At 53.6% G+C, this 57,671-nt stretch carries 48 protein-coding genes and 1 tRNA gene (2 of these 49 only partly in view); 32 read left to right on the top strand and 17 right to left on the bottom strand.

The window, feature by feature from the left end; genetic code table 11:
• From mukE to ACH1XZ_RS09110, 5 genes are all read left to right on the top strand, one after another.
• Positions 1–433: the 3' portion of a chromosome partition protein MukE gene (mukE, locus tag ACH1XZ_RS09130; RefSeq protein WP_395595280.1), read on the top strand. Its footprint begins 272 nt before the window's first position; the window shows 433 of its 705 coding nt (coding positions 273–705); its start codon lies off the left edge, out of view; the stop codon is at positions 431–433.
• Complete coding sequence (mukB, locus tag ACH1XZ_RS09125) at positions 433–4,881, top strand: chromosome partition protein MukB (RefSeq protein ID WP_395595279.1); 4,449 nt, start codon at positions 433–435, stop codon at positions 4,879–4,881. Before mukE ends, mukB begins: the two co-directional genes overlap by 1 nt.
• 223 nt (positions 4,882–5,104) lie before the next feature.
• Positions 5,105–6,889, top strand: a complete 1,785-nt coding sequence (ldtD, locus tag ACH1XZ_RS09120; RefSeq protein WP_395595278.1) for a L,D-transpeptidase — start codon at positions 5,105–5,107, stop codon at positions 6,887–6,889.
• A 184-nt stretch (positions 6,890–7,073) separates the two neighbouring features.
• The gene (locus ACH1XZ_RS09115; protein WP_395595277.1) at positions 7,074–7,625 is read left to right on the top strand and encodes a DUF882 domain-containing protein; all 552 of its coding nucleotides are present in this window, start codon (positions 7,074–7,076) and stop codon (positions 7,623–7,625) included.
• A 65-nt stretch (positions 7,626–7,690) separates the two neighbouring features.
• A complete protein-coding gene (locus ACH1XZ_RS09110) occupies positions 7,691–8,338 on the top strand; it encodes an MBL fold metallo-hydrolase (RefSeq protein ID WP_395595276.1) in 648 nt (215 codons plus the stop codon).
• 61 nt (positions 8,339–8,399) lie between these two features.
• On the opposite strand, the gene ACH1XZ_RS09105 is transcribed toward ACH1XZ_RS09110, so the two are convergent.
• From ACH1XZ_RS09105 to pncB, 4 genes are all read right to left on the bottom strand, one after another.
• Positions 8,400–9,590, bottom strand: coding sequence for an amino acid aminotransferase (locus tag ACH1XZ_RS09105; protein WP_395595275.1), 1,191 nt, complete (start codon positions 9,588–9,590; stop codon positions 8,400–8,402).
• A gap of 183 nt (positions 9,591–9,773) precedes the next feature.
• Positions 9,774–10,970, bottom strand: coding sequence for a porin (locus ACH1XZ_RS09100; protein ID WP_395595274.1), 1,197 nt, complete (start codon positions 10,968–10,970; stop codon positions 9,774–9,776).
• Positions 10,971–11,579: 609 nt separating this feature from the next.
• A complete protein-coding gene (asnS, locus tag ACH1XZ_RS09095) occupies positions 11,580–12,980 on the bottom strand; it encodes an asparagine--tRNA ligase (protein ID WP_395595273.1) in 1,401 nt (466 codons plus the stop codon).
• Between the two features lie 166 nt (positions 12,981–13,146).
• Positions 13,147–14,349, bottom strand: coding sequence for a nicotinate phosphoribosyltransferase (gene pncB / locus ACH1XZ_RS09090; protein ID WP_395595272.1), 1,203 nt, complete (start codon positions 14,347–14,349; stop codon positions 13,147–13,149).
• A gap of 264 nt (positions 14,350–14,613) precedes the next feature.
• On the opposite strand from pncB, the gene pepN reads away from it, so the two are divergent.
• A complete protein-coding gene (pepN, locus tag ACH1XZ_RS09085; RefSeq protein ID WP_395595271.1) occupies positions 14,614–17,226 on the top strand; it encodes an aminopeptidase N in 2,613 nt (870 codons plus the stop codon).
• Positions 17,227–17,357: 131 nt separating this feature from the next.
• On the opposite strand, the gene ssuE is transcribed toward pepN, so the two are convergent.
• Positions 17,358–17,933 carry an NADPH-dependent FMN reductase gene (gene ssuE, locus ACH1XZ_RS09080; RefSeq protein ID WP_395595270.1) on the bottom strand — a complete coding sequence of 192 codons (576 nt, stop codon included), beginning with the start codon at positions 17,931–17,933 and terminating at the stop codon, positions 17,358–17,360.
• Between the two features lie 251 nt (positions 17,934–18,184).
• Here ssuE and pyrD point away from each other — a divergent pair, with 251 nt between their 5' ends.
• Positions 18,185–19,195 carry a quinone-dependent dihydroorotate dehydrogenase gene (gene pyrD / locus ACH1XZ_RS09075; RefSeq protein ID WP_035892411.1) on the top strand — a complete coding sequence of 337 codons (1,011 nt, stop codon included), beginning with the start codon at positions 18,185–18,187 and terminating at the stop codon, positions 19,193–19,195.
• A 164-nt stretch (positions 19,196–19,359) separates the two neighbouring features.
• Positions 19,360–19,902 (top strand): cell division protein ZapC, encoded by a 543-nt coding sequence (zapC, locus tag ACH1XZ_RS09070; protein WP_395595269.1) that lies wholly within the window; start codon positions 19,360–19,362, stop codon positions 19,900–19,902.
• On the opposite strand, the gene ACH1XZ_RS09065 is transcribed toward zapC, so the two are convergent.
• Positions 19,899–21,008: a YcbX family protein gene (locus tag ACH1XZ_RS09065; RefSeq protein ID WP_395595268.1), complete on the bottom strand. Its 1,110-nt coding sequence runs from the start codon at positions 21,006–21,008 to the stop codon at positions 19,899–19,901. The two genes, zapC and ACH1XZ_RS09065, sit on opposite strands and share 4 nt — an antisense overlap.
• A 98-nt stretch (positions 21,009–21,106) precedes the next feature.
• Between ACH1XZ_RS09065 and rlmKL the strand changes: the two genes are divergently transcribed.
• The 6 genes from rlmKL (at position 21,107) to rmf (ending at position 29,030) form a co-directional block, all read left to right on the top strand.
• Positions 21,107–23,212 (top strand): bifunctional 23S rRNA (guanine(2069)-N(7))-methyltransferase RlmK/23S rRNA (guanine(2445)-N(2))-methyltransferase RlmL, encoded by a 2,106-nt coding sequence (rlmKL, locus tag ACH1XZ_RS09060; RefSeq protein ID WP_395595267.1) that lies wholly within the window; start codon positions 21,107–21,109, stop codon positions 23,210–23,212.
• Positions 23,213–23,224: 12 nt separating this feature from the next.
• Complete coding sequence (locus ACH1XZ_RS09055) at positions 23,225–25,132, top strand: ABC transporter ATP-binding protein (RefSeq protein WP_395595266.1); 1,908 nt, start codon at positions 23,225–23,227, stop codon at positions 25,130–25,132.
• A 13-nt stretch (positions 25,133–25,145) separates the two neighbouring features.
• Positions 25,146–26,405 (top strand): membrane integrity-associated transporter subunit PqiA, encoded by a 1,260-nt coding sequence (gene pqiA / locus ACH1XZ_RS09050; RefSeq protein ID WP_395595265.1) that lies wholly within the window; start codon positions 25,146–25,148, stop codon positions 26,403–26,405.
• Between the two features lie 4 nt (positions 26,406–26,409).
• Complete coding sequence (gene pqiB, locus ACH1XZ_RS09045; RefSeq protein WP_395595264.1) at positions 26,410–28,047, top strand: intermembrane transport protein PqiB; 1,638 nt, start codon at positions 26,410–26,412, stop codon at positions 28,045–28,047.
• Complete coding sequence (pqiC, locus tag ACH1XZ_RS09040; protein WP_395595263.1) at positions 28,047–28,601, top strand: membrane integrity-associated transporter subunit PqiC; 555 nt, start codon at positions 28,047–28,049, stop codon at positions 28,599–28,601. Before pqiB ends, pqiC begins: the two co-directional genes overlap by 1 nt.
• Positions 28,602–28,862: 261 nt before the next feature.
• Complete coding sequence (gene rmf, locus ACH1XZ_RS09035) at positions 28,863–29,030, top strand: ribosome modulation factor (protein WP_035892402.1); 168 nt, start codon at positions 28,863–28,865, stop codon at positions 29,028–29,030.
• 96 nt (positions 29,031–29,126) lie between these two features.
• Here the strand turns inward: rmf and fabA are convergent, their stop codons facing one another.
• Positions 29,127–29,645 (bottom strand): bifunctional 3-hydroxydecanoyl-ACP dehydratase/trans-2-decenoyl-ACP isomerase, encoded by a 519-nt coding sequence (gene fabA, locus ACH1XZ_RS09030; protein ID WP_035892401.1) that lies wholly within the window; start codon positions 29,643–29,645, stop codon positions 29,127–29,129.
• A 69-nt stretch (positions 29,646–29,714) separates the two neighbouring features.
• Positions 29,715–31,475: an AAA family ATPase gene (locus ACH1XZ_RS09025; RefSeq protein ID WP_395595262.1), complete on the bottom strand. Its 1,761-nt coding sequence runs from the start codon at positions 31,473–31,475 to the stop codon at positions 29,715–29,717.
• 184 nt (positions 31,476–31,659) lie between these two features.
• Here ACH1XZ_RS09025 and matP point away from each other — a divergent pair, with 184 nt between their 5' ends.
• Positions 31,660–32,115: a macrodomain Ter protein MatP gene (matP, locus tag ACH1XZ_RS09020; protein WP_395595261.1), complete on the top strand. Its 456-nt coding sequence runs from the start codon at positions 31,660–31,662 to the stop codon at positions 32,113–32,115.
• A gap of 85 nt (positions 32,116–32,200) precedes the next feature.
• Here the strand turns inward: matP and ompA are convergent, their stop codons facing one another.
• Positions 32,201–33,262, bottom strand: a complete 1,062-nt coding sequence (gene ompA / locus ACH1XZ_RS09015) for a porin OmpA (RefSeq protein ID WP_395595260.1) — start codon at positions 33,260–33,262, stop codon at positions 32,201–32,203.
• Between the two features lie 354 nt (positions 33,263–33,616).
• The gene (sulA, locus tag ACH1XZ_RS09010) at positions 33,617–34,126 is read right to left on the bottom strand and encodes an SOS-induced cell division inhibitor SulA (protein WP_395595259.1); all 510 of its coding nucleotides are present in this window, start codon (positions 34,124–34,126) and stop codon (positions 33,617–33,619) included.
• 218 nt (positions 34,127–34,344) lie between these two features.
• On the opposite strand from sulA, the gene ACH1XZ_RS09005 reads away from it, so the two are divergent.
• Positions 34,345–34,962 (top strand): TfoX/Sxy family DNA transformation protein, encoded by a 618-nt coding sequence (locus ACH1XZ_RS09005; RefSeq protein ID WP_395595258.1) that lies wholly within the window; start codon positions 34,345–34,347, stop codon positions 34,960–34,962.
• Here the strand turns inward: ACH1XZ_RS09005 and yccS are convergent.
• The gene (yccS, locus tag ACH1XZ_RS09000; RefSeq protein WP_395595257.1) at positions 34,952–37,078 is read right to left on the bottom strand and encodes a YccS family putative transporter; all 2,127 of its coding nucleotides are present in this window, start codon (positions 37,076–37,078) and stop codon (positions 34,952–34,954) included. The two genes, ACH1XZ_RS09005 and yccS, sit on opposite strands and share 11 nt — an antisense overlap.
• 18 nt (positions 37,079–37,096) lie before the next feature.
• Positions 37,097–37,543: a YccF domain-containing protein gene (locus tag ACH1XZ_RS08995; RefSeq protein WP_035892393.1), complete on the bottom strand. Its 447-nt coding sequence runs from the start codon at positions 37,541–37,543 to the stop codon at positions 37,097–37,099.
• 122 nt (positions 37,544–37,665) lie between these two features.
• Between ACH1XZ_RS08995 and helD the strand changes: the two genes are divergently transcribed.
• Positions 37,666–39,720 carry a DNA helicase IV gene (gene helD / locus ACH1XZ_RS08990; RefSeq protein WP_395595256.1) on the top strand — a complete coding sequence of 685 codons (2,055 nt, stop codon included), beginning with the start codon at positions 37,666–37,668 and terminating at the stop codon, positions 39,718–39,720.
• A 39-nt stretch (positions 39,721–39,759) separates the two neighbouring features.
• Here helD and mgsA read toward each other — a convergent pair whose 3' ends face one another.
• Positions 39,760–40,218 (bottom strand): methylglyoxal synthase, encoded by a 459-nt coding sequence (mgsA, locus tag ACH1XZ_RS08985; RefSeq protein ID WP_185666531.1) that lies wholly within the window; start codon positions 40,216–40,218, stop codon positions 39,760–39,762.
• Between the two features lie 133 nt (positions 40,219–40,351).
• Here mgsA and ACH1XZ_RS08980 point away from each other — a divergent pair, with 133 nt between their 5' ends.
• Positions 40,352–40,765: a CoA-binding protein gene (locus ACH1XZ_RS08980; RefSeq protein WP_395595582.1), complete on the top strand. Its 414-nt coding sequence runs from the start codon at positions 40,352–40,354 to the stop codon at positions 40,763–40,765.
• A gap of 134 nt (positions 40,766–40,899) precedes the next feature.
• Here the strand turns inward: ACH1XZ_RS08980 and hspQ are convergent, their stop codons facing one another.
• Together hspQ and rlmI are read right to left on the bottom strand one after the other, a co-directional pair.
• Entirely contained in the window at positions 40,900–41,217 is a 318-nt protein-coding gene (gene hspQ / locus ACH1XZ_RS08975) for a heat shock protein HspQ (RefSeq protein WP_035892449.1), read from the bottom strand.
• A gap of 71 nt (positions 41,218–41,288) precedes the next feature.
• Positions 41,289–42,479 carry a 23S rRNA (cytosine(1962)-C(5))-methyltransferase RlmI gene (gene rlmI, locus ACH1XZ_RS08970; protein ID WP_395595255.1) on the bottom strand — a complete coding sequence of 397 codons (1,191 nt, stop codon included), beginning with the start codon at positions 42,477–42,479 and terminating at the stop codon, positions 41,289–41,291.
• A gap of 143 nt (positions 42,480–42,622) precedes the next feature.
• Between rlmI and yccX the strand changes: the two genes are divergently transcribed.
• The gene (gene yccX, locus ACH1XZ_RS08965; protein WP_395595254.1) at positions 42,623–42,901 is read left to right on the top strand and encodes an acylphosphatase; all 279 of its coding nucleotides are present in this window, start codon (positions 42,623–42,625) and stop codon (positions 42,899–42,901) included.
• On the opposite strand, the gene tusE is transcribed toward yccX, so the two are convergent.
• Both tusE and yccA read right to left on the bottom strand, forming a co-directional pair.
• Positions 42,898–43,227: a sulfurtransferase TusE gene (gene tusE / locus ACH1XZ_RS08960; protein WP_202216118.1), complete on the bottom strand. Its 330-nt coding sequence runs from the start codon at positions 43,225–43,227 to the stop codon at positions 42,898–42,900. The genes yccX and tusE overlap by 4 nt on opposite strands.
• Positions 43,228–43,314: 87 nt before the next feature.
• Entirely contained in the window at positions 43,315–43,974 is a 660-nt protein-coding gene (gene yccA / locus ACH1XZ_RS08955) for an FtsH protease modulator YccA (RefSeq protein WP_052284078.1), read from the bottom strand.
• Between the two features lie 237 nt (positions 43,975–44,211).
• Here yccA and ACH1XZ_RS08950 point away from each other — a divergent pair, with 237 nt between their 5' ends.
• The 13 genes from ACH1XZ_RS08950 to ACH1XZ_RS08890 all read left to right on the top strand — a co-directional run.
• On the top strand, positions 44,212–45,831 hold the full coding sequence (locus ACH1XZ_RS08950; protein ID WP_395595253.1) for an ABC transporter substrate-binding protein: 1,620 nt from the start codon (positions 44,212–44,214) through the stop codon (positions 45,829–45,831).
• 144 nt (positions 45,832–45,975) lie between these two features.
• Positions 45,976–46,063, top strand: a tRNA-Ser gene (locus tag ACH1XZ_RS08945).
• 838 nt (positions 46,064–46,901) lie between these two features.
• A complete protein-coding gene (gene tssB, locus ACH1XZ_RS08940; protein ID WP_395595252.1) occupies positions 46,902–47,399 on the top strand; it encodes a type VI secretion system contractile sheath small subunit in 498 nt (165 codons plus the stop codon).
• Between the two features lie 25 nt (positions 47,400–47,424).
• The gene (tssC, locus tag ACH1XZ_RS08935) at positions 47,425–48,975 is read left to right on the top strand and encodes a type VI secretion system contractile sheath large subunit (RefSeq protein WP_395595251.1); all 1,551 of its coding nucleotides are present in this window, start codon (positions 47,425–47,427) and stop codon (positions 48,973–48,975) included.
• Between the two features lie 11 nt (positions 48,976–48,986).
• Positions 48,987–50,333, top strand: a complete 1,347-nt coding sequence (gene tssK / locus ACH1XZ_RS08930) for a type VI secretion system baseplate subunit TssK (protein WP_395595250.1) — start codon at positions 48,987–48,989, stop codon at positions 50,331–50,333.
• Positions 50,330–50,983, top strand: coding sequence for a type VI secretion system protein TssL, short form (tssL, locus tag ACH1XZ_RS08925; RefSeq protein WP_395595249.1), 654 nt, complete (start codon positions 50,330–50,332; stop codon positions 50,981–50,983). The genes tssK and tssL overlap by 4 nt, the downstream gene beginning before the upstream one ends.
• Positions 50,984–50,986: 3 nt before the next feature.
• Positions 50,987–52,705 (top strand): OmpA family protein, encoded by a 1,719-nt coding sequence (locus ACH1XZ_RS08920; protein WP_395595248.1) that lies wholly within the window; start codon positions 50,987–50,989, stop codon positions 52,703–52,705.
• A gap of 10 nt (positions 52,706–52,715) precedes the next feature.
• Positions 52,716–53,207, top strand: a complete 492-nt coding sequence (hcp, locus tag ACH1XZ_RS08915; RefSeq protein ID WP_395595247.1) for a type VI secretion system effector Hcp — start codon at positions 52,716–52,718, stop codon at positions 53,205–53,207.
• A 165-nt stretch (positions 53,208–53,372) separates the two neighbouring features.
• Entirely contained in the window at positions 53,373–56,012 is a 2,640-nt protein-coding gene (tssH, locus tag ACH1XZ_RS08910) for a type VI secretion system ATPase TssH (protein ID WP_395595246.1), read from the top strand.
• The gene (locus tag ACH1XZ_RS08905) at positions 56,005–56,550 is read left to right on the top strand and encodes a type IV secretion protein Rhs (protein WP_395595245.1); all 546 of its coding nucleotides are present in this window, start codon (positions 56,005–56,007) and stop codon (positions 56,548–56,550) included. Before tssH ends, ACH1XZ_RS08905 begins: the two co-directional genes overlap by 8 nt.
• Complete coding sequence (locus ACH1XZ_RS08900) at positions 56,547–56,999, top strand: putative T6SS immunity periplasmic lipoprotein (RefSeq protein ID WP_395595244.1); 453 nt, start codon at positions 56,547–56,549, stop codon at positions 56,997–56,999. Before ACH1XZ_RS08905 ends, ACH1XZ_RS08900 begins: the two co-directional genes overlap by 4 nt.
• A 68-nt stretch (positions 57,000–57,067) precedes the next feature.
• Positions 57,068–57,556: a putative T6SS immunity periplasmic lipoprotein gene (locus ACH1XZ_RS08895; protein WP_395595243.1), complete on the top strand. Its 489-nt coding sequence runs from the start codon at positions 57,068–57,070 to the stop codon at positions 57,554–57,556.
• A 45-nt stretch (positions 57,557–57,601) separates the two neighbouring features.
• Positions 57,602–57,671, top strand: partial view of a type VI secretion system Vgr family protein gene (locus ACH1XZ_RS08890; protein ID WP_395595581.1) — the 5' portion only. 2,438 nt of this gene lie beyond the right edge of the window; only the first 70 of its 2,508 coding nucleotides appear in the window; the start codon lies at positions 57,602–57,604; its stop codon lies off the right edge, out of view.

Genomic DNA, 57,671 nt, shown 5'->3' with positions numbered 1-57,671 from the left:
AGACATGATGGTCGGCAAAATTCTTTGCTACCTGTACCTGAGTCCGGAACGTCTGGCTAACGAAGGCATCTTCACCCAGCAGGAGCTGTATGACGAACTGCTGGCATTGGCCGACGAAGCCAAACTGCTGAAGCTGGTCAATAACCGCTCCACCGGTTCCGATCTTGACCGTCAGAAGCTGCAAGAGAAAGTCCGCTCCTCACTGAACCGTCTGCGCCGTCTCGGGATGGTGTGGTTTATGGGTCATGACAGCAGTAAATTCCGCATCACCGAATCGGTGTTCCGCTTCGGTGCTGACGTTCGCTCCGGCGACGACGCGCGGGAAGCGCAGCTACGCATGATTCGTGATGGCGAAGCGATGGCTATCGAAAACCATCTGCAGCTCAATGACGAGAACGACGACAATCAGCAGGATAGCGGGGAGGAAGAGTAATGATCGATCGCGGTAAATTTCGTTCGCTAACGCTGGTTAACTGGAACGGGTTCTTTGCCCGTACCTTCGATTTAGACGAACTGGTGACTACGCTCTCGGGCGGTAACGGTGCCGGTAAATCCACCACCATGGCGGCATTCGTCACGGCGCTGATCCCTGACTTAACTCTGCTGCACTTTCGTAACACCACGGAAGCCGGGGCCACCAGCGGCTCTCGCGATAAAGGCCTGCACGGTAAGTTGAAAGCCGGTGTCTGTTATTCTGTGCTGGACGTGATGAACTCACGTCATCAGCGTGTGGTAGTGGGCGTGCGTCTACAGCAGGTTGCCGGGCGCGACCGTAAAGTCGACATCAAACCGTTTGCGATTCAGGGGCTGCCGACCTCCATCCAGCCTACACAACTGTTGACCGAAACGCTGAACGAGCGCCAGGCGCGCGTACTGAGCCTGCAAGAGCTGAAAGACAAGCTCGATACCATCGAAGGCGTGCAGTTCAAGCAGTTCAACTCGATTACCGATTACCATGCGCTGATGTTCGATCTGGGCATTGTGGCCCGTCGCCTGCGCTCAGCGGCTGACCGTAGCAAGTTCTACCGCCTGATTGAAGCCTCGCTGTACGGCGGTATTTCTAGCGCGATTACCCGTTCCCTGCGCGACTACCTGTTGCCGGAAAACAGCGGTGTGCGTAAAGCCTTCCAGGATATGGAAGCGGCGCTGCGTGAAAACCGCATGACGCTGGAAGCGATTCGCGTCACCCAGTCCGACCGAGACCTGTTTAAGCATCTGATTTCTGAAGCCACCGACTACGTGGCCGCGGACTACATGCGCCACGCTAATGAGCGTCGTGTGCATCTTGATAAAGCGCTGGAATACCGACGCGAACTGTATACCTCTCGCTCTCAGCTGGCGGCAGAGCAGTATAAGCACGTTGATATGGCGCGTGAGCTGCAGGAACACAACGGAGCGGAAGGGGATCTGGAAGCCGATCATCAGGCCGCCAGCGACCACCTGAACCTGGTGCAGACCGCACTGCGTCAACAGGAAAAGATTGAACGCTACGAAGCGGACTTAGACGAGCTGCAAATTCGTCTGGAAGAGCAGAATGAAGTCGTAGCCGAAGCTGCCGAACAGCAAGAAGAGAGTGAAGCGCGCGCGGAAGCCGCTGAACTGGAAGTGGATGAGCTGAAAAGCCAGCTTGCTGACTACCAGCAGGCGCTGGACGTCCAGCAGACCCGCGCCATTCAGTACACGCAGGCGCTACAAGCGCTGGAACGTGCGAAAGCGCTTTGTCATCTGCCGGACTTAACGCCGGAAAGCGCAGGGGAGTGGCTGGAAACCTTCCAGGCTAAAGAGCAGGAAGCAACGGAAAAACTGCTCACCCTTGAACAAAAAATGAGCGTGTCGCAGACGGCGCACAGCCAGTTTGAACAGGCGTTCCAGATTGTTGAGGCCATTAACGGCCCGCTGGCGCGTAACGAAGCCTGGGAAGTGGCGCGTGAACTGCTGCGCGACGGCGTCAACCAGCGTCACCTGGCGGAGCAAGCGCAGCCACTGCGCAGCCGTCTGAACGAGCTGGAACAGCGCCTGCGTGAGCAGCAGGAAGCCGAACGTCTGCTGGCTGATTTCTGCAAGCGTCAGGGCAAACAGTACGGTATCGACGAACTCGAAAAGCTGCATCACGAGCTGGAAGCGCGTATCGCCGCGCTGAGCGACTGTGTAACCGATGCCCGCGAACAGCGCATGGCACTGCGCCAGGAGCAGGAACAGCTGCAATCGCGCATCTCCGCGCTGATGCATCGCGCACCGGTATGGCTGGCGGCACAAAACAGCTTAAGCCAGCTATGCGAGCAGAGCGGCGAGCAGTTTGAGTCCAGCCAGGATGTCACCGAATACCTGCAACAGCTGCTGGAACGTGAACGCGAAGCCATCGTTGAACGCGATGAAGTAGGCGCGCGTAAACGTGCCGTCGATGATGAAATTGAGCGTCTTAGCCAGCCGGGGGGTTCTGAAGATCAACGCCTTAATGCGCTGGCTGAACGTTTTGGCGGCGTGTTGCTGTCCGAAATTTATGATGACGTTAGCCTCGACGATGCGCCGTATTTCTCCGCGTTATACGGGCCGTCTCGCCACGCTATCGTGGTACCGGATCTGTCGCAGATCGCCGAGTATCTGGAAGGGCTGGAAGATTGCCCGGAAGATCTCTACCTGATTGAAGGGGATCCGCAGTCCTTCGATGACAGCGTGTTCAACGTCGATGAACTGGAAAAAGCGGTGGTGGTGAAAACCTCCGACCGCCAATGGCGTTATTCCCGCTTCCCATCGGTACCGCTGTTTGGCCGTGCCGCGCGCGAAAGCCGCATTGAGAGCCTGCACGCCGAGCGTGAAGGGCTGTCCGAGCGTTTTGCGACCCTGTCGTTCGACGTCCAGAAAACCCAGCGTCTGCACCAGGCGTTCAGCCGCTTTATCGGCAGCCATTTGTCGGTAGCGTTTGAGGACGATCCGGAAGCGGAAATCCGCAGGCTAAACACCCGTCGCAACGAGCTGGAACGTGCGCTCAGCAGCCATGAAAGCGACAATCAACAGCAGCAGGCACAGTACGAGCAGGCGAAAGAGGGCGTGGCCCTGCTTAACCGCCTGCTGCCGCGTCTGAGCCTGTTGGCCGACGACACGCTGGCTGACCGCGTTGAAGAAATTCAGGAACGCCTGGACGAAGCTCAGGAAGCCGCGCGCTTCATTCAGCAGCACGGTAATCAGTTGGCGAAACTGGAGCCAATCGCTTCTGTTCTGCAGAACGATCCGGAGCAGTTTGAACAGCTGAAAGAAGATTATGCCTGGTCACAGCAGGTGCAGCGCGAAGCGCGTCAGCAGGCGTTTGCCCTGACGGAAGTGGTACAGCGTCGCGCGCACTTTGGCTATTCCGATTCGGCGGAGATGCTCTCCGGCAACAGCGATCTCAACGAAAAACTGCGTGAACGTCTGGCGCAGGCGGAAAGCGAACGTAGCCGCGCCCGTGAAGCAATGCGTACTCACGCCGCCCAGGTGAGTCAGTACAGCCAGGTGCTGGCATCGTTGAAAAGTTCTTATGACACCAAAAAAGAGCTGCTTAACGACCTCTATAAAGAGCTGAAAGATATTGGCGTTCGCGCTGATGCCGGTGCCGAAGAACGTGCGCGTATTCGCCGCGACGAGCTGCATGCCCAGTTAAGTAACAACCGTACGCGCCGTAATCAGCTGGAAAAAGCGCTGACCTTCTGCGAAGCGGAGATGGATAACCTGACCCGTAAGCTGCGTAAACTGGAACGTGATTATCTCGAAATGCGCGAGCAGGTAGTTAGCGCGAAAGCGGGCTGGTGCGCGGTGATGCGTCTGGTGAAAGACAACAACGTTGAACGTCGTCTGCACCGTCGCGAGCTGGCTTATCTCTCCGCCGACGATCTGCGCTCCATGTCGGATAAGGCGCTGGGTGCGCTGCGCCTGGCCGTGGCGGACAACGAACACCTGCGCGATGTGCTGCGTATGTCGGAAGACCCGAAACGTCCGGAACGTAAGATCCAGTTCTTCGTCGCCGTTTATCAGCACCTGCGCGAACGTATTCGCCAGGATATCATCCGCACCGACGACCCGGTTGAAGCCATCGAACAGATGGAAATCGAGCTGAGCCGCCTGACGGAAGAGCTGACCAACCGCGAACAGAAGCTGGCGATCAGCTCCCGAAGCGTGGCAAATATCATCCGCAAAACCATTCAGCGCGAGCAGAACCGTATCCGCCAACTGAACCAGGGTCTGCAGAGCGTGTCGTTTGGCCAGGTTAACAGCGTGCGTCTAAACGTGAACGTCCGCGAAACCCACTCGACGCTGCTGGATGTGCTGTCTGAGCAACACGAGCAGCATCAGGATCTGTTCAACAGCAATCGCCTGACCTTCTCTGAAGCGCTGGCGAAGCTGTATCAACGCCTGAATCCGCAAATCGACATGGGCCAGCGCACGCCGCAAACCATTGGTGAGGAGCTGCTCGACTACCGTAGCTATCTGGAGATGGAAGTTGAGGTTAACCGTGGTTCCGACGGCTGGTTGCGTGCGGAATCCGGTGCGCTGTCTACCGGTGAAGCTATCGGTACCGGGATGTCGATTCTGGTGATGGTGGTACAGAGCTGGGAGGATGAAGCGCGTCGTCTGCGTGGTAAAGACTTGTCTCCGTGCCGTCTGCTGTTCCTTGATGAAGCTGCGCGTCTGGATGCCCGTTCCATCGCCACGCTGTTCGAACTGTGTGAACGTCTGGAGATGCAGTTGATTATCGCTGCGCCGGAAAACATCAGTCCGGAGAAAGGCACAACCTACAAACTGGTGCGTAAAGTGGTCAATAACCACGAACACGTTCACGTTGTTGGTCTGCGAGGCTTCGCCGCACAGCTGCCGGAAACGCTGCCAGGCACCGCCGATGCATCGTAGCATGTCGACCAGGGGAGCGTAGCGACCTCGGGAAATAACGCATAATCCGAAAACGGAACGTAAGGCGACATTTATGTCGCCTTTTTTGTTATCCGTATTTAGCCTATAGCGCGTTATTATCTTTAGACTTCTTTACATTTGACCGGGCAAAAAATGTTTTGTCTTTATATACTGAAGGTAAGCCCACATTACGGGTATTCGTATATTTAACAGGGGGCAAGGGATGTTGCTGAAAAAAGAAAATGGTCGTCGGTTGTCAGCGGTAAGTTTGTGTCTGGCAATGACGTTTGCTCCACTGTTTACCGCTGCTGCAGCCGAGCCAGAACTGGTGCCGTCTGACAGTAGCGCACTGCCTGCAGAACCTTCTCCGGTACTGCTCCAGCCTGGCGCGCAATCGCCTGTGATGGCAAACCTTGTCGGCACTCAGCCACTGGCGGATGGTGCAGCGGCAAAAAGCCGTGCTGAGATCCAGTCGATACTGCCTGCCGGCTACCAACCCGTCTATATGAACCCGCTGGTGACGCTGTACGCTGCCCGCGAAATGAAACCGATGTGGGAGAACCGCGAGGCGGTTCGCGCTTTCCAGCAGCAGCTTGCTGAAGTGGCTATTGCCGGTTTCCAGCCACAGTTTACCCAATGGGTTGAACTGCTCACTAATCCTAACGTCAGCGGCATGGCGCGCGATATCGTGCTCTCCGATGCGCTGATGGGCTACCTGCATTTTATCAGTGGCATTCCCGTTCAGGGGAATCGCTGGCTGTACAGCGATAAACCTTACACACTGGCGACACCGCCGCTGTCGGTGATAAACAAGTGGCAGACGGCGCTGGATAATGGTTCGCTGGTGCCGTTTATTGCCTCACTTGCACCGAAGCATCCGCAGTATGCGGCGATGCATCAGGCGTTGCTGGCGCTGGTGGGAGATACCCGCCCGTGGCCTAAGTTGACGTCGACGGCGTCATTACGACCAGGGCAATGGAGCAGTGATGTCCCTGCATTACGTGAGATCCTGCAGCGGAATGGCGTGCTGGATACCAGTCCGGCGATCCCGCTACCGGGTGATAACGTTGGCAAAACGAAAAAAGTAGCGAAAAGCGGGCCTGCGGCCTACGACCGTCAGCTGGTGGATGCGGTTAAACGCTTCCAGGCAGCGCAAGGTCTCGGTGCTGATGGGGTTATTGGTGCTTCTACTCGCGACTGGCTGAACGTCTCTTCCGCGGAACGTGCTGGCGTACTGGCGCTAAACATTCAACGTCTGCGTCTACTTCCTGGGAAAGTCTCTACCGGGATTATGGTGAATATTCCGGCATATTCGCTGGTCTATTACCTGAACGGTAACGAAGCATTGGCCTCGCGGGTGATTGTCGGTCGTCCCGATCGCAAAACGCCGATGATGAGCAGCGCGCTGAACAATGTGGTCGTTAACCCGCCGTGGAATGTCCCGCCGACGTTGGCGCGCAATGATATTCTGCCAAAACTGCGCAATGACCCGGGTTATCTGGAACGTCATAACTATACCGTGTTGCGCGGCTGGAACAGTAAAGAAACCATCGATCCGTGGCGCGTGGACTGGTCAACGATCACGCCGTCAAATTTACCGTTCCGTTTCCAGCAAGCGCCTGGCGACCATAACTCCTTGGGCCGCTATAAGTTTAATATGCCAAGCTCAGATGCGATTTATCTGCACGATACCCCTAACCATAATCTATTCCAGAAAGATGCCCGAGCATTAAGTTCTGGATGCGTGCGGGTTAATAAAGCCTCTGATTTAGCAAATATGCTGTTACAGGATGCGGGCTGGAATGACACGCGTATATCTGATGCATTGAAGGAAGGTAATACCCGTTACGTTAATATCCGGCAGAATATTCCGGTTAATCTCTATTATCTGACCGCCTTTGTTGGTGCTGATGGTCAGACACAATATCGAACAGATATTTACAATTACGACGTTACGGCGCGATCCGGCGCACAAATTTTGCCAAAAGCGGAACAATTAATCAGATAAATGAAGTAGTTCAGGTAATGTAGTGGTCGAATAAAAAGCGTAGGAACCAGCCCCGAACCTCTGAGGCTGGCCTTTCTACGCTACAGGCTGCCTTGACGCTGGCTTTGATGCCCGGTAAGGTGCAATACGTGCGCCAGAAGTGCATATATTTCGATCACATTTACTGACTGTAGACCTGATTATCATGGACAAATTTGACGCTAATCGCCGCAAACTGCTGGCGTTAGGTGGGGTTGCGCTGGGCGCTGCCGCCATCTTACCCACGCCTGCGCTTGCGACCCTCTCGACCCCTCGTCCGCGTATTTTAACGTTGAGTAATCTACATACGGGTGAGTTGCTAAAAGCCGAGTTTTTTGACGGCCGAGGCTATATTCAGGATGAATTAGCAAAACTAAACCATTTTTTCCGTGACTATCGCGCGAATAAAATAAAGAGCATCGATCCTTCTTTGTTTGATCAGCTCTATCGCCTTCAGGGATTATTAGGAACAAATAAGCCTGTGCAATTAATCTCCGGGTATCGTTCTATTGATACCAATAATGAGCTGCGAGCGCACAGCAGTGGGGTAGCGAAAAAGAGCTATCACACGAAAGGTCAGGCAATGGATTTCCATATTGAAGGTATTTCGTTAAGTAATATACGCAAAGCAGCGTTATCTATGCGCGCAGGTGGTGTAGGATATTACCCTCGTAGCAACTTTGTGCATATTGATACCGGTCCGGTTCGGCACTGGTAACTCTACGCCCGACAGTTCAGGTTCACTGATGTATCTGAGCGGTGATGAGTATAAACAGGAGCAGCATGAATTATCGTATTATTCCGGTCACGGCGTTCGCGCAAAACTGTTCATTGATTTGGTGTGAGCAAACCAAACTGGCGGCCCTGGTCGATCCCGGTGGTGATGCTGAAACCATCAAACAGAAGGTTGCTGAAGCTGGCGTGACGTTGCAGCAAATTTTGCTGACCCATGGTCACCTCGATCATGTGGGTGCGGCGGCTGAACTGGCTCAGCATTACGGTGTGCCGGTTATCGGGCCGGAAAAAGAAGATGAATTCTGGTTGCAGGGTTTGCCGGCGCAAAGCAGGATGTTTGGCCTTGAAGATTGCCAGCCGCTGACGCCAGATCGCTGGCTTAATGAGGGTGACACCGTCAGCGTAGGTAACGTGAAGTTACAGGTGCTGCACTGCCCTGGCCATACGCCGGGACACGTCGTGTTTTTTGGTAACGATGCACGACTGCTCATTTCCGGTGACGTGCTGTTTAAAGGCGGCGTAGGGCGCAGCGACTTCCCGCGAGGTGACCACGCGCAGCTGATTGATGCGATTAAGCGTAAATTGCTGCCGCTAGGCGATGACGTGAAGTTTATTGCCGGGCATGGGCCGATGTCGACGATTGGATACGAACGTCAACATAACCCGTTCCTGCAGGATGAGCTTCCCGTCTGGTAAGAAAACAAAAAAGGCCGCTGATGCGGCCTTTTTTATGTCTACCCGATAGCCCGGCCGAATATTACAGCACGGCGACGATAGCTTCGCACAGCGGTGCCATGTTGTCTGGGGTCATCCCAGCAACGTTAATGCGGCCAGAGGCCACGGCGTAAACACCAAACTCTTCACGCAGACGCAGAACCTGTTCTTTGGTCAGGCCGCTGAAGGAGAACATACCGTTCTGTTTGGTGATAAAGCTGAAGTCGCGGTTGGCACCTTTTTCCTGCAGCGTATTCACAAACAGCAGACGCATACGCTGAATGCGTTGACGCATATCGGTCAGCTCTTGTTCCCAGATAGCGCGCAGGGCATCGTTACTGAGGATGGTGGCGACAACGGATGCACCGTGGGCCGGTGGGTTGGAGTAGTTAGCGCGAATAACCGCTTTCATCTGGCTGAATGCGCGATCGGCAGTGTCTGCGTCAGCGGTTACCAGCGTACAGGCACCCACGCGTTCGTTATAGAGGCCAAAGTTTTTGGAATACGAGCTCGCCACAATCAGCTCTTTGTGCAGCGCGGCAAACGCACGCAGGCCTTCTGCATCTTCTTCCAGACCGCGGGCAAATCCCTGGTAAGCGAAGTCAAACAGCGGCAGCCAGCCTTTTTCAATAGAAAGTTGAGCCAGCTGTTGCCATTGCTCAAGCGTTGGATCAATCCCGGTTGGGTTATGGCAGCAGCCGTGGAACAGCACCACATCGCCTGCCTGAGCGTCGTTCAGGCTTGCCAGCAGCGCGTCGAAATCTAACGCATGTTTTTCGGCGCTGTAATAGTTGTATTCACGTACTTCCAGGCCCGCCGCGCCAAAGACGCTTTTGTGGTTCGGCCAGCTAGGGTTGCTAACCCAAATGCGCTTCACATCGGTATTTTTCGCAAGGAAATCTGCCGCGACGCGCAGTGCGCCGGTACCACCTGGGGTCTGTGCGGTGCGAGCACGCTTATCGCTAACGATAGGGCTACCTTTGCCAAACAGCAGTTCCTGCGTGCAGCGACCAAACTCAGGAATACCATCAATGCCGAGATAGTTCTTGGTGGTTTCATTTTCCAGCAGATACTGTTCAGCTTTTTTTACGCTGGTCAGAACCGGCGTCTTCCCGGTTTCATCTTTATATACACCAATCCCGAGATTGATTTTGCTCGGGCGGTCATCGGCACGAAACAGATCGGCCAGGCCCAGAATTGGGTCGGCAGGGGCGGCTGTAATGTTCTCAAACATGACGAGGTTCCATTTATAAGTTCGGGGGAAATCCGGTATCAGGTTAACGGTAGATTTACAAAATGCCAACCGTTAGAGATTAAAAGCGCGAAGGTTTTCAAAAGATACGATCTTCATCTCAGGAACGTAAAAAAGCAGGACCGAAGTCCTGCTTTCTAGGCATATACAAAGAGGGTGTGCTGATTAGAACTGGTAAACGATACCGACAGCAGCCTGATCGTCGGTCGCTTGTTTGCTTGCTACAGAATAAGTGTTGTCATCAAGCAGGTTGAACTTGTACGCCGCATAGACGTTCATGTTCTTGTTGAAGTAGTACCAGGAGCCCACTTCGATGTATTTAACCAGGTCAGCATCGCCGCCTTTGAAATCGCCACGAGCGATCAGGTCTTTACCTTTAGACTGTACGTAGCCGATGGATGGACGCAGACCGAAATCGAACTGGTACTGAACCACAGCTTCGATGTTCTGAGTTTTGTTCGCGAAGTTACTGTCTGGCTCGCGAGTCATGTTCAGAGTTTCTGCGTACATTACAGCAGCGTAGACGTTGTTAGCGTCATATTTGAATGCAGTTGACCATGCTTCAGCACGGTCGCCGCCAGCGCTGGCTGAAGTGTGAACATCACCTGCGTTCGGGCCTGTTGGAATGGTGAAGGATGCTGGTTTTACCTGAGCATTAGTACGATCAGCAGTCTCGTAACCAGCTGCAAAGCTGAAGCCTTCCAGGAATTCGTACTGAACAGAAGTGCTGAAACCATCGCCGTTCGCTTTCGCACCGTTACCGCTCAGGTTGTAGCTCTGGGCATTGCCACTCGCATCATCATAATCAACAACGATTGGGCTGTTACGGTCGTTTTTACCCTGGTACTGCAGCGCGAAGCTCAGACCATCAACCAGACCGAAGAAGTTGCTGTTACGATAGGTCAGCAGGCCAGAAGAACGACCGTTCATGAAGTTGTCGGTAGCAGCCCAGGAGTCACCGCCCCATTCAACCAGCATATCGGTGTAAGCAGCGACGTCGTAGATAGCGCCGTAGTTACGACCGTAGTCCAGAGAACCCGCATCGCCAAATTTCAGACCAGCGAACGCCAGACGAGTTTTGTTGCCCTGGGAGCCTTCCGCGTTGGAGGCGTCCATGTTGTATTCCCACTGACCGTAACCCACCAGCTGATCGTTGATCTGAGTTTCGCCTTTGAAACCGATACGTGCATAGGTGGTGTCGTCGCTGGCGGTGTCGCCGTTGGTGGTCCAAATGTGCTCACCAACTGCTTTACCGTAGAAGTCCAGTTTGTTGGCATTCTTGTTATAGATTTCAGCAGCATTTGCTGCGCCAGCTACCAGCAGGGCAGGGATTACCACTGCCAGGATATTACGCTTCATCATTATTTATTACCCTCATTAGGTTTTTTTTTATAGACACTCGCCACTGCCGCCAATTACTTCCGTCAATAAAAATTTACGGAACTATTGATGATAGTTTGGTGTCTTTATGTGTCTGAGAGGCATCTTTCCATTCAAAACGTTCTTCCGCTAGCCTGAAAATGCTACAAACATCGAGAATGCGTAAGCAAAAGAAATTATGTGTAACAATTTGTGAATTTTAAGGAACTTTGTGAACTATCTCAAAGTTCTGATACAGGTGCGGAATTATTGAACCGTTACTTATCTATCAATATGAATTCCTTATCTTTTATTTGTATAACACCTTTTCTTATTACCAATGCGTACGATGCAAACTTTTTGCTATGGCTATTTTTAGCCATCTGGATAGCTGTGTGCTTGTTTAATAAATATGCTAAGGGATGAGTGAAATCTGAACCGCAAGAGATTTTAGGCTAAAATTCGTACAGAATTATTGCGATGACATGGCTTGTAACAAACGCCACCAGGGATGGGGTTGATGTTTAATTTTGTTAAATTTAAAAAAGATTTCTTTACAGTCGCGGGCAAAAAAAGGCCAGCGCGATGGCTGGCCTTTAGCAGATAATAAACTTAGAACGTGGCGCTGCGCGGCGTTCTTGGGAATGGAATAACGTCACGGACGTTCTGTACACCGGTAACGTAAGCGATCAGACGCTCGAAGCCCAGACCAAATCCGGAGTGCGGAACGGTGCCGTAGCGACGTAGGTCACGGTACCACCAGTAGTCTTCTTTATTCAGACCCATTTCAGCCATACGTGCATCCAGAACGTCCAGACGTTCTTCACGCTGAGAACCGCCGATGATTTCGCCGATGCCCGGAGCCAGTACGTCCATTGCGGCAACGGTTTTACCGTCGTCGTTCAGGCGCATATAGAACGCTTTAATCTCTTTCGGATAGTTTTTCACAACGACCGGCGCTTTGAAGTGCTCTTCTGCCAGATAGCGTTCGTGTTCAGAAGAGAGATCAACGCCCCAGTAGACTGGATTTTCAAACTGCTTACCGCAGTTTTCCAGAATGGTTACGGCATCGGTGTAATCCACCTGTGCGAAATCGGCGGTCACGAAACGTTCCAGACGGTCGATAGCATCTTTATCTACGCGCTCAGCGAAGAACTTCATGTCGTCTGCACGTTCGGTCAGTACAGCTTTGAAGACGTACTTCAGCATCGCTTCTGCCAGACGGGCGTTATCTTCCAGATCGGCGAATGCCACTTCCGGCTCCAGCATCCAGAACTCCGCCAGGTGGCGGCTGGTGTTGGAGTTTTCAGCGCGGAAGGTCGGGCCGAAGGTGTAGATTTTCGACAGCGCACAGGCATAGGTTTCGCCGTTCAGCTGGCCGGAAACGGTCAGGAAGGCTTCTTTGCCGAAGAAATCTTTGTCGTAATCGACTTTGCCCTGATCGTTACGCGGCAGGTTTTCCATATCCAGCGTAGAAACGCGGAACATTTCACCTGCGCCTTCGGTATCAGAAGCGGTAATCAGCGGGGTAGAAACCCAGAAGAAACCCTGCTCGTCGAAGAAGCGATGCAGCGCCTGCGCCAGCGTGTGGCGAACGCGAGCAACCGCGCCAATCAGGTTAGTACGTGGACGCATATGCGCGACTTCACGCAGATACTCGATGCTGTGGCGTTTTGCCGCCATCGGGTAGGTGTCCGGATCTTCAACCCAGCCGGTCACTTCAACGCTGGAAGCCTGAATTTCAAAGCTCTGGCCCTGGCCCTGAGAGGCGACTATCTTGCCGGTGACAATCACGGAGCAGCCGGTAGTCAGACGCAGTACTTCCTGATTGTAATTGGGCAGAGAATTATTAATAACGGCCTGTACAGGATCAAAGCAGGAACCGTCATAGACGGCGAGGAAGGAAAAGCCAGCTTTTGAATCTCGGCGGGTACGTACCCAGCCGCGCACGGTGACTTCGCTGTCAACGGCTACGCGGCCCTGGAGTACGTCGGCTACAGGCACAACGCTCATAATAGTCTCTCTATTCGTAGTCCAATAAAAAAATCGTTTTCCCCGGAACGGCGGGGGATATCTATGTTACCTGTCATCTTCTATCAGACAAGCAGAATTAGCATGGAGAAGGGGTGTTTTCAGAAATAATTAAATAAGAAGGGAGCCATAGGGCTCCCTTTGGTGATTAACTCGCCTTTTTGATCTGCGGAAGATCAAATGCTTTACGTAAAGCGCGAACAAAGGCTTTATCGTGACAGATAGTTTTACCTGGGCTGTCAGAGAGTTTTGCCACCGGTTTGCCGTTGCACTCAACCAGCTTAATAACAATGTTCAGCGGTTTTACCTGAGGAATATCGCAGGTCAGGCGTGTACCGATGCCGAAGCTTAAATTGATGCGTGACGAGAAGTGGCGATATAGCTCGACGGCTTTGGTTAAGTCCAGGTTATCAGAGAATACCAGCACTTTACTGAGTGGGTCGATGCCCAGCGTTTTATAGTGCTTAATGGCTTTCTCGCCCCACTCAAACGGGTCACCAGAATCATGACGTAGCCCCTGATAGCGAGTGGCGAATTCCGGGCCAAAATCACGCAGGAAGGCATCCATCGTAATACAGTCGGTTAACGCGATGCCGAGCTGATCTGGATACTCTTTAAGCCAGGCAGCCAAAGCGGCGCGCTGGCTGGTGGCGAGATCGGGGCTGATTTGCTGATGCGCCTGGAACCATTCGTGCGCCTGCGTCCCCATCGGAGTGAGCGACAGACGACGCGCCAGGTCGTAGTTGCTGGTGCCGGTAAACCAGGACTCCTGCTGCAGGCGGCTGACAATGGCCTCCTGAACCTCACGAGAGAAGCGGCGACGGGTACCAAAATCCATCAGCTTGAAGGCCGACATATCAATGTCAGCGGTCAACTGATTAAAGTCGACTAACTTACGCTCCAGCATCTCCAGCGCCTGCGGCACGCCGGTTTCTGGCGAGCGGTAGCGATGAGCCAGCTCGCTAATCACCGCCAGTAGCGGGACTTCCCACATAATAACTTCGCGCCAAGGGCCTTCGAGGCGAATATTCAGCTTGCCGTTATCATTGGTGACGGTGACCTGCTGCGGGTCGTAGCGAAAATCACGCAGCCAGTTCAGGTAATCCTGTTTAAAGAAAGGAAGACGAGAGAGCCAGTGGTATTCGACATCCTGCAGGGTGAGTGAACGCATGGCTTCGACTTGTTCGCGAATAGCGTCAGCATAAATGCCCAGCAGATCGTCACCACGGCAGCGGAATTCAGCCGCTACGTTTACGTCGTAGTAGTGGTGAAACACAGCCTGCTGCATATGCAGTTTGTAGGCATCTGTGTCTAGCAGCGAGTGCAGCACAGGAGAAGCGAATTGTGTCATGGTGCGCAGTAGCATCCTCTCACAGGAGCGTTTAGTACAATAAACAACAGGGGAGAATCGCTGGAGTATACCTTGTTTAACGATTTATTGAACCCCGATCACACCATAAGGCACGAAGAGTCACCATGGCGTTTTGTGCGGTGTGTTACGCAAATGTATCATTTTTCCCTATTTGACTGGAAAAGATGAAGATTCTGCGTAGCGCGTTTAACACAACAGGAATAGACTGGAGGTGACATTTACAAAAGATGCTAAAGGTTTTTTATGACACAACAGCCCCAAGCCAAGTACCGCCACGACTACCGTGCGCCGGACTACCTGATTAGTGATATTGACCTGGCCTTTGACCTGGATGCCGCAAAAACCATCGTGACCGCGGAAAGCCAGGTTTCCCGCCACGCAGCGTCTGATGTACCGCTACGTCTGAATGGTGAAGATTTAACCCTGATCTCCCTTCACGTTAATGACGAGCCGTGGGACAACTATAAAGAAGAAGATAACAACCTGGTTATTGCTGGCCTGCCAGAACGTTTCACCCTGAAGATTGTGAATGAAATCAGCCCAGCGGCGAATACGGCGTTAGAAGGGCTGTATCAGTCTGGCGAAGCGCTCTGCACTCAGTGTGAAGCCGAAGGCTTCCGCCACATTACCTGGTATCTTGACCGCCCGGACGTGTTGGCGCGTTTCACCACCAAAATCTCTGCCGATAAAACCAAATATCCGTTCCTGCTCTCTAACGGCAACCGCGTTGCCGAGGGCGAGCTGGAAAATGGCCGTCACTGGGTACAGTGGCAGGACCCATTCCCGAAACCATGCTACCTGTTTGCGCTGGTTGCCGGTGATTTCGACGTACTGCGCGATACCTTTAAAACGCGCTCTGGCCGTGAAGTAGCGCTGGAGCTGTTCGTTGACCGCGGCAATCTGGACCGCGCGCCGTGGGCGATGACCTCGCTGAAAAACTCCATGAAGTGGGACGAAGATCGTTTCGGCCTCGAGTACGACCTCGACATCTATATGATTGTCGCCGTCGACTTCTTCAATATGGGCGCAATGGAGAACAAAGGGCTGAACGTCTTTAACTCCAAATTCGTACTGGCGCGGACCGATACCGCAACGGATAAAGACTATCTCGATATCGAACGCGTGATTGGCCACGAGTATTTCCATAACTGGACCGGTAACCGCGTCACCTGCCGCGACTGGTTCCAGTTAAGCCTGAAAGAAGGCTTAACCGTTTTCCGTGACCAGGAATTCAGCTCTGATTTAGGTTCACGTGCCGTAAACCGCATCAGCAACGTGCGCACCATGCGCGGCCTGCAGTTTGCAGAAGACGCGAGCCCGATGGCGCACCCAATCCGTCCGGATAAAGTTATTGAAATGAATAACTTCTATACCCTGACGGTGTACGAGAAAGGGGCGGAAGTTATCCGCATGCTGCACACCCTGCTGGGTGAAACCAACTTCCAGAAAGGCATGCAGCTGTACTTCGAACGTCACGACGGCAGCGCTGCGACCTGCGATGACTTCGTGCAGGCGATGGAAGATGCGTCTAACGTTGACCTGTCGCATTTCCGCCGCTGGTACAGCCAGGCCGGTACGCCGATTGTTAGCGTGCATGACGACTACAACCCGGAAACCGAGCAGTACACGCTGACCATTCGTCAGCGTACGCCAGCGACCGCTGAGCAGGATGAAAAATTCCCGCTACATATTCCGTTCGACATTGAACTGTACGATAACGAAGGCAAGGTGATCCCGCTGCAGAAAGACGGGCATCCGGTGCATCACGTGCTGAACGTGACCCAGGCCGAACAGACCTTTGTTTTCGATAACGTTTACTTCCAGCCGGTACCCTCGTTGCTGCGCGAGTTCTCAGCGCCAGTTAAGCTGGAATATAAATGGAGCGATCAGCAACTGACGTTCCTGATGCGTCATGCGCGTAATGACTTCTCCCGCTGGGATGCGGCGCAGAGCCTGCTTGCAACCTATATCAAGCTGAACGTCGCTCGCCATCAGCAGGGCCAGCCGCTGTCGCTGCCGGTCCACGTGGCCGACGCGTTCCGCGCGATTCTGCTGGATGAGCACATCGACCCGGCGCTGGCGGCTGAAATCCTGACGCTGCCATCAGCGAGCGAAATTGCTGAGCTGTTCGAGATTATCGATCCTATCGCCATCGCTGCGGTGCGCGAAGCGCTGACCCGTACGCTGGCGACTGAACTGGCCGACGAATGTCTGGCGGTTTATAACGCCAACAAGCTCGACAGCTATCGCGTAGAGCATGCCGACATCGGCAAGCGTTCGCTGCGCAATACCTGTCTGCGCTATCTGGCATTTGGCGACCGTGAGCTTGGCGATAAGCTGGTGAGCGATCAGTACCATCATGCCGATAACATGACGGATGCGCTGGCGGCGCTGTCTGCTGCCGTGGCGGCTGAACTGCCGTGCCGCGACGCGCTGATGCAAGAGTACGATGACAAATGGCATCATGACGGCCTGGTGATGGATAAATGGCTGATTCTGCAGGCGACAAGCCCGGCAGATGACGTGCTGGCCACGGTACGTAAGCTACTGAACCACCGTTCATTCAGCATGAACAACCCGAACCGCATTCGCTCGCTGATTGGTGCCTTTGCCGGCAGCAACCCGGCAGCGTTCCATGCGGCAGACGGCAGTGGCTATCAGTTCCTGGTGGAAATGCTCACCATCCTGAACAGCAAAAACCCGCAGGTGGCTTCGCGTCTGATTGAGCCGCTGATCCGCCTGAAACGCTATGATGCGAAGCGTCAGGCGTTAATGCGTGCCGCGTTGGAACAGCTGAAAGGGTTGGAAAACCTGTCCGGCGATCTGTACGAGAAGATTGCTAAAGCATTAGCATAACCGGTAGCCCGGACGAGGCGTGAGCCGACTCCGGGGAAACCCGGTAGTACTCCCTGCGTCGCTTTGCTCGGCCGGGCTACATTTATATACAAACAAAAACGCCGCTGGTTTTGCCTGCGGCGTTTTTTTTATCAAACATGTTCGGTGATTCGCGCGGAACTTAACGTGGGAACCTGGATATCCCGCCGATGCAATGCCTGCCAGAATGTCTCCAGCGCGCTGTCCAGACGGGTGTGCAGATTTGGGCTGAACTGCGGCTTATGCTGATAATCGGTCACCTGACTATCATCGGCAAAGACACCCTGCAGGATCTCCTGGGCCTTCAACGCGTTCAGAACCGGTTTCAGGGCGTAATCCACTGCCAGCATATGCGCCACCGTGCCGCCGGTTGCCAGCGGCAGCACGACTTTGCCTTCAAGCGCACGCTCGGGCAGCAGATCCAGCAGCGCTTTTAATGCGCCAGCAAACGAGGCTTTATAGACCGGCGTGGCAATAACCAAGCCATCGGCGTGAGCCAACTGCTCGGTTAAGGTTTGCAGCGCGGGGCTGTCAAAGCGGGCGTGAAACAGATCTTCGGGGTCGAAGTTCTGTAAATGCCAATGGAAAACTTCAACGTCGGCGGCAGAGAGTTTCTCCCGGGCGTACTCCAGCAGGGCGCTGGAGCGAGAAGGAAAACGGGGGCTGCCTGCTAAAGTAATGACGCGCATGGTCTCTCCTTATAACTAAAAACAAACATTAATCTAAAATTGATAACATTTGCATCAGTGTGTCAGAGGGGAAACCCAGGGCGAAATACTTTTTCTGATGATGGATTACCAGAAAATGCATATGCAGGGTGGAGTAAAGGTTGAATTGAAGGAAAACGATTGCGTTTTTTTTGCCATAGGTCAATTCCATTTTTGAGCGTTATCGCACATAATACGCCCCCGGTTTGCACACCGGGAATCCAGGAGAGTTCATGTACTATCCCTTCGTTCGTAAAGCACTTTTTCAGCTCGATCCAGAGCGCGCTCATGAATTAACGTTCCAACAATTACGTCGCGTCACCGGCACCCCGCTGGAAGCACTCGTGCGTCAAAAAGTACCGGAAAAACCGGTGACCTGCATGGGGCTGACGTTTAAAAATCCGCTGGGTCTGGCCGCAGGTCTGGATAAAGATGGCGAATGTATCGATGCCTTAGGGGCGATGGGATTCGGCTCTATTGAGATAGGTACCGTCACGCCGCGTCCACAACCGGGTAACGACAAGCCGCGCTTGTTCCGCCTGGTCGACGCCGAAGGGTTGATCAACCGTATGGGCTTCAATAACCACGGCGTTGATAACCTGGTCGAGAACGTGAAAAAAGCGCATTTCGACGGGATCCTGGGTATTAATATTGGTAAGAATAAAGATACGCCAGTAGAGCAGGGCAAAGATGACTATCTGATTTGTATGGAAAAAATCTATGCTTACGCGGGTTATATTGCGATTAATATCTCCTCACCAAATACCCCAGGGCTGCGTACGCTGCAATATGGTGATGCGCTTGACGATCTCCTTTCCGGTATTAAAAATAAGCAATCTGAACTCGAACAAAAGCATCATAAATATGTTCCAGTGGCGGTGAAGATCGCGCCGGATCTTTCTCATGAAGAGTTGATCCAGGTGGCCGATAGTTTAGTTCGCCATAATATTGATGGGGTGATTGCGACCAATACTACATTGGATCGTTCTCTGGTTCAGGGGATGAAAAATTGCGATGAAATGGGTGGCTTAAGTGGTCGTCCATTACAATTAAAAAGCACCGAAATTATTCGTATGTTGTCCGCCGAATTAAAAGGCCAATTACCTATTATTGGCGTTGGCGGTATCGACTCGGTGATTGCAGCGCGTGAGAAGATGGCAGCCGGTGCGTCTCTGGTACAGATCTATTCCGGTTTTATTTTTAAAGGCCCACCGCTGATTAAAGAAATCGTTACCCACATCTAGTATTTTTCCCAGTATTGTGATCCAGGGCTTTATTTCCGGCCCTGGTTGCATTATATTTCCCTACTGTTGCTTATTTAAACATATTGGTCTTTTATTATTTAAGACAAAGTAACGCAGCGGAAGAACAGGCAATGCATTGGATGCGAATATGACGGGGGAGTAAAATGCGAATTAAACCTGATGATAACTGGCGTTGGTATTATGATGAAGAGCACGATCGAATGATGCTCGATTTAGCCAATGGTATGTTGTTTCGTTCGCGTTTTGCTCGCCGGATGTTAACACCCGATGCTTTTGCGCCAACCGGTTTTTGCGTTGACGATGCCGCGCTTTATTTCTCCTTTGAAGAGAAATGCCGTGATCTGGTGCTTTCAAAAGAACATCGTGCTGAGCTAATTCTTAATGCCCTCGTCGCCATTCGCTTCCTCAAACCCCAAATGCCGAAAAGCTGGCATTTCCGCGCGCATGAAGATAGCTGGTCTCCGGTGATCGGTGATGCCGCAGCCGTTTGGTTAAGTGACGATGATAGTCAGGTGAATTTGCTGGTGGTTGAGCCGGGCGAAAACGCCGCGCTATGTCTGCTGGCACAGCCGGGGCTGGTACTGGCTGGTCGCACCATGCAGCTTGGCGACCCTATCAAAGTGATGAACGACAGGCTGCAACCTCAGCCGGGGCTGGACGGTTACAGCCTGGAGCAGGCGGTTTAAAGCTTCAGCTTCAGTGCGGTTTTCGGCACGCAGCTACAGCTAAGAATCGTACCATCGTTCGCTATCGCGCTTTTTTTCAGCGGGCTCACTTCTCCGTCCAGCAGCGTCACGCGGCAGCTGCCGCAGATACCCGCCCGGCAAGAGTAGGGGACGCGAATGCCCTGTTGCTCTAACTGTTCCAGTAAGATCTGTTGATTATTCCCGGTAAAGGAACGGCCTTCCCAGTCAATCTCCACGAGCGCATCCTGCTGCGTCTGCGGGGCCAACGCCTCGTCGCTTTTCCCTGAGCTGTACACGATGGCCGGGCCGGTGGTGAGAATTTCCACTTCATCGCCCACGCGAACCACACCGCTGTTGCGGGCAATCAGGTTCTGACCGAAATCCACATCGCCGTTGGCGGGGTTAGTGCGAAATGACTGTAGCGTACTCAGTGGTTCTGCTGCCGGGTGTTTTTGCCCTTTCTCTGGGCTGATAGTCGTGAAGATACAGCGGCTGCATGGTTTCACAACATCGAAGATCACGTCGCCAATGCGCAGCGTTTTCCAGCTGTCTTCTTCCCAGGCCTGCGCGCCGGTCACCACCAGATTAGGGCGGAACTGTTCCATGCGGACGCTGGCGCGGCAGCGCTGCTGCAGGTCGCGTAGCGACGCTTCGTTGGTGAGCAGGAACGGAAAACCATCGGCGAATGAGAGCGGCACCGCGTCGTGGCGCTTAACGCGACGGGTAAGGTCATCGCCCAGCCAGCGAAGCTGGACATCGCGCTTAAAGAATGGCGTGAGCCACTGATTGATAGCATCGGGGGCAATACGCGAGGTAAAATGGTTGCCCCACACTTCGGTTGGCGACGGCTGACCGACGAAATCCACAAAACGGACTAACGCACTGCTGCCGTCGGGCGCGGTGAGGTGTAAACCATCGTGAAGGACCGCAGGGGTAAAACGCACCATCGCCGGGAACTGACGGGCGGTAATAAAGGTGCCATCAGGCTCGGTGATCATGAAAATGCGGTCAAACGCCATACCGCTAATATCGGCGAAGGCGTGCGTAAGCCCGATGCCGCGCATGGATTTCACCGGATGTATAAAAAGCCGCGATAATGTAGCCACAACGCTGTCCCTGAGTCGAAAATAAGCCTTTAACTTTATGACATGGGGCGCAGATTGGCTATAATGCGCAACAATTTTCTGCGAGTAAAAGTGACGATATGAATTCTCTGTTTGCCAGTACGGCCCGTGGGCTGGAAGAGCTGTTAAAAACTGAACTGGAAGGCCTGGGCGCCCAAGAGTGCCAGATTGCCCAGGGCGGCGTCCATTTCCAGGGCGACACGCAGCTTCTGTACAAAAGCCTGATGTGGAGCCGCCTGGCGTCGCGCATTATGATGCCACTGGGAGAATGTAGCGTCTGGAGCGATCTCGATCTTTATCTTGGCGTACAGGCTATCGACTGGACCTCTATCTTCACCCCGGATGCCACCTTCGCGGTCAGCTTCGGCGGCCTGAACGATAGCATTCGTAACAGCCAGTACGGCGCGCTGAAGGTAAAAGATGCGATCGTTGATGCCTTTACGCGCAAAAAACTACCGCGTCCGAACGTCGATCGCGACAATCCGGATCTGCGGATTAACGTGCGTCTCAACAAAGAGACCGCCTATATCTCTCTCGATCTGAGCGGCGAAGGTTTGCACCTGCGCGGCTATCGCGATCGTACCGGTATGGCGCCCATCAAAGAGAACCTGGCGGCCGCTATCGTTATGCGCTCCGGCTGGGTGCCGGGCACGCCACTGCTCGACCCAATGTGTGGTTCCGGTACGCTGCTAATTGAAGCAGCGATGTGGGCGACTGACCGTGCGCCTGGGCTGCACCGCGGCCACTGGGGCTTCAGCGGCTGGGCGCAGCATGACGATGAAGTCTGGAAAGAAGTAAAAGCCGATGCCCAGACTCGCGCTCGTGCCGGTCTTGCCGCCTATGAATCGCGCTTCTTTGGCTCTGACGTCGACAGCCGCGTGGTTGAGCTGGCGCGTAGCAACGCCCGTCGCGCGGGTATTGGCGAACTTATCACCTTTGAGGTGAAAGACGTGGCGCAGCTGACCAATCCGCTGCCGAAAGGTCCTTACGGTACCGTTATCAGCAACCCGCCGTACGGCGAACGCCTGGAAAGCGAACCAGCGCTGATTGCGATGCATAGCCTGCTCGGCCGCAATATGAAAAACCACTTTGGCGGCTGGAATCTGTCGCTGTTTAGCGCCTCTCCAGAGCTGTTAAGCTGCCTGCAGCTACGCGCCGAGCGTCAGTTTAAAGCCAAAAACGGCCCGCTGGACTGCGTACAGAAAAACTACCATCTGACCGAAACCACCGGTGAGAAGCCTGCATCTCTGGCAGAAGATTACGCCAACCGTCTGCGTAAGAATCTGAAGAAATTCGAGAAGTGGGCCAAACAGGAAGGGATTGAATGCTACCGCCTGTACGACGCCGACCTGCCGGAATACAACGTGGCCGTTGACCGCTACGCCGACTGGGTCGTGGTGCAGGAATATGCGCCGCCGAAAACCGTTGATGCCAATAAAGCGCGTCAGCGTCTGTTTGATATTATCGCCGCGACCATCGCCGTGCTGGGTATTGCGCCGAACAAGCTGGTGCTGAAAACCCGTGAACGTCAGAAGGGTAAAAACCAGTATCAGAAGATGAACGAGAAGGGCGACTTTATGGAGGTGAGCGAATACAACGCGCGCCTGTGGGTCAACCTGACTGATTACCTCGATACCGGCCTGTTCCTCGATCACCGTATCGCCCGCCGTATGCTGGGTGAAATGAGCAAGGGCAAAGACTTCCTGAACCTGTTCTCCTATACCGGCAGCGCCAGCGTGCACGCAGGTCTGGGCGGCGCGCGTTCGACCACTACCGTGGATATGTCGCGTACCTATCTGGAGTGGGCGGAGCGTAACCTGCGTCTTAATGGCTTAACCGGCCGCGCGCATCGCCTGATGCAGGCGGACGTGCTGGCATGGCTGCGCGATACCGACGAACAGTTCGATGTTATCTTTATCGATCCGCCAACCTTCTCAAACTCCAAACGTATGGAAGATGCGTTTGACGTTCAGCGCGACCATCTGCGTCTGATGAAAGATCTGAAACGCCTGCTGCGTAAAGGCGGCACCATCATGTTCTCCAATAACAAACGCGGTTTCCGTATGGACCACGACGGCCTGGCAGAACTGGGACTGAAAGCACAAGACATTACCCAAAAAACACAGTCTCAGGATTTCGCCCGTAACCGTCAAATCCACAACTGCTGGCTGATTACCGCAGCCTGAAAGGAATAAAGAATGTCATTAATTAGTATGCACGGTGCCTGGCTGTCGTTCAGCGATGCGCCGCTTCTTGATAATGCAGAGCTGCATATTGAGGATAACGAGCGCGTTTGTCTGGTCGGCCGTAACGGCGCGGGTAAATCCACGCTGATGAAGATCCTCAACCGTGAACAGGGTCTGGACGACGGCCGTATCATTTACGAACAGGATCTGGTTGTGGCGCGTCTGCAGCAGGATCCTCCACGTAACGTGCAGGGCAGCGTCTACGATTTCGTGGCGGAAGGTATCGAAGAGCAGGCGGTATATCTCAAACGCTATCACGATATCTCACACCTGGTGATGACCGACCCAAGCGACAAAAACCTGCAGGAGCTGGCGAAAGTCCAGGAACAGCTGGATCACCACGGTCTGTGGCAGCTGGAAAACCGCATCAACGAAGTGTTGGCACAGCTGGGTCTGGAGCCGGATATGGAGCTGGCGGCACTGTCCGGCGGCTGGCTGCGTAAAGCGGCACTGGGCCGCGCGCTGGTTAGCGCGCCGCGCGTGCTGCTGCTCGACGAACCGACGAACCACCTGGATATTGAAACCATCGACTGGCTGGAAGGCTTCCTGAAGACCTTCAAAGGCACGATTATCTTTATCTCCCACGACCGTTCCTTCATCCGCAATATGGCGACGCGTATTGTCGACCTCGATCGCGGCAAACTGGTGACTTATCCGGGCAACTACGATCAGTATCTGCTGGAGAAAGAAGAAGCGCTGCGCGTAGAAGATCTGCAAAACGCCGAGTTCGACCGCAAGCTGGCGCAGGAAGAAGTGTGGATCCGCCAGGGCATCAAAGCGCGTCGTACCCGTAACGAAGGCCGCGTACGCGCGCTGAAGGCGATGCGTAACGAACGCAGCGCTCGCCGTGAAGTGATGGGCAGCGCGAAGATGCAGGTAGAAGAAGCGTCTCGCTCCGGCAAAATCGTCTTCGAGATGGAAGACGTGAACTATCAGGTTAACGGTAAAGTGCTGGTGAAAGATTTCTCCGCACAGGTTCAACGCGGCGACAAAATAGGCCTGATTGGCGCGAACGGCTGTGGCAAAACCACCTTGCTGAAGCTGATGCTGGGCCAGTTGGAAGCCGATAGCGGACGTATTCACGTCGGGACCAAGCTGGAGGTCGCCTACTTCGATCAGCACCGGGCTGAGCTGGACCCGGACAGAACGGTGATGGATAACCTGGCTGAAGGGAAGCAGGAAGTGATGGTTAACGGTAAGCCGCGCCACGTGCTGGGCTACCTGCAGGACTTCCTGTTCCATCCAAAGCGCGCAATGACCCCGGTTCGCGCGCTGTCCGGTGGTGAGCGTAACCGCCTGCTGCTGGCAAGACTTTTCCTGAAGCCAAGTAACCTGTTGATTCTTGATGAACCAACCAACGACCTGGATGTCGAAACGCTCGAACTACTTGAAGAGTTGATTGATGGCTACCAGGGTACCGTGATGCTGGTTAGCCACGATCGTCAGTTTGTTGATAACACTGTGACTGAGTGCTGGATCTTCGAAGGTGAAGGGCGCATTGGTCAGTATGTTGGCGGTTATCATGATGCCCGCGGACAGCAATCGCAGTCGCAGGCGCAAAAACAGACAAATGACAAAAAAACCACGGAAGTGGTTCAGCCAAAAGCAGAAACGGTCAAACGCGCAAGCGCTAAACTAAGCTATAACCTGCAGCGCGAACTGGAGCAGCTGCCGCAGAAGCTGGAAACGCTGGAAGCAAACCTTGAGGCGTTGCAGACTCAGGTTGCCGATGCGTCCTTCTTCAGCCAGCCTCATGACCATACCCAAAAGGTATTGGCCGATATGGCTCAGGCAGAGCAGGCGCTGGAAGACGCGTTTGAGCGGTGGGAATATCTGGAAGCATTAAAAAACGGCGCCTGATTGAGGAGTATTCATGTGCGAACAACATCATGCTGCGCAGCATATCCTGTGTCCACAATGTGACATGCTGGTGGCGTTGCCGCATCTTGAACACCGACATAAGGCGAACTGCCCACGCTGTGGTACGACGTTAACCACCGCGTGGGATGAACCCCGCCAGCGTCCGACGGCCTATGTTCTGGTCGCGCTTTTTATGCTGGTGCTGGCGAATCTGTTTCCTTTCATCAGTATGAAGGTGGCGGGGGTCAGCAGTGAAATTGAGCTGCTGGAGATCCCGAGCGTTATGTTCACGGAAGACTACGCCAGCCTTGGCACCTTCTTCCTGCTGTTCGTCCAGTTGGTGCCAGCATTCTGTCTGATAACCGTCCTGCTATTGGTCAACCGGGTACGGATGCCGCACCGGCTGAAGGTGTTTCTGGCGCGAATTCTGTTCACGCTCAAAACCTGGGGGATGGCGGAAATTTTCCTCGCCGGAGTGCTGGTCAGCTTTGTGAAGCTGATGGCGTACGGTGATATCGGTGTTGGCAGTAGTTTTATACCCTGGTGTCTTTTCTGCCTGTTACAGCTGCGTACCTTACAATGCGTCGATCGTCGCTGGCTGTGGGACGACATTGCTCCCATGCCCAAACTTGAACAGCCGCTAAAACCCGGCGTCACTGGCATTCGTCAGGGGTTACGCTCCTGCGCTTGCTGTACGGCGATTTTACCGGCAGACCAGCTTGAATGCCCGCGCTGTCATAGCAAAGGCCACGTCCGGCGCAAAAACAGTCTGCAGTGGACGATGGCGCTGCTGGTAACGTCGATTCTACTTTATCTCCCAGCCAATATTCTGCCTATCATGATTACCGATTTATTGGGTGACAAGATGACGTCAACCATTCTTGCCGGGGTGGTGCTGTTGTGGAGTGAAGGGTCGTATCCCGTGGCGATGGTCATTTTCCTCGCCAGTATTATGGTGCCGACGCTGAAGATGATCGCTATCGCCTGGCTATGTCTGGATGCTAACGGCATGAAGCGTAAGCATCGGGACAGCGAAAGGATGCACCTGATTTATGAAGTGGTAGAGTTTGTTGGTCGCTGGTCCATGATTGACGTTTTTGTTATCGCAGTGCTTTCAGCCCTGGTACGTATTGGGGGCTTAATGAATATCTATCCGGCGATTGGTGCGTTGATGTTTGCGCTGGTCGTCATAATGACCATGTTCTCGGCAATGACGTTTGATCCGCGACTTTCGTGGGATCGGGAACCTGAATCAAGCCATGAGGAGTCGTAAAAGCATGGAAACCAAGAGTGGGGAGGCAAAGGTGCAGAAAGTGAAAAACTGGTCTCCTGTCTGGATCTTCCCGATCGTCACGGCGCTGATTGGTGCCTGGATCTTGTTCTATCACTACAGCCATCAGGGGCCGGAGGTGACGCTTATCACCACCAATGCTGAAGGTATTGAAGGTGGTAAAACAACGATCAAGAGCCGCAGCGTTGACGTTGGCATTGTCGAAAGCACCACGCTGACCGATGATTTAACGCACGTGGAAATTAAAGCGCGGCTGAATTCGGGCATGGAAAAGCTGCTGCACAAAGACTCGGTATTCTGGGTGGTGAAGCCGCAGGTTGGCCGTGAAGGGATCAGTGGGTTAGGTACGCTGCTGTCGGGCGCCTATATCGAACTGCAGCCGGGCTCTAAAGGCTCTGAGCTGAACAGCTATCAGTTACTGGATTCACCGCCGCTGGCACCACCTGATGCGAAAGGCATTCGCGTGCTGCTTGATAGTAAAAAAGCAGGACAGCTCAGTCCGGGCGATCCGGTGCTGTTCCGTGGCTATCGTGTAGGGTCCGTTGAGACGAGTACTTTTGACCCGCAGAGTCGCACTATCAGCTATCAATTGTTTATCAGCGCGCCAAACGATCGTCTTGTGACCAGCAACGTCCGCTTCTGGAAAGACAGCGGCGTAGCGGTCGATCTGACCTCCGCTGGGATGCGTGTAGAAATGGGCTCGCTATCGACGCTCTTTAGCGGTGGCGTCAGCTTTGACGTCCCGGATGGTGTGGACCTCGGTCAGCCGATTGCGGAGAAGACCGAGTTCAAGCTGTATGACGATCAGAAAAGTATTCAGGATTCGTTGTATACCGAACACGTCGATTATCTGATGTTCTTTAAAGACTCTGTTCGTGGGTTGCAGCCTGGCGCACCGGTCGAATTCCGCGGTATTCGTCTTGGCACGGTGGCGCAGGTACCTTACTTTGTACCTGGCTTACGACAGGCCTTGAATGATGATTATCGTATTCCAGTGATGATCCGTATTGAACCTGAACGTTTGGCGAGCGAGCTGGGTGAAAAACCTGACGTTGGCGCGCATTTAACGAGCCTTATCCAGCGTGGGCTGCGTGGCGCGTTGAAAACAGGTAACCTGGTGACAGGGGCGCTCTACGTTGACCTTGATTTCTATCCAAAAGAGGCTCCAGTTAAAGGGATGCGCGAGTTTGGCGGCTACCAGATTGTACCAACCGTCAGCGGTGGTCTGGCGCAGATCCAACAGCGCTTGATGGATACGCTTGATAAGATCAACAATCTGCCGCTGACGCCGATGGTTGAGCAGGCAACGAATACGTTGACTGAAAGCCAGAACACCATGCGACGCCTGCAGACGACGCTGGATAATCTGAATAAGATTACCGCCAGCCAGTCAGCGCAGCAGCTGCCAGCCGACATGCAGAAAACGCTGCGTGAGCTTAATCGTAGTATGCAGGGCTTCCAGCCGGGTTCCGCTGCTTATAACAAGATGGTGGGCGACATGCAGCGTCTGGATCAGGTTCTGCGTGAACTGCAGCCGGTGCTGAAAACGCTGAACGAGAAGAGCAATGCGCTGGTGTTCGAAGCGAAGGATAAAAAAGATCCAGAGCCTAAGAGGGCGAAATAATGAAAAAGTGGATAGTTCTGGCTGCGGTGTGTCTGTTAGCTGCCTGTAGCAGCACGGAGAATAAAACCTACTACCAGCTGCCGCAAGCGACGGGGACGGTGCAAAATAGCGCGAGCTCGAGCCAGCGTTTACTGTGGGTGGAACAGGTTAACATCCCTGATTTCCTCGCGGGAAGCGGCGTGGTCTATCAGACCAGCGACGTACAGTATGTGATTGCCAGCAACAACCTGTGGGCAAGCCCGCTGGATCAGCAACTGCGAACGACGCTGGTGGCGAACCTCAGCAATCAGCTACCGGGTTGGGTGGTCTCCTCGCAGCCGTTAGGTAGTGACCAGGATACGCTTAACGTCTCTGTAAATGGCTTCCACGGTCGTTACGATGGCAAAGTTATCGTGAGCGGGGAGTGGCTGCTCAATCATCAGGGGCAGCTGACTAAACGTCCATTCCATATTGAACTGGCACAGCAACAGGATGGTTATGACGCGATGGTGAAAATGTTGGCGCAGGCCTGGAGTCAGGAAGCGACGTCGATAGCACAGACCATCAATCGCTAACCATAAGTAGAATTAATTGTTCTAAAGACCGTCGACGGTGCAAAACCTCGGCGGTTTTTTTTATGCCTACGCTCAATTGCTTACTTAACCCACTTCACATTTTTTGTACAAATGATCTTCTGAGTAGCTCACAAATATGACATTGGTATGAATTCTGCGCATTGACGGGAAGATTATTTAGCGGTATTCGTATTGTGTGGCTGCACACTTTGTAACCACTGTTTTCTTTTCCACCAGACCAAGATATGAGGGAAACGAGGCATGAAGAGACAAAAACGAGATCGCCTGGAGCGGGCACATCAGCGTGGGTATCAGGCCGGGATTACCGGGCGGCCAAAAGAAATGTGTCCATACCAGACCATTAACCAGAGGTCTTACTGGCTGGGAGGCTGGCGAGAAGCCATGGAGGACAGGGCGGTAGTCGCCTGACACTGTCTCTTTAAAAAGAAACCTCCGCATTGCGGAGGTTTCGCCTTTAGATTCTCAACACTTATCCGTCGTCAGACTCTCTGACGACAAGCGGCATCAGAATGCAGAAGTGTCCTGGAACAGGCCCACTTTCAGATCGTTAGCAGTGTAGATCAGACGACCATCAACCAGTACTTCACCATCCGCCAGGCCCATGATCAGACGACGGTTAACGATGCGCTTGAAGTGAATACGATAGGTCACTTTCTTCGCGGTTGGCAGAACCTGACCGGTGAATTTAACTTCACCCACGCCGAGCGCACGGCCTTTGCCTTCGCCGCCCAGCCAGCCGAGGTAAAAGCCAACTAACTGCCACATTGCGTCCAGACCCAGACAGCCTGGCATCACTGGATCGCCGATAAAGTGGCAACCAAAGAACCACAGGTCTGGATTGATATCGAGCTCAGCTTCAACAAAACCTTTGTCAAAGTTGCCGCCGGTTTCGGTCATTGAAATGACACGATCCATCATCAGCATGCTCGGAGCTGGCAACTGCGGGCCTTTAGCGCCAAACAGTTCACCGCGACCAGAGGCAAGAAGATCTTCTTTAGTATAGGATTCGCGTTTATCTACCATGTTTTAAGTAAGCCTTATTTTGAGTTCGGGACGCAGGATAGCTAACACGTGTACGCTGAACAAGTCCGATCAGTTGGAAGCTGAACGATTTAACCAACGTAACGGCCACGGATAGCGGTAGCGAGGCTCCTGCTGTGTGGCTTGTGCAATACGTTCCTGAATAGTTTGCAGCAGCGTCTGACCTTCTCCGTCCCAATTCAGCTGCGTAAGAAGCGGCAGCGCATCAGCGACATCATCAATGGCCCAGATTGAGAATTCTCCTGCTTCTACCGCTTCCTGCACCTCAGCCGCAAGGCTCAGATGACGTACGTTGGCGGAAGGAATGATGACCCCTTGTTTCCCACTCAAACCGCGTTGGGCGCAGATGGCAAAGAAGCCTTCGATTTTTTCATTCAGGCCGCCAACTGGCTGAGCACGGCCAAACTGATCAACGGAACCGGTCATGGCGATGCTCTGATTAATCGGAACATTTGCCAGGGCGCTGATAAGCGCGCAGAGCTCGGCCATAGAGGCGCTATCACCGTCAACTTCACTGTACGACTGTTCGAAGGTGATGGAGGCGGAGAACGGTAACTGTTGGTCTAAATCCAGCTCGGCCATTAAGAAGGCCTGCATCAGCATCATCCCTTTGGCGTGAATATTGCCACCAAGTTCAGCCTTGCGTTCAACGTCGGTAAACTCTCCGTCGCCAATATGTACGACGCAGCTGATTCGTGATGGCTCACCGAATGGTCGAGGGTGGCCTGGGAAATCAATGACCGACAGCGCGTTGATCTGACCGATGCATTCGCCTTCGGTTTCAATCAAGATCTGCTCAAGCAGAATTTCATCCTGCATACGCTCGGCCAGGAATCCTTCACGCCACTGGCGCTGCACGAGCATCGTTTTCAGCTGTTCGGCATTGATGGTGCCATCTGTGGTAAACGGTGCGGCTTCACGTAGCTGGCGGCTAATCCAAAGTGGACAAAGCGGCATAATTTCCTGGTCACCGCTGTAGCGTGCGCCTTCCTGCATCAGAAGCGGCCAGGCGTCAGCAGCAAGCATTGGCAGTGACTTCTCTCGGGCAACGCCTGATACCCACTGACACCACTGTCTGAGCGCTTCTTCATCTGCCAGTTGCAGGCTGTCTTCAAACTCGCTATACAGTGAAGATTCCGCTAATTCAGGTTCCATCTCCTGGAAGTCAGCCAGTGACTCGCGTTCACCAACCAGCATGACCTTAAGCGTTAACGGCATAGAAGGAATGCTGACCGGCAGCGGACGCGCATCATCAAAGGTGAGCCAGTCAAAGCGCTGCTGCGTGACGATATTCTTTAAGCGCATCCACAGCAGTGGCTGTGACATCAGCGTGCGTAAAGAGAGGATGAGGATGCCACCGTTAGCCTGATGGACCAGACCTGGTTGCAGGCTGATTTCGCCATTAAACTGACGAACGCAGCCAAAAAGTTGTTCAGCTTCTGCCCAGTCGGCAAAAATGATGGGGCCGGTACTGGCGAAATTATCCTCTGCACTTTTGGCTGGCTGCATCGAGACTTTGCCACCGATAGCCTGATAATCAACGCCCGTCAGAGCGGATTCATCGCTATTGCGCAGAGAGAGGGCCGTTTGCGAGAGCAGCTGCAGGTACTCTTTTTCTTCTGGGGCTTTAACCAGTAAGAAGGGTGAGATCCCCTGTGGGTGCAGAAACTGCTCCAGCGCGTAGTGTAAACGGGCCTGGAGTTCGCTGAATAATGCGTCGTTTTCTGAGGCTAAGTCAGGCTGGGCAAATAGCGCCTGGTATGCTTCAGTCGCGGGGGCGAGAAAGCGCCGGGAAAGAGTATTTATAGTCAATGTCGCTATTTTTAGTCAGATGTAAAGTCCGTGATTATACCCGATGCTGCAGGGAAGCTCACGGAGAATAGGGAAGTATCTTCAACCCCTGGCTTTATCCGTATCACAGTTGCAGATTTCTTCTCAGCACATTGAGAAAAAACTGTTATCCTGAAAAGAGTTACACGGTCACACTGAGATCGCAATGAAATATCAACAACTGGAAAATCTTGAAAGCGGCTGGAAGTGGAAATACCTGGTGAAAAAACATCGGGAAGGCGAGTCCATTACCCGCTACATTGAAGCCAGCGCCGCACAAGAGGCTGTCGATGTTTTGCTGAAACTGGAAAATGAACCGGTTCAGGTGAATGGCTGGATTGCTCAGCACATCAACCCGCAGCTGGTAAACCGTATGAAGCAGACGATTCGTGCACGCCGTAAGCGTCATTTTAACGCCGAGCATCAGCATACCCGCAAGAAGTCTATCGATCTCGAGTTCGCCGTCTGGCAGCGTTTAGCAGGGCTTGCTCAGCGCCGGGGTAAAACGCTATCCGAAACGGTGGTTCAGCTTATCGAAGATGCCGAGAACAAAGAGAAGTATGCGACGAAGATGTCTAGCCTGAAACAGGACCTTGAGGCGATGCTGGGAAAAGATAAGTAGTCGCTACCCGTATCCCGATAGCTTGCTTGATAAAATTCAGGACAAAAAAAACCCCGCAGCGCGGGGTTTTTTATTAGACGAGAACTTAAGCCTGAGGCTGAGTTACAACGTCTTTGCTACCTTTAACTTCGATCTCTACGCGACGATCTGGTGCCAGGCAGTCGATCAGCGCAGCTTTCGCTTTCACGCCGTCACAGGTGTTGCCAGTAACTGGGTTAGATTTGCCCATGCCACGTGCGGAGATTTTGTCAGCTGGGATACCTTTAGATACCAGGTAATCAACAACGGACTGTGCACGTTTTTCGGACAGACCCTGGTTGTAAGCGTCAGAACCGATACGGTCGGTGAAGCCCAGAACCACTACGGAACCGTCTTTAGGATCCAGGTTGCTCAGCTGGGAGTACATCTGATCCAGAGCCTGTTTGCCTTCTGGTTTCAGCGTTGCTTTGTTGAAGTTGAACAGAACGTCAGACTTCAGAGTGAAGTGTTTGGTCTGTACTTCTGGAGCTGGAGCTGGAGCTGGCGCGATAACTGGCGCTGCTGCATCCTGCTGGCCGAAACGGTAGGAAACACCTACGCTCAGCATGCCGTTGTCTGGACGTACGCCAACGCTGTTTGCGTCGCCGATGTTGTTAACCCACTGGTATTCCAGACGGGTAGCGATGTCACGAGTAACAGCCCACTCAACGCCGCCAGCGAATACTGGGGAAACGCCAGTGTCGTGGTTTTTACCAACACCTGGGGTGTTGTTGTTGGAGTCAGCACGCCATACCATACCACCCAGACGAGTGTAGATATCCAGATCGTCAGTAACTGGGTAACCCAGTTTAGCGGTCAGCTGTACGCCCTGAGCTTTCAGTGCGCCATTGGTCTGGCTACCGGTGTATTCCATACGGCCCAGCCAGTCGTAACCCATTTCGAAACCAACATACGGGTTAACCTGGTAGCCACCGAACGCGCCTGCGCCCAGCTGGCTGTTGTGGGTAGAACCGTTGTTGTTCAGGTCACTCTGGTACCAGCCGGTGTCATGGAACTGGGACCAACCCAGTTTACCACCTGCATACCAGGTGTTGTCTTGCGGAGCGGCTTGCGCTACGGAAGCGAAACCTGCCAGTGCCACTGCAATCGCGATAGCTGTCTTTTTCATTTTTTGCGCCTCGTTATCATCCAAAATTTGCCATGAAGTTCTAAATAGATTCACGGTTAAATCCTTCCACCGGGGGCGTGGCTTAGTAATTACTCAGCAGATATCTGCGGTGTTAAGCTGAGCACCCCTGGCGATGTAAAGTCTACAACGTCGCTGGAAACTTACAAGTGTGAACTCCGTCAGGCTTATGAAAAAAAAAGAGTTGTATACGCAATATTTAACAAATATGTCGAAAAATTAAACGATGTAAAACACCCGAAACCGCACCAGACAAGCGTTCCACCTAAAATCATTCATAAAATCGAGGAGATAAAAAAACTGCAAAAAAAAGGCCAGGAAAATTCCTAATTTCATTCAATGATACAAATTTGAGTGAATTTTTAGCCCATTAAATTGTCCAGCAGAACGAGATGTTGAGTGAACTGGTCGCATAATAAACACCATCGCGTTACCGTCTTCGGCAGCCTGTTGTAATCGAGCATGTTCTTCCGCTGATAAATCTTCCGTCAACCAACCGATAACCACACTATAATTCCCCGTACGAGATGCACGAACCATAGAATCGAGCATGTCGACTGGTGGCATCTGACGTAGCTGCATTACTTTTGTCAGTGGTAGGCCAGATGCTTGCACCCACTGGCGGCTAAGTTTTTGCTGCGGTGTTAACCATAGCTGCCAGCGAGACTGCTGACCAAGCTGTTGTAGCAGGGGCAGTAGCAATAGCTGCGCCATCATCGGCTGATCTTCCCGATAAAGCACTTCGCTAACCAAAGCGGTTGAGGAATCTTTTACTGATGTAAAAGTATGGGAAGCGGTTGTTGAGACCGCAGCAGAAGAATGATTTACAACACCAGAAGTATACATAGTTAATCCAGCCCTGTGGGTTACTGTATGAATATACAGTACTACCCTGAAGATTAAAGATCAACCTCATTTTCTGAAAGCAACTCGCAAAATTGCACTCTAAATGCCTACAAAGGCAAATTCACCTTGCTGTGTCGAACGAACGCGCCTATGTTGCTTGTTATGTCTTCTATTAACAAATTTAATGTATCCATGTCCATGATTATTAAGGATTAATCATGAAGAAAATATCATATAAACGGATTTATCAGTCCCAGAAATATTTTTCGCTGTTGGGCAAAATCAAGTCACGGGCGCTGTTTGGTGGCTATAGTCTCGCCGTCAATGATGCGGTATTTGCAATGGTCTCTGAAGGGGAACTCTACCTGAGGATGTGTGAGGAAAGTGCGACCTATCAGGCTCAGCATTCGCCTCCATTACTGACATTACGTAAGCGAGGGTGTTCACAGCAGTTAAAGTATTTCCATGTTGGCGAGCGGCTCTGGTCTGATGAATCCGTCTTGCTTCAATTGGGCAAATTTTCTCTGGAGGATGCGCTTCGAGAAAAAAACCAACAGAAATCATTACGGATAAAAGATCTGCCTAATCTCTCATTTCATATGGAGCTGCTGCTAAGTGAAGCGGGGATCAAAGATGCCCAAATGCTTCAGCAACAGGGAGCGGAAATGGCATGGATAAAGCTGCGTAAGATTCGTAAACAGCTGAGTATTAATGTGTTGTATTCCCTGGAAGGGGCGATTAGGGGCGTTCACGCCGCTGCGCTCCCGGCGCAACGGCGCCAGGAGCTACAGGAATGGGCGTTAGCCCATGTGAAAACGGAGGGTGTCAGGCCATAACCTGTTTTTGCAAACGGCAGATTTCCGGTAGCAGCGAAATCATCAGGCCGATTTGTTGTAAGACCAATGGCTCTTTGCTGTCCGGACGAGGTTCAAGATGTTGGATTCGCGCAGCTAAGTTGGATAAAGCGTGCTGTACCCGTTCTTCGTCAGAAGGCTGGTGGTGTAGGGCATCATCGACATAGCACACCGCATCGTCCAGAAGAGCCAGTATTTCAGCTGTAGCCAGTTTTTCCCGATGGGCGCCCAACGCGGAAATATAGCTGGTCAGGGTATGGTTGAGACAGAGTAGCCGAAACGCAGTTTCTCGCATTTCGGGGGTGACCTTCGGTTCCGTCGACATGTTTGAGACCACTGAGGCGAGCTCTGCATCTCGGTTATGCGCATCACGACGTGCGATACGATAGGCCAGACGGTTATCGCGTCCCTGGTGATACTGTTCCAGAATCGCGTCCAGGTAGCGGCAGTTTGCGTCAACTGCGCGCTCCAGCACGCGAGGTAGATTGCGGAATTTCCAATCTGGCCAGATAAAACTGACCGCAACCCAGGCAATACCACATCCAATCAGCGTATCCACCACGCGCGGCAATGCCACCTCGAAGCCTTCGCCAAGCAGGTTAAAGCACAGCAGAACCAGTAGCGTGATAAACATCGTCGCGTGCGCGTATTGCACGTTGCGAAAAGCGAAGAATAGCACCCCGGTGATGACAATCAGTGCCAGTTGCCCCTCAAGAGAAGGTACCAGCCACAGAATCGGCAGACCGAGCGCTACGCCGACCAGCGTGCCGATGATACGCAGCGCCAGGCGGTGGCGGGTGGCGTTATAGTTGGGCTGACAGACAAACAGGCTGGTGAGCAGGATCCAGTAGCCATGTTGCAAACCGGTAAACTGAATAAATGCATAACCTGCGCAGAGTACCAATGACATGCGCACCGCATGCCGAAAAAGCGCCGATTCCGGTGACATATTACGGCTCAGGCGCGACTGAATATCGGCAAAACCATGCAGGCTATCATCTGCCAGCAAGGTTTCCGTTTCGCTTTGCGCCTGTGATTGCAGTTGCTCGGACTCAATAGTGGCAAGCTGGGCATCAATAGCGCGCAGGTTGTTCAGTAAAAAACCAAGCGCTTTCATCTGCTCAGGCGCGGCACCACTCGCGCGTACGCGATCTAATGCGGCATCGAGGTGGGAGAATGCGCGTTCAAACCGGGCATCGTGTTGATAGGGTGTTCGGAGCAAAATGGATTTTGCCAGATCCTGACAGGCGATGGACTGCATAGACAGCAGGCGCTGGAAGCGAAACATGACATCGCTATAGCGGAAGTTATCGCGCAAAGCCTGGTACTGGATGTGCGATGAACTGGCACGTTCGTGGATATCCTGGGCGACGAAATAGTAATGTAGCGTTCTTCGGGTACTACGCTGGCCCCGGTCGCCACGCAGACGCGTTAATAATGACGCTTTGGTTTGGTTAAGCGTTGCCATCAGTTGCCCATTTGCTAGCGCCAGCTCATACAGTGGCGCCTGGTCTTCATCATCCAGGTCCGGGTCAAACAGGCGAGATTTCAACTCGAGATAACGGGAAAGCTGTTCGTAGCTACGGGCGAGGTTATCCTGTAGCGGGCGGATAGGGAAGATGAGGTGCCCGGTCAGGGTCAGCAGGTTATACCAGACGGCCCCGGCAATCAGCAGCAGCGGTTGCTGATACCAGTGCGCGTAAAGGGATACCCCCAGCATGGTATAAATAGCGATAAGCAGCGCACCAAATGCGATGGTGGCATAGCGCTGACCAAGGCCGCCGAGCAGGATAAACCCGATCGTCGAAATCGTTAAACCCAGTGCAAACAGCCATGGCCACGGAAACAGCAGCTCCACCGATGCCGAGGCAATGAAGAAACAGATAAGCGTGATAACCAGGTTGCGTAACCGTCCGGTGAGTCGGTCATCCAGGTCGGTCAGCGCCGCGGCCACCACGCCCAGGGTTAGCGGAATGGTGAGTTTGGCATCGCCCAGCCACCAGGGCAGGGCGGTAGTGCCGACAAGCGCAATAAAGATTCTGGCGTTATAAAGCCAGGTACTGTTCCATGTATAGCGGCGAAGCAAAGGGCTTAGCATAGCGTGTATTCGTCCTGATTACTGAAAACGGCGGCGTGCATTTGCCTCGCGAGCCGCGCGCGCTACTTCCACGGGTACCACACGGCGACCAACCGGCCAGAGTGCAATGGCGGCAATTTTGAAATTGGCGATGCCAACGGGAATACCAATGATGGTGACGCATTGGGCAATTCCGGCGAGAATATGAGTCAGACACAGCCACCAACCGAACAGCACAAACCAGACAATATTGAGCACGGTCCCGCCTGCATTCATCACGCTGCTTTTCGTCCCTGGCTCCAGTTCATCAACATGAACGGCCTCATTACCGTAAGGCAGCAGTGAAAGTTTGGTAATTTCCCAGCAGGAGCGGGTGAGCGGTAAGGTAATAATCAAAATGATACTGACCAGCGTTGCAAGCAGCCAGCCTAACGTTGTCAGAAATCCACCTAACACAAAATTTAAAATATTCAGAACTGTACGCATAAATCCTCTGTGTAGCACTGTGAATAACAAGACCTGATGATTGTAACGTTTTTTTGCGCTGGAGCACCTATTCTCTGGGGGTTACACTGTGAGGTATCGAAAAAGTCAGGATTCGAAACGACATGGAATTAAAATCAACAACGCTGGGCAAGCGCATGGCGCAGCATCCTTATGACCGGGTTGAGATCCTCAACGCCGGCGTCAGGGTCTCCGGCCCTCAGCATGAGTATCTCATTCCTTTCAACCAGCTTCTGGCCATCAACTGCAAACGCGGTCTGGTGTGGGGGGAGCTGGAGTTCGTTTTACCTGAAGATAAAGTCGTACGTCTGCACGGAACCGAGTGGGGAGAAACGCAGCGCTTCCATCACCATCTGCTGGGGCTCTGGCAGCAATGGGGCGAGGAAATGAGCGCGATAGCTGCTGACCTTCTCGAAAAACAGTTGGCCGTTATTGCAGGCAGCAGCGCTGAAACCCAATGGCTCACCCGTCAACAGGCGCAAAAAATACGCCAGCAGGTTGTGGCTGCGCTGGAAGGGCTGCCGTTACCGACCGACCGTCTTGAGGCATTTGATAACTGCCGTGATGCCTGGCATCAATGTCAGGCATGGCTGGCTGATAAAGAGAGAGGTCGCGAGCAGCATAATCAGCGTTACACCGAGGCGATGCTGGAAAAATACGCTGAATTTTTCGAACAGATTGAGTCATCGCCACTTAATGCCTCTCAGGCTCGAGCAGTGGTGAATGGTGAACGTTCGCTGCTGGTGCTGGCCGGGGCTGGTAGCGGAAAAACGTCCGTGCTGGTGGCGCGGGCGGGTTGGTTGCTTGCGCGGGGTGAAGCGTCGGCGGAGCAAATCCTTCTGCTGGCCTTTGGTAAAAAAGCCGCGCAGGAGATGGATGAGCGCCTGCAAACGCGGCTGCATACGGATGCTATCACCGCGCGTACTTTCCACGCGCTGGCGCTGCATATTATTCAGCAGGGGAGCAAAAAGGTTCCGGTTGTCAGCAAGCTGGAAAACGATTCCTCTGCCCGCTATGCACTGTTTACCCAATGCTGGCAGCAGCAGTGTCGGGAGAAAAAAGCACAGGCTAAAGGCTGGCGTTTGTGGCTCCAGGATGAGATGGGTTGGGACGTTGCCGAAGATAATTTCTGGGAAGATGAAAAGCTCATTAAACGCATGGGGAGCCGTCTTGACCGCTGGGTCAGCCTGATGCGTATGCACGGCGGTTCACAGGCGGAGATGATTGCCGGTGCGCCGGAAGAGGTTCGCGACCTGTTTGGCAAGCGTGTGAAGCTAATGGCGCCGCTGCTGAAGGCGTGGAAAACGGCGCTCAAAGAAGAAAACGCCGTCGACTTCTCTGGTCTTATCCATCAGGCCATCAATATTCTGGAGAAAGGTCGCTTTGTCAGTCCGTGGAAGCATATTCTGGTGGATGAATTTCAGGATATCTCTCCACAGCGAGCCGCCCTGTTGGCGGCGCTGCGCAAGCAGAACTCGCAAACCTCGCTCTATGCTGTGGGGGATGACTGGCAGGCCATTTATCGCTTCAGCGGCGCGCAGCTTTCGCTGACCACCGCGTTTAACCACTATTTTGGTGAAGGTGATAACTGTGCGCTGGATACCACCTACCGATTTAATAGCCGTATTGGCGAGATAGCCAATCGGTTTATTCAGCAAAACCCGCACCAGCTCAGTAAACCACTCAATAGCCTCACAGCGGGTGATAAGCATGCGGTGATGCTGCTGGAAGATGACAAGCTTGATGCGCTGTTCGATAAGCTCAGTGGTTACGCCACTGAGGAGCAGCGGATCCTGGTGCTGGCGCGTTACCACCATCTGAAGCCTGCCGCGCTGGATAAAGCCGCCACGCGCTGGCCTAAGCTCAATATTGATTTTATGACCGTTCACGCCAGCAAAGGTCAACAGGCGGACTACGTCATCGTGCTGGGGCTTAAGGAAGGATTTGACGGTTTCCCGGCACCTGCGCGTGAGTCGATTATGGAACAGGCGCTACTGCCTGCACCAGAAGATTTCCCGGACGCCGAGGAGAGACGCTTGCTATACGTGGCCATTACTCGTGCACGTTTGCGCGTCTGGCTGCTGTTTAACCAGCAACAGCCGTCACCGTTTGTGGATATTTTGAAGCAGCTGTCAGTGCCGGTGGCACGAAAACCGTAAGATAAGCCGGAGTCGGTGACTCCGGCTTGCTTCAGACGCTTATTTCAAACGCTCAGAGAGGTAGCGCTGGTAGTCAGGAATCAGGATATCAACCGGTTCGCTGAAATTCGGCGACTGGATAATAAAATCAGCGGTGGACGCATTGGTCGCAACCGGAATATTCCAGACGGTTGCCAGACGCAGTAGCGCCTTGACGTCCGGGTCGTGCGGAACGGCATTGAGTGGATCCCAGAAAAAGATCAGGACGTCGATTTTACCTTCCGAAATCAGCGCACCCACCTGTTGATCGCCGCCCATCGGGCCGCTCAGCATCGCTTTCACTTCCAGGCCCGTGGCGCGTTGTACCAGGTTACCGGTAGTGCCGGTGGCCGACAGCGTATGCTGCGCCAGACAATCCCGGTGGCGTTGCACCCATTTCATCAGCATATCTTTGCAGTGGTCGTGCGCAACCAGCGCAATGTGTTTACGCGCCGGTAAGGTGCGAGTGGTGAGTTCCATAAACCATTCCCTAAGTGTGTAATCCAGACAGATTACTGCAAGCGAATCAGCCTGCAAGCTCTGAATAGCAAAAATTTGACGCGCGACATCAGCGTGCTCGCGTACACTTAAACGATTAGCCAGGAGGATAATGATGACAGAACATGATATTGCCAACATTTTGACCACCACCCACACCATTGCGCTGGTGGGGGCAAGTGACAAACCTGACCGCCCAAGCTATCGGGTCATGAAATATTTACTGGATCAAGGCTATCGCGTGATCCCGGTGTCACCTAAGGTGGCTGGCGGTACGCTGCTGGGCCAGAAAGGCTATGCTACGCTTGCCGATGTGCCGGAAAAGGTCGATATGGTTGATGTCTTTCGCAACTCTGAAGCGGTGTGGGGCGTGGCGCAAGAAGCTATCGCGGTTGGCGCTAAAACGCTGTGGATGCAGCTCGGCGTGATTAACGAGCAGGCTGCGGTGCTGGCGCGCAACGCGGGTCTGAACGTGGTGATGGACCGCTGCCCGGCGATTGAGATCCCGCGTTTAGGCTTGGCAAAATAATAAGAGTCGCTCGGATAAGGTGTGAAAACTGGCTCTGGGGGCATTCACGGCTTCGCTCGGCCGGGCTACGTAATTCAGTCTGTACGTCATAATAAAAAACCCCGCAGTGCGGGGTTTTGTCTTTAACGCGGCGGTTAGTTACGCAGCCGCGGAGCTTGTAGCTGTCGGCGGATGGTACGTGCCAGTTCATCCATCGTGGGTTGCTCTGGGTGATCTTCGCGCGGTTCGCTGCTCAACTGGGCTTCGGCCAGATAGGTATGTACCGGCTGGCCATCGTCATCTTCCATCACCACGTGATACCAGGGCAACGCGCGAAGTTCATCGTTGGCCGCAAGATCGTCGGGATCAGGATCGTCGAGCGAGTAAACCGGGTCGATATCTACCACCACGCCCAGGTAGCCCAGCAGGGAGTGACGCACCTGCTGGCCAATACCGAATTTGCTGGTAATCATCATACTCACCTCCCGGGAAATGGCGTTATCTCTGTATCTCTACATATATAGACACCATTTCGCTTTTCAAGTTACATGATGCGGCAGGCAAATCCTTTCAGGTACAGTCCTTCCGGGTAGGTTGCAATCACCGGGTGATCGGCTGCCTGACGGAACTGCTCTATAAATTGTACATCACGACCGGCATCTACTGCGGCATCAGCGATGATTTTCTGGAATAAATCTGAGGTCATCAGGCCGGAGCAGGAGAAAGTCAGCAGCACGCCGCCCGGGTTCAGGAGCTGAATAGCCAGCATGTTGATGTCTTTATAGCCGCGGCAAGCCCCCATCAGCTGGCTTTTATTTTCGACAAACTTCGGTGGGTCCATCACGATCACATCGAACTTCTCGCCCTGATCGCGGTATTTACGCAGCAGCTTGAAGACGTCATCACGAACGAATTCGGCTTTGCTCAGATCCAGTTTGTTCAGCTCGACGTTTTGACGTGCCACGTCCAGCGCTTCCTGGGAGGTATCCACGCTGGTGACCTGGCTACAACCGCCCATCAGCGCAGAGACCGCAAAGCCGCCGGTGTAGGAGAAGCAGTTCAGGACGCGTTTATCCGCCACGTAGCGGCGCGTCGCCAGGCGGCTGTCGCGCTGGTCAAGATAATAGCCGGTTTTATGGCCACCCTGAATATCCACCAGCAGCTTCATGCCGTGTTCTTCAATCGGCAGCAGGGCTGGCGGCAGTTCACCGGTGACGGGCCCTTGGGTTAGTTCCATACCTTCTTTTTTACGCACGGCAACGTCGCTACGATCGTAAATCGCACATTGCGGGTACAGCGTTTGCAGTGCGCTAATCAGCGCCGCGCGCTGGTATTCCGCACCGGCGCTCAGCAGTTGCAGCACCAGGAAGGAGCCGAATCGGTCGATGGTGACGCCCGGCAGGCCATCAGATTCGCCGGCGATCAGACGATAGCTGTCCAGCCCGTCTTTCTGTGCCAGCCAGTCGCGCCAGGTTTGCGCTTGCTGCAGGCGACGCACGAAGAAGTTGATATCGATAGTTTCGTTGGCATCGAACGTCCACACGCGAGCGCGGATCTGCGAAGCGGGAGAATATGCGCCGCGGGCTAACCATTTCCCCTGATGGTCGACAATATCAATGGTCTCGCCGAGGCTGGCTTTGCCTTCCATGCGAGCGACCGCACCAGAAAAGACCCAGGGATGACGGCGCAGCAATGATTTTTCGCGCCCTTTGGCTAACACTAAACGTACACTCATAGTTTTTTATCTGACTATATAGGAAGGGATCAGGCTGCATTTTCCCGACTTCCCTGCCTAAATGCAACGAACAGCGGAAGAATGTCAGGGCAATTGGCGCTAGAGTGGGGTAAATCGTCTGAACCATACCGGGGGAGAACCGCATGGATAAATGTGTGATTTGTTGGGTTTACGGCCAGGTACAGGGCGTCGGCTTTCGTTTTTTTACCCAGCAGGAGGCGGTGCGCCTGGGTTTGCGAGGCTACGCGCTGAATCTCGATGATGGCAGCGTGGAGGTTGTCGCCTGCGGAAGTGAAGAGCAGGTTGAGAAGCTACTGGCGTGGTTGAAAGCGGGCGGGCCGCGCAGCGCCCGGGTTGATAAAGTCCTGGCGGAACCTCACCAACCCGATAAAGCGTGGAGCAACTTCAGCATCCGCTATTAAATACACTTCACCGGCTTAGGCAGGCCCGCGATTTTGGTGGCCTGTTTGGCCGGGCCTTTCGGGAACAGGCGATACAGGTAGCGGCTGTTGCCTTTCTCTTCGCCGAAGGTATTCGCCATCGCTTTGACCAGCATACGAATGGCCGGAGAGGTATTGAACTCCAGGTAAAACTCACGCACGAAGCGCACGACTTCCCAATGTTCGGGGCTCAGTTCAATACCTTCATTTGCGGCAATCGCCGCCGCCAGGCCTTCGCTCCATAGCGTGGTGTCTTTGAGATAGCCTTCGCTATCGGTCTCGATTTCGGTGTTTTCGTAGATAAGCATAATATTTCACGCAACAAACAGATGGCGGCAAGTGTAGCAAATAAAAAGGCCCCGCATAAGCGAGGCCTTGGGTCCGTTGAGTTGGGATTAATCGCGACTTGCGAAGCCCAGAATGCTCAGCAGGCTGACGAAGATGTTGTACAGCGAGACATACAGGCTAACGGTAGCACGGATGTAGTTGGTCTCACCGCCGCGGATGATGTTGCTGGTCTCATACAGGATGGCACCGGAAGAGATCAGTATAAACACCGCGCTAATTGCCAGGTGCAGGGCAGGCAGCTGCAGGAAGATGTTCGCCACCATACCAATCAGCACCACCACGATACCAGCCATCAGCATACCGCCGAGGAAGGACATGTCCTTACGGGTGGTCAGCACGTAGGCTGAGCAGCTAAAGAAGACCAGCGCAGTGCCGCCCAGCGCCATACCGATAACGTCACCCATGCCCGCAGACAGATAGGCGTTCAGAATCGGCCCCAGGATGTAACCCAGGAAGCCCGTAAAGGCGAAGGCCGACAGAATACCGACCGGCTTATCAGCCGTTTTATAGGTCAGGAACATTAAGCCATACATGCCAACCAGCGTCAGGATAAGACCCGGAGACGGCAGCATCAGCACGGTGCTGGCAGTCGCGGTAATGGCGGAAAACGCCAGCGTCAGGCTCAGCAGAAAATAGGTGTTACGCAGAACTTTGTGTGTGCTCAGCAACGATGAGCGGTCACGCGATGAAGTAATTATGCGATCCATAAGTCACCCTTTATATGACAGATGTTATTAGTGAGACAGAATAAGAAATCTCTTCTTTATTCCCTAATGATTTTACCCATCTTTACTCTGTCAAATCAGGGTATTACTGGTGGGTCACAAATTCCATTAATAAAATCACCAGGATCGAGATCAAACTCTTATAGGTTGTTGAAAGCATTTGCGTTGTTGCGGCTTCATGCTAACAGTGAAGAGGGTTATAACAACAAGGCAATGGAAATGAAATTAAAACACTATAACAACATCACGATCGCGCTATTGGCGCTAGGTATCACCGCAGCTGTGCAGGCAGCAAACGTACCGGAAGGTACCGCGCTTGCCGACAAACAGGAGCTGGTACGCGGCAACGGCAATGAACCGGCCTCGCTTGATCCGCATAAGGTTGAGAGTGACGTTGAGTTCAACATCCTTAACGATATGTTTGATGGTCTGGTGGCGGTGAAGCCCGACGGCAGCATTGAGCCGCGGCTAGCGGAATCCTGGGACAATAAAGACAATACCGTCTGGACGTTCCATCTGCGCCCGGGGATTACCTGGTCTGATGGCTCAGCGATTACCGCGCAGGATGTGGTCTGGAGCTGGCAGCGCCTGGTCACGCCAACCACCGCATCGCCTTACGCCAGCTACCCGGGCAATATGCATATCGTGAACGCGGCGGATATCGCCTTAGGTAAGAAAGCGCCAGATACCCTTGGCGTGAAAGCGCTGAACGATACCACGGTTGAAGTCACCCTGACGCAGCCTAACTCCGCCTTCCTCGCTATGCTTGCGCACCCGTCAATGGTGCCGCTGGATAAAGTGCTGATCGGCCAGTTTGGCGATAAATGGGTGAAACCGGAGCACTTTGTCAGCAGCGGAGCCTATACGCTCTCGCAGTGGGTGGTTAACGAGCGCATTGTGGCCGAGCGAAACCCACGTTACTGGGACAACGCGAAGACCGTGGTCAATAAAGTGACCTACCTGCCTATTCGTTCTGAAGCCTCTGATGTGAACCGTTATAAAGCCGGTGAAGTCGACATCGTTTACACCTTACCGATTAACCAGTTCAGCCAGTTGAAAAAGACGCTCGGCGATCAGGTCGACGTGAAGCCGCAGCTGGCGACTTACTACTATGAGTTCAATACCACAAAACCACCGTTTAACGATGCCCGCGTGCGTCGTGCGCTAAATATGGCGCTGGATAAAGACATTATTGCCGACAAAGTGTTAGGGCAGGGGCAAAGCCCGGCATGGGTGATTAGCCAGCCGGATATTGGCGGCGTGAAGCTGCACGGGCCTGATTACGCCTCCTGGCCGCGCGATAAGCGTATGGCTGAGGCGAAAAAGCTGCTGGCGGAAGCCGGATTTAATGACGCGCACCCGCTGTCGTTCAATCTGCTGTACAACACGTCGGAATCACACCAGCGCATCGCGATAGCGGCAGCCTCGATGTGGAAGAAAAACCTCGGGGTTGAAGCCAAGCTGCAAAACCAGGAGTGGAAGACCATGCTGGATGCGATGCATACCGGCAACTTTGACGTCGTGCGCTACGCCTGGATTGCGGACTACGATGACGCCTCGACGTTCCTCAACACTTTCCGTACCGGCGACAGCGAGAATACGGCCAAGTACAGCAACCCGGACTATGACGAGGCGTTACGCGACGCCGCGAAGACGCAGGATGTCGCCCAGCGTGCGCGTGATTACCAGAAGGCCGAAGACCTGCTGGCGCGTGATGTACCGGCCATTCCGGTCTATCACTACGTACGTACGCACCTGGTAAAACCGTGGGTAGGCGGATTTGCACCCGATCGTCTGGGGAATTTCGCCACTAAAGATATCTACATCAAAAAGCATTAAGCGGAAATCTGACGGATAAAGCGTCGTAAAAATAGCCATTTTGTTGTTTTTTCAGGCGAATAACAGCATTTTGGCTGTTTTTCAGGCAAACGAACGTTTTGGTGCTTTACAGGTCCGTTCGGGATGTTTATAGTGCGCCTCATTGGAAGCGTGGCCGAGCGGTTGAAGGCACCGGTCTTGAAAACCGGCGACCCGAAAGGGTTCTAGAGTTCGAATCTCTACGCTTCCGCCAATTAAGAGAAGGGGTTACCGAAAGGTAACCCCTTTTTGCTTTGGACTATTAGAATATCGGTGTGAAAAAATCGGTGTGATTTTTTCACGATTCTTCGCCAAAAGTGGTGCGTCGACAGACGGAGTCACCTTCACTTTCCTGCCGTAAACGAGCATCTGGCTTTGATCTCATGGAAGTGGCCGTCCATTTCACCCTAAGTTTTAGCTCAGCTTCCTTTCTGGCTTCCTCCCACCACTTTTTGATAGTCCTGTTCGTGATGAGCCTGCGTTTTGCTTTCCACCCCGCTCCTGATACTGTTAATAACCTTCCCCGGCCTTGGGTAAATTTATGGCTGATGCCGGCAGATATATTTTGAAAAGTCAGAGCATTTTCATCGGTCCATTTTTGGAATTCGATCTATTTCGGAGGTCAATCAATTAATCACTGCATATTTATTTATATAGCGAATGATATAAGCAAGAGAATTATCTGAGTTAATAATGTTCGTACGTTGAATTAAAGGTTTTATTTTTTCAGCCGGACGCTGCTTAGGTATAATTACGTACGATTTTGTTTGAGTTTTATTACTCTTCAGTGTATTAATTCGTTCCTTCTGAGCACAGTCTCTGTAACAGCCCACTTCCTTTCTTGTATGATGCTTGCTCTCTTAGCTGTATGCATGCCCTGTTTTGAACTGTCCATTTTTACACAGTCCAATTTTGGATTTAAATATCGAAAAATATAGATTTGGCAGATTATTGATCTTGATCACTGTTCTAAATTAGCGATTAATACCAGAATGGTTTCCGTAAAGAAGTGTCATTTTCGGCACATAACTTCTGTTCGGAAGAGGGTAGGTATGGCAAGTTCGTTTCAAAATGAGATACCAAAGGCACGCGTAAATATCCGGCTTGACCTGCATACCGGTGGCGCACAAAAGAAAGTTGAGCTACCGCTTAAATTACTGGTGACCGGTGATTTTAGTAACGGAAAGGAAAATCGTCCGCTGTCAGAGCGGAGTAAAATCGACATTAATAAAAACAATTATGACAGCGTGCTCGCTGAATTTTCTCCCGAAGTGAATCTCGCCGTGGAAAATACGCTGACGGGTGGTGGTGGTGAAGAAAATATCCGGCTGACGTTTAAAAACATGAAGGGTTTCGAGCCGGAGCAGGTTGCCCGACAAATTCCTCAGTTGAAAGCCATGCTTGCCATGCGCAGCCTGCTGCGCGACCTCAAATCTAATCTGCTTGATAACGCCACGTTCCGCAAAGAGCTGGAGCTGATCTTACGCGACCCGGCGCTAAGCCACGAGCTGCGTAGCGAAATCGCCGCCCTTGCCCCAAAAGACGCCTGATTCTTCCACGGATTACTACGAGACCATGCTGATGTCTGTACAGAATGAAAATGCCTCATCGACAGGCGAAACCGTTGTACTGGATCGTCCGGATGCGGGCGGCGTTTATGCTTCCCTGTTTGAAAAAATTAACCTGAAACCCGCTTCACACCTGAGCGATATCAACACCTGGCAGGATGAAGCTGCCATGGCGGAAGCGGATACAAACGAGCGTATTACCGCTGGCGTGCAGGTGTTTCTGGAGCGTCTGCGTCAGTCCGGGCAGAAGGTGGAGAAGCTCGACAAAACCTTAATTGACCATCATATCGCTGAACTGGATCATCAAATCAGCCGCCAGTTGGATGCAGTGATGCACCATGAAGAATTTCAGAAGGTTGAGTCGCTCTGGCGCGGTCTGAAACATCTGGTGGACAACACCGACTATCGCCAGAACGTGCGTACCGAAATTCTGGATGTATCGAAAGACGATCTGCGCCAGGATTTTGAGGATGCGCCGGAGCTTATCCAGAGCGGACTGTACTGGCACTCTTATACCAGTGAGTACGACACCCCCGGAGGGGAGCCGATTGCGGCGGTGATTTCGGCATATGAATTTGACGCCAGCCCGCAGGATGTGGCGTTGATGCGCAACATCTCAAAAGTCTCCGCAGCCGCCCATATGCCGTTTATCGGCTCTGCTGGCCCGAAATTCTTCCTCAAAAGCTCGATGGAAGAAGTCGCTGCCATTAAAGATATCGGTAACTACTTCGATCGCGCGGAATACATCAAGTGGAAATCGTTCCGCGACACCGATGATTCCCGTTACCTTGGCCTGGTGATGCCACGCGTGCTGGGCCGACTGCCGTACGGTCCGGACACCGTACCGGTACGCAGCTTTAACTATATTGAGCAGGTGAAAGGCCCGGACCACGAGAAATACCTGTGGACCAATGCGTCGTTCGCTTTTGCCGCCAATATGGTGCGCAGCTTTATCAATAACGGCTGGTGCGTGCAAATCCGTGGCCCGCAGGCGGGCGGTGCGGTGCAGGACCTGCCAATCCATCTGTACGATCTGGGCACCGGCAACCAGGTGAAAATCCCATCAGAGGTGATGATCCCGGAAACCCGCGAATTCGAATTCGCTAATCTCGGTTTTATCCCGCTGTCGTACTACAAAAACCGCGACTACGCCTGCTTTTTCTCGGCGAACTCCACCCAGAAACCGGCGCTGTACGATACAGCTGACGCCACGGCTAACAGCCGTATCAACGCCCGTCTGCCGTACATCTTCCTGCTGTCACGCATTGCCCACTATCTGAAGCTTATCCAGCGCGAGAACATCGGTACCACCAAGGACCGCCGTCTGCTGGAGCTGGAGCTCAACACCTGGGTACGCAATCTGGTGACTGAAATGACCGATCCGGGCGACGAGCTGCAGGCTTCCCACCCGCTGCGCGATGCGAAAGTGGTGGTGGAAGACATCGAGGACAACCCGGGCTTCTTCCGCGTGAAGCTGTACGCGGTGCCGCACTTCCAGGTGGAAGGGATGGATGTGAATCTGTCGCTGGTTTCCCAGATGCCGAAAGCCAAAGCGTAAGGCGGAGCCCGATGAAAATTTATCGTCCGTTATGGGATGACGGTGCATTTCTGTTCCCACAGCAGTTCCAGCAGCAGGCCCGCTGGGATGCGCATGTGGCAGAGACTGTTTCCCGGATGGCGCTGGCACACCCCTGGGGTGTGCTGTGCGCAGAATTTGATGAAGGGGCGCTGGCACTTTCCCGACTGAATGCCACCCGCCTGGTGGTCCGTTTTCCTGACGGCGTGCTGGTGGACACCGAGCTTGCGGACACTCTGCCACCGGCCTGCGAGCTTCTTCCAGCAGGGACGCAGGATACAGCAGAAGTGGTACTGGCGCTGCCGTTGCTGAATGCTAACGGTGGCAATCTGGACGACGGGCACGACAGCCCGCGTCCGCACCGCTGGTTTGCCGAAAGCGTGACCGTGCAGGAACTGGCGGGGCAGGCACGTTCGGAGATAGCGGTGCTGCGTCACGCGCTGACGCTTCGTCTGTCGACGCAGGAAAACAGTGGATACCTGACCTGTCCGGTCGTTCGCCTGTCCCGTAACGTTCAGGGGCAGTGGGTTCAGGATAAACACTTTATTCCACCGTTGCTGTCGCTGTCCGCCAGTCCGTTGTTGATGGATGACCTGAAAGCATTGTTGCACCGCCTGCAGGCGCGACGTAAGCGCCTGATGGCGATGCGCCGTGAAAGCAACGAACGGATGGCCGATTTCGCGGTGGCCGACGTGTCACTGTTCTGGCTGCTGAATGCGCTGAACAGCGCGGAGCCGGTGCTGACGGAGTTGTACCAGACGCCGTCCCGCCATCCGGAACTGCTGTACCGCGAGCTGTCGCGGCTCGCCGGTAGCCTGCTGACGTTCTCCCTTGAACACAATGTTGAAGATATTCCGTTGTACCAGCATGGTGCGCCGGAAATGGTGTTCCCGCCGCTGTTTTCCCTGCTGGATACCTTACTTGAAGCGAGCCTGCCGTCCCGCGTGGTGACAATTGAACTGGTGCAGGATGAAGACGACCGCGAAATGTGGCGCGGCAGACTGCACGATGCCCGACTGCGTGAAGGGGCTGACTTTTATCTCTCGGTACGTTCTGCGATGCCGAATCATGAACTACAGACGAAGTTTCCGCAATTGTGTAAGGCGGGCAGTTTCGATGACGTTTCTGATGTGGTGAATGTCGCCCTGAACGCCATGGTACTCAAACCGCTCAGCCATGTTCCGGCGGCTATTCCGCTGCGTCTGGAAAACCAGTATTTCGCGCTGGACCTGAGTACGGATGCGGCCCGCACCATGCTGGAGGCGGGAAACTGTACCTTCTATACCCCGGGTTCTCTGGGTGAGGTGAAACTGGAACTGTTTGCGGTGCTGCGCTCATGAATGAAAAGGACACCACACTGATTGATAAAACATTTTATCCCGGCTGGCTGATGGTCAGCCAGTTACGCAGTGGCCTGGACGTTCAGAATGGCGATGCGCTGTACCGTCGCGCCTGCCAGTGGGTGAATGAGGCCCGCGAAGCGCTGATGGCTGCAGATTTCAGCGAAACCGCCAGTGACACCATGCTGTATGCGTACTGCGCCCTGATGGATGAGAGTGTGCTGAACCGGGGTAAACAGGATGACGGTTACCGTAAGTGGCGTAAAGACCCGCTGCAGGCGCACTTTTTCAGCACACTGAATGCGGGTGAGGAGCTGTGGGAGCGCATCCGCACTGTGCTGCGTGAACCCGCCCCGAATATCGCCGTACTGACCTGTCTGTATCGTACCCTGCAACTGGGATTCGTCGGGCAGTACCGGGCGCAGGATGATGAGCGGCGTGAAGACGTGGTGAAGATGCTGGGTGAACGGGTGCCGCCGTTTGCCCTGACAGAGGATTCGCCCGTAGTGGTGCGTGCCTCACGCCTGCGTTCAGGTCGCCGGGCATACTGGCTCTCCTGGGCGGCAGGCATTGCTGTGCTGGTGGCGCTGTGGTTCACGCTGTCCACTATTCTGGCGCACCAAGTGTCACAGATTGCCGGGAAGGGGTAAGGGATGGGTGAACGTTCCCGCACAATACTGACGGTGCTGGCGATAGTCCTTGCTCTGTGGCTGATACTGGGCTTCTGGCCGCTGACACACGTAAGCCAGCTTGCGCTCTGCCTGTGCGTGTTGATTACCGGTGGCGCCGTGTTCTGGTTCCAGTGGGGGCAGTACCGGAAGCAGGCATCTGCTCATGAGCAGGTCGCCGGAGACCGTCTGCCGCCGGAAAATTTTCCGGGCGCGGTGGTGCTGGTCTGTGGTGATACGGCACAACTGTTCCCACAGAATCTCCCTTTTCGTGAAACCCGTCCGGGCTGGTATCTGAAAGCGCAAAGCGCAGAACACCTGCCCGGACTGGCGCAGCATCTGGCTGCGGTGCGTCCGGAACTGGTGTCACAGGTTTCTGTATTGCTGGCGGTTATTCCTGAACAGCATACTTCAGAAGAGAGTTTCACTCAGTCCCTGCGTGGCTGGCACCGGAGCATTGTGCAGTGCCGGCGGTGGCTGAGCGGTATTCCTCCGGTGTGGTGTGTGACCTGGGCGTCACCGCCGGATAACCACGTGGAGGAAGGGGATGGTATGCAGTGGTTCACCGTCACACCGGATCTGCCGGGCATTCGGGCCCGGCAGCACGGGCATGTTGCTCTGCCGGTCACTGACTGGCAACGGGAAAACGGAGAAACCTTACGTTTCAGCCAGACGTTGTGGCTGGACCGTCTCCTGGCGCTGACGGCACAGTATATTACCCCGCTTTTTCGCGACCGACAGGGTGAACTTCCGCCACTGAAATGCTGTGCGGCAGGGATTTGTCTGACTCCCCTCAGTGCGCTGCCGGATAACCTGTTACAACAGCATATAGGTGGTATCACCACGCTCAGGCCCCTGAATGGGACCATTGATGCCCTGTTGCCGCTGCCGGATGTTCTGCTTCCACACCTGCCGCGTCGTCGCGGTATCAGCAGGCGGATGCAGGATATCCGTCTGGCCGGAGGCATGTGTTTTTTCTTTCTTGCCCTTGCCATGCTGGCGTCTTTTGTCAATAACCAGCGACTTGCGCATAGCGTCGGTGACCATCTGGCACTGTACCACCATCTCAGCGGCACGCCGCCTGCCCCGAAATTGCAGGTGCAACAGCGATTGCGCGCAGACAGTCGTTTACTCGACGACTGGTTGCGCAGGAGTGAACCTCTGCGTTACGGGCTGGGCCTGTATCAGGGGTTGCGTCTCATCCCTCCGGTGGAAGCGGCCATCAGTGACTGGAGCCCGCCTCCGCAGCCCCGCCCGGTGATTAAACGCATTATTCGAACCTCCGGCCCGCAAACCGTCCGTCTCGACAGTATGTCGCTGTTCGATACCGGCAGATGGCAACTGAAACCTGGTTCAACAAAAGTGCTGGTGAATGCGCTGGTCGATATTAAGGCAAAACAGGGCTGGTTGATCGTGGTGTCCGGCTACACCGATAACACCGGCGATGACCGTACTAATCAGGTGTTATCCCTGAAGCGCGCCGAATCGGTGCGTGACTGGATGCGCGATACCGGCGACGTACCTGAGAGCTGTTTTGCGGTGCAGGGTTACGGTGAAAGCCGTCCTGCCGCCACCAATGACACGCCGGAAGGCCGCGCGCTGAATCGTCGTGTCGAAATCAGTCTGGTGCCGCAGGCAAATGCCTGTCAGGCACCGGAGAAGCAAAGCGTCGCTGCAACCGGCGACATCAACAAAAGTAACTGAGGGTTTAATTATGGCAATTCCGGTTTATCTGTGGCTGAAGGATGACGGCGGCGCAGATATCAAAGGGTCTGTGGATGTTAAGGACCGTGAAGGCAGCATCGAAGTGGTGGCGCAGGAGCATAACCTGTATATCCCGACCGACAACAACACCGGCAAGCTGACCGGTACGCGTATCCACACGCCGTTCCTGTTCACCAAAGAAATCGACTCCTCCAGCCCGTACCTGTACAAGGCGGTCACCACCGGCCAGACCCTGAAGTCTGCCGAATTCAAGTGGTACAAAATCAACGATGCCGGGCAGGAAGCCGAGTATTTCAACACCAAACTGGAAAACGTGAAGGTGGTGAAGGTGAACCCGGTGATGTACGACATCAAGGACCCGTCCAAAGAGAAGCACAACCATCTGGAACAGATTGAGCTGCGCTACGAAAAAATCACCTGGACCTATAAAGACGGCAACATCATTCATTCCGATTCCTGGAACGAACGCGCCACCGCGTAATCCCCTGGCGGACAGTCCCCCCTGTCCGCTGTTTTTGGTGAGCGCCTGCCTGTTCGGACGTTCAGCAAAAAGCATACAGATTTCATCCCTTTCACCTTATGGGCATCGGTTAACGGCTACGGGCGGTAGCGTGCCTGAACACGACCAGACGAGAGAGCAATCACCATGGAACACCATTCAGCCGTTCTGTTACGACGTCTTAACCCTTACTGCGCGCAGGCGCTGGAGGCGGCGGCTTCCCTGTGTCAGACGCGGGCGCATGCGGAAATCACGCCCGAGCACTGGCTGCTGAAACTGCTGGAGCAGGGTGAAGGCGATATCACCGTGCTGGCGCGTCGCTACGAATGGGATATGGATGCCATCTGGCAGGATTTGCTCGCACACCTTGACCGTCTGCCGCGCTCGGTATGCAGTCGCCCTGAACTGGCAGGTAAGCTGGAAACGCTGCTGAAGCAGGCCTGGCTTGCCGCGTCGCTCGACAGCGATGACCACCAGATACGCAGTCAGCACCTGCTGCGGGCAATGTTGGAAAATCCGCAATTGATTACCTGCGACGGTTTATGGCCGTTACTGAGTCTGCGGGAAAGTCAGCTTGAGCGGCTGCGACCCCTGCTGGATGCGCAGTCTGATGAACGCCCGGAAGTGCAGCAGGTGGCTGAGCTGGCACTGGGGGGCGAGGTGGAATTTGTCGGGCGCCCGGTCAGTGCGGATGTTAAAGACGGTGAGTTGAATCCTGCGTCGCAGAACGCGCTGGATAAATTCACGCTGGACGTCACGGCGAAAGCCCGGGAAGGCAAAATCGACCCGGTATTCGGTCGCGATACGGAAATTCGCCAGATGGTAGATATCCTCTCGCGGCGCCGCAAAAACAACCCCATTCTGGTGGGTGAGCCGGGTGTCGGCAAAACCGCGCTGGTGGAAGGGTTAGCGCTGCGCATCGCGGAGGGCAACGTCCCGGAAAGCCTGAAGCCGGTGACCCTGCGAACGCTGGACCTTGGTCTGCTACAGGCCGGTGCTGGCGTGAAAGGTGAATTTGAGCAGCGGCTGAAAAATATCATTGAGGCGGTTCAGCAATCCCCGACGCCGGTACTGCTGTTTATTGATGAAGCCCACACTATCATCGGTGCCGGTAATCAGGCAGGCGGCGCGGATGCGGCCAATCTGCTAAAACCTGCGCTGGCACGCGGTGAACTCAGAACCATCGCCGCCACCACCTGGAGCGAGTACAAGCAGTACTTCGAGCGTGATGCCGCGCTGGAACGCCGTTTTCAGATGGTCAAAGTGGATGAGCCGGACGACGATACCGCCTGCCTGATGCTGCGTGGTCTGAAATCCCGCTATGCAGAACATCACGGCGTACACATTACCGATGATGCCGTCCGGGCCGCCGTCACGCTGTCGCGCCGCTACCTGACCGGCCGCCAGTTGCCGGACAAAGCGGTGGATCTGCTGGATACCGCGGCTGCCCGTATCCGCATGAGTCTCGATACCGTGCCGGAAGCGATTACCCGCCTGACCGCGCAAATCACCGCGCTTGAGATGGAAGCGCAGGCGCTGCTGGAAGATATCGCGCTGGGTAACGACAGCCATAATACCCGTCTTGCCGATATCGAACCGCTGACTCAGCAACTGAGCAAAGAAAAGCAGACGCTGGAAACCCAGTACCATGCCGAAAAGCAACTGCTCTCACAACTGCTGGAAAGCCGCGCCGATATCAGTAAGCAGGCGCAGACCCGTGACCTGCAAACCGAACTGACCGTACTGCAACAACACAACCCGCTGCTGACCCCGGATGTGGACGTACGCACCGTGGCGACGGTGATTGCCGACTGGACCGGCGTACCGCTCTCGTCATTAATGAAGGATGAGCAGACGGAGCTGCTGAGCCTGGAGCAGAGCCTGGGCAAACGCGTTGTCGGCCAGGATGATTCCCTGACGGCCATCGCCCAGAGGCTACGTGCTTCGAAAACGGGCCTTGCGCCGGAAAATGGTCCACAGGGTGTGTTCCTGCTGGTCGGCCCGAGCGGTACCGGCAAGACTGAAACCGCGCTCACACTGGCCGACGAACTGTTCGGTGGAGAAAAATCCTTAATCACCATCAATCTTTCAGAGTACCAGGAGCCACATACCGTCTCCCAGCTTAAGGGCTCGCCTCCGGGTTATGTCGGCTACGGTCAGGGCGGCATTCTCACCGAGGCGGTACGCAAACGCCCCTACAGCGTGGTGCTGCTCGACGAAGTAGAGAAGGCGCATCGCGACGTGATGAACCTGTTCTACCAGGTCTTCGACCGCGGCTTTATGCGCGATGGCGAAGGGCGGGAAATCGACTTCCGTAACACCGTTATCCTGATGACCTCGAACCTGGGCAGCGACCACATCATGCAACTGCTGGACGAGCAACCGGACGCCACCGGCGCGGACCTGCACGAGCTGATTCGCCCGATCCTGCGCGACCACTTCCAGCCTGCCTTACTGGCCCGCTTCCAGACGGTAATTTACCGCCCGCTGGGGCAGGCGGCGATGCGTACCATCGTGGAAATGAAGCTGGATCAGGTCAGTCAGCGTCTGTCCCCACACTACGGTATCACGACCTCAATCGATGAAAGCCTGTCCGACGCCCTCACATCGGCCTGCCTGTTGCCGGATACCGGGGCGCGCAATATCGATAGCCTGTTGAATCAGCAGATATTGCCGGTGCTCAGCCAGCAGTTGCTGATGCAGATGGCGGCGAAGCAGAAACCACGGTCCCTGACGATGGGCTGGACTGAGGAAGAAGGTATTGTGCTGGAGTTTGCTCATGGCTGAGAAAAACGACAGTGACAGGATAAAAGAGGGTGGTCTCAGGTTACTGACTACCGGTGAAATCAGGCTGGCGCAGTCGGTGTTTGCATCGACGATCGACTATCCGACGGTCTGGATCCACAAGGGGGGGTATTTACCTTTTAATCTGCAAAATGAACATACCGCGATGACGCCGAACGGTGAGCTGTATTTTCGTGATGAATACCAGAGTGATTTTTCTCAGTCTACGGATGACATGCAGCATATGTTTATCCACGAAATGAGTCACGTCTGGCAACGGGCAAGGGGAATGAATGTTATCGGACGTGGACTGGTCTCCTGGATGGTCAGTTATCGCTATACCCTTGATGGTCGTCTGTTAAGTGAATATCCAATGGAGCAGCAGGCGCAGATTATTGCAGACAATTTTACGTTACAGACCCGGGGATATTATAGCTGGAACCTACTGAGACGCTGGCATATCGTTACACTTGATGGTAATACCTCTGAAGCGGTGATCCAGAAGCTGTATCGAAGTACATTGGGAGGATTTCCCTGGTGATAAGTAAAATGCAGTGTCATTTATTAAAGAGTGGGTTTCTCATTATTTCTATTATTCTGTTAACGGGGTGTCCATGGGGAGGGGTAAAGTATTTCCCAGCTGAAAAAATAAATGCATGGATGAATAAAAGCAATGTCTGTTTTTTTATTCCTGACAGTAAAGATTACCAGCCTGTTTTTATTGCAATTAATCTCAGAAGTACCCCGTCTAAGGCGCGAAGCTTTATAGATTCGCCTGAGTTACAGGTTGCTGATGGTCAATTGTGTATTCCGTCATCTTATTTTCACTTACCTGACACATCTGTAGATCCCTTGATCGTTGAATTTGTATTGCAATCTCAGGCTGAAAATGATCACCCAAGAAGTTTTGTTTCAGGATTTTCGATAGCCAATGGAATAATTAAGAACATACCGCTGACTAAACGAGAATATGATGAGCCAGAGCATTAGATATTACTCTTTATGATGGTATTTCAACACATGATGCAAATATGAGGAAATGTTCTGCAGGTGTTTTTATGATGAATGCGACTGGTTTTCGCCTGTTGTTGTCGGTCCTTTTATCCGGTGCCAGCCTGCTGGTATTAACGGGATGTCCGGGACCTGGCGACAGAATGACCCCGGATGAAACTGCGCAGGTTAGTCAGAAAGGGGACAATGTATGCTTTACGGTTACAGACGCACAGGATTATCAACCTTCCGATATCGGTATTAATCCCCGGGGAACGCCATCCAGGGGCAAGGATTTTAACTTTTCACCCAACCTTACCGTTGCCAATGGTCAGCTATGTATTCCGCCTTCATTTTACCGTTTCCCGGATAAAGGGCAGTTCATTGTTGAATATTTATTAAAATCCGGAACGCATAAAGATGCACCACGTAACGTGGTTGTCACTGTGGAAGTGAATCACGGACGTATTTATAACGTGACGCCGACGGAAAGAGAAATATTTCTGCCTTATTGCAGTGATGTCACCGACACCTCCCCCGGTGCCTGCCAGTTGTAACCCCCAGGCGGCTGAGCCTTTAACGGAGAAAATATAATGAGTTTGATGGATACGCTGACCCGGATAACGAATACCACGCTGAACCGTTATCAGCTGGATATTCCTTCCTGCCCTG

This window comes from Kluyvera chengduensis, assembly GCF_044197065.1.
GTDB lineage: Bacteria > Pseudomonadota > Gammaproteobacteria > Enterobacterales > Enterobacteriaceae > Kluyvera > Kluyvera ascorbata_C.
The sequence above is the reverse complement of the archived record's forward strand: the minus strand, read 5'-3'. Positions and strand labels throughout refer to the sequence as shown.

What these genes read in the sequence shown, in the direction of transcription:
- hcp (WP_395595247.1), top strand. Translation starts at nt 52,716, where the DNA reads ATGGCAATTCCGGTTTATCTGTGGCTGAAGGATGACGGCGGCGCAGAT.
- pepN (WP_395595271.1), top strand. Translation starts at nt 14,614, where the DNA reads ATGACACAACAGCCCCAAGCCAAGTACCGCCACGACTACCGTGCGCCG.
- tusE (WP_202216118.1), bottom strand. Translation starts at nt 43,227, where the DNA reads ATGCTTATCTACGAAAACACCGAAATCGAGACCGATAGCGAAGGCTAT.
- tssK (WP_395595250.1), top strand. Translation starts at nt 48,987, where the DNA reads ATGAAAATTTATCGTCCGTTATGGGATGACGGTGCATTTCTGTTCCCA.
- tssB (WP_395595252.1), top strand. Translation starts at nt 46,902, where the DNA reads ATGGCAAGTTCGTTTCAAAATGAGATACCAAAGGCACGCGTAAATATC.
- mgsA (WP_185666531.1), bottom strand. Translation starts at nt 40,218, where the DNA reads ATGGAACTCACCACTCGCACCTTACCGGCGCGTAAACACATTGCGCTG.
- ACH1XZ_RS09105 (WP_395595275.1), bottom strand. Translation starts at nt 9,590, where the DNA reads ATGTTTGAGAACATTACAGCCGCCCCTGCCGACCCAATTCTGGGCCTG.
- asnS (WP_395595273.1), bottom strand. Translation starts at nt 12,980, where the DNA reads ATGAGCGTTGTGCCTGTAGCCGACGTACTCCAGGGCCGCGTAGCCGTT.
- matP (WP_395595261.1), top strand. Translation starts at nt 31,660, where the DNA reads ATGAAATATCAACAACTGGAAAATCTTGAAAGCGGCTGGAAGTGGAAA.
- rmf (WP_035892402.1), top strand. Translation starts at nt 28,863, where the DNA reads ATGAAGAGACAAAAACGAGATCGCCTGGAGCGGGCACATCAGCGTGGG.
- tssL (WP_395595249.1), top strand. Translation starts at nt 50,330, where the DNA reads ATGAATGAAAAGGACACCACACTGATTGATAAAACATTTTATCCCGGC.
- yccS (WP_395595257.1), bottom strand. Translation starts at nt 37,078, where the DNA reads ATGCTAAGCCCTTTGCTTCGCCGCTATACATGGAACAGTACCTGGCTT.
- ACH1XZ_RS08980 (WP_395595582.1), top strand. Translation starts at nt 40,352, where the DNA reads ATGACAGAACATGATATTGCCAACATTTTGACCACCACCCACACCATT.
- zapC (WP_395595269.1), top strand. Translation starts at nt 19,360, where the DNA reads ATGCGAATTAAACCTGATGATAACTGGCGTTGGTATTATGATGAAGAG.
- ldtD (WP_395595278.1), top strand. Translation starts at nt 5,105, where the DNA reads ATGTTGCTGAAAAAAGAAAATGGTCGTCGGTTGTCAGCGGTAAGTTTG.
- pncB (WP_395595272.1), bottom strand. Translation starts at nt 14,349, where the DNA reads ATGACACAATTCGCTTCTCCTGTGCTGCACTCGCTGCTAGACACAGAT.
- pqiA (WP_395595265.1), top strand. Translation starts at nt 25,146, where the DNA reads ATGTGCGAACAACATCATGCTGCGCAGCATATCCTGTGTCCACAATGT.
- ACH1XZ_RS09055 (WP_395595266.1), top strand. Translation starts at nt 23,225, where the DNA reads ATGTCATTAATTAGTATGCACGGTGCCTGGCTGTCGTTCAGCGATGCG.
- ACH1XZ_RS09100 (WP_395595274.1), bottom strand. Translation starts at nt 10,970, where the DNA reads ATGATGAAGCGTAATATCCTGGCAGTGGTAATCCCTGCCCTGCTGGTA.
- helD (WP_395595256.1), top strand. Translation starts at nt 37,666, where the DNA reads ATGGAATTAAAATCAACAACGCTGGGCAAGCGCATGGCGCAGCATCCT.
- ACH1XZ_RS09005 (WP_395595258.1), top strand. Translation starts at nt 34,345, where the DNA reads ATGAAGAAAATATCATATAAACGGATTTATCAGTCCCAGAAATATTTT.
- ssuE (WP_395595270.1), bottom strand. Translation starts at nt 17,933, where the DNA reads ATGCGCGTCATTACTTTAGCAGGCAGCCCCCGTTTTCCTTCTCGCTCC.
- mukB (WP_395595279.1), top strand. Translation starts at nt 433, where the DNA reads ATGATCGATCGCGGTAAATTTCGTTCGCTAACGCTGGTTAACTGGAAC.
- hspQ (WP_035892449.1), bottom strand. Translation starts at nt 41,217, where the DNA reads ATGATTACCAGCAAATTCGGTATTGGCCAGCAGGTGCGTCACTCCCTG.
- pqiB (WP_395595264.1), top strand. Translation starts at nt 26,410, where the DNA reads ATGGAAACCAAGAGTGGGGAGGCAAAGGTGCAGAAAGTGAAAAACTGG.
- ompA (WP_395595260.1), bottom strand. Translation starts at nt 33,262, where the DNA reads ATGAAAAAGACAGCTATCGCGATTGCAGTGGCACTGGCAGGTTTCGCT.
- ACH1XZ_RS08950 (WP_395595253.1), top strand. Translation starts at nt 44,212, where the DNA reads ATGAAATTAAAACACTATAACAACATCACGATCGCGCTATTGGCGCTA.
- ACH1XZ_RS09110 (WP_395595276.1), top strand. Translation starts at nt 7,691, where the DNA reads ATGAATTATCGTATTATTCCGGTCACGGCGTTCGCGCAAAACTGTTCA.
- fabA (WP_035892401.1), bottom strand. Translation starts at nt 29,645, where the DNA reads ATGGTAGATAAACGCGAATCCTATACTAAAGAAGATCTTCTTGCCTCT.
- pqiC (WP_395595263.1), top strand. Translation starts at nt 28,047, where the DNA reads ATGAAAAAGTGGATAGTTCTGGCTGCGGTGTGTCTGTTAGCTGCCTGT.
- ACH1XZ_RS08895 (WP_395595243.1), top strand. Translation starts at nt 57,068, where the DNA reads ATGATGAATGCGACTGGTTTTCGCCTGTTGTTGTCGGTCCTTTTATCC.
- tssC (WP_395595251.1), top strand. Translation starts at nt 47,425, where the DNA reads ATGCTGATGTCTGTACAGAATGAAAATGCCTCATCGACAGGCGAAACC.
- sulA (WP_395595259.1), bottom strand. Translation starts at nt 34,126, where the DNA reads ATGTATACTTCTGGTGTTGTAAATCATTCTTCTGCTGCGGTCTCAACA.
- ACH1XZ_RS08995 (WP_035892393.1), bottom strand. Translation starts at nt 37,543, where the DNA reads ATGCGTACAGTTCTGAATATTTTAAATTTTGTGTTAGGTGGATTTCTG.
- rlmKL (WP_395595267.1), top strand. Translation starts at nt 21,107, where the DNA reads ATGAATTCTCTGTTTGCCAGTACGGCCCGTGGGCTGGAAGAGCTGTTA.
- yccX (WP_395595254.1), top strand. Translation starts at nt 42,623, where the DNA reads ATGGATAAATGTGTGATTTGTTGGGTTTACGGCCAGGTACAGGGCGTC.
- ACH1XZ_RS08905 (WP_395595245.1), top strand. Translation starts at nt 56,005, where the DNA reads ATGGCTGAGAAAAACGACAGTGACAGGATAAAAGAGGGTGGTCTCAGG.
- yccA (WP_052284078.1), bottom strand. Translation starts at nt 43,974, where the DNA reads ATGGATCGCATAATTACTTCATCGCGTGACCGCTCATCGTTGCTGAGC.
- tssH (WP_395595246.1), top strand. Translation starts at nt 53,373, where the DNA reads ATGGAACACCATTCAGCCGTTCTGTTACGACGTCTTAACCCTTACTGC.
- ACH1XZ_RS08920 (WP_395595248.1), top strand. Translation starts at nt 50,987, where the DNA reads ATGGGTGAACGTTCCCGCACAATACTGACGGTGCTGGCGATAGTCCTT.
- pyrD (WP_035892411.1), top strand. Translation starts at nt 18,185, where the DNA reads ATGTACTATCCCTTCGTTCGTAAAGCACTTTTTCAGCTCGATCCAGAG.
- rlmI (WP_395595255.1), bottom strand. Translation starts at nt 42,479, where the DNA reads ATGAGTGTACGTTTAGTGTTAGCCAAAGGGCGCGAAAAATCATTGCTG.
- ACH1XZ_RS09115 (WP_395595277.1), top strand. Translation starts at nt 7,074, where the DNA reads ATGGACAAATTTGACGCTAATCGCCGCAAACTGCTGGCGTTAGGTGGG.